At 54.7% G+C, this 57,671-nt stretch carries 47 protein-coding genes (1 of these 47 running past the window's edge); 31 read left to right on the top strand and 16 right to left on the bottom strand.

The window, feature by feature from the left end:
- From BUB27_RS00960 to BUB27_RS00945, 4 genes are all read left to right on the top strand, one after another.
- Positions 1-202: the 3' end of a hypothetical protein gene (locus tag BUB27_RS00960; protein WP_143157665.1), read on the top strand. Its footprint begins 245 nt before the window's first position; 202 of the gene's 447 nt are visible here — the last part of the coding sequence; the start codon falls outside the window, past its left edge; its stop codon occupies positions 200-202.
- Between the two features lie 66 nt (positions 203-268).
- Positions 269-817: a hypothetical protein gene (locus tag BUB27_RS00955; RefSeq protein ID WP_143157664.1), complete on the top strand. Its 549-nt coding sequence runs from the start codon at positions 269-271 to the stop codon at positions 815-817.
- Positions 818-886: 69 nt separating this feature from the next.
- A complete protein-coding gene (locus tag BUB27_RS00950; protein WP_143157663.1) occupies positions 887-2,305 on the top strand; it encodes a sulfatase-like hydrolase/transferase in 1,419 nt (472 codons plus the stop codon).
- 321 nt (positions 2,306-2,626) lie between these two features.
- Positions 2,627-5,383 (top strand): fibronectin type III domain-containing protein, encoded by a 2,757-nt coding sequence (locus tag BUB27_RS00945; protein WP_143157662.1) that lies wholly within the window; start codon positions 2,627-2,629, stop codon positions 5,381-5,383.
- A gap of 3 nt (positions 5,384-5,386) precedes the next feature.
- Here the strand turns inward: BUB27_RS00945 and BUB27_RS00940 are convergent, their stop codons facing one another.
- Together BUB27_RS00940 and BUB27_RS00935 are read right to left on the bottom strand one after the other, a co-directional pair.
- Entirely contained in the window at positions 5,387-6,892 is a 1,506-nt protein-coding gene (locus tag BUB27_RS00940; RefSeq protein WP_143157661.1) for a tetratricopeptide repeat-containing sulfotransferase family protein, read from the bottom strand.
- Positions 6,893-6,971: 79 nt separating this feature from the next.
- Complete coding sequence (locus BUB27_RS00935) at positions 6,972-7,607, bottom strand: PEP-CTERM sorting domain-containing protein (protein WP_143157660.1); 636 nt, start codon at positions 7,605-7,607, stop codon at positions 6,972-6,974.
- 143 nt (positions 7,608-7,750) lie between these two features.
- On the opposite strand from BUB27_RS00935, the gene BUB27_RS00930 reads away from it, so the two are divergent.
- Positions 7,751-8,989 carry a substrate-binding domain-containing protein gene (locus BUB27_RS00930; RefSeq protein WP_143157659.1) on the top strand — a complete coding sequence of 413 codons (1,239 nt, stop codon included), beginning with the start codon at positions 7,751-7,753 and terminating at the stop codon, positions 8,987-8,989.
- Positions 8,990-9,010: 21 nt separating this feature from the next.
- Positions 9,011-9,493, top strand: coding sequence for a DUF5063 domain-containing protein (locus tag BUB27_RS00925; protein WP_143157658.1), 483 nt, complete (start codon positions 9,011-9,013; stop codon positions 9,491-9,493).
- Here BUB27_RS00925 and BUB27_RS00920 read toward each other — a convergent pair.
- Positions 9,490-10,968 (bottom strand): DUF1501 domain-containing protein, encoded by a 1,479-nt coding sequence (locus BUB27_RS00920; RefSeq protein WP_143157657.1) that lies wholly within the window; start codon positions 10,966-10,968, stop codon positions 9,490-9,492. The genes BUB27_RS00925 and BUB27_RS00920 overlap by 4 nt on opposite strands.
- 12 nt (positions 10,969-10,980) lie before the next feature.
- The gene (locus BUB27_RS00915; RefSeq protein WP_143157656.1) at positions 10,981-13,884 is read right to left on the bottom strand and encodes a PSD1 and planctomycete cytochrome C domain-containing protein; all 2,904 of its coding nucleotides are present in this window, start codon (positions 13,882-13,884) and stop codon (positions 10,981-10,983) included.
- A 220-nt stretch (positions 13,885-14,104) separates the two neighbouring features.
- Here BUB27_RS00915 and BUB27_RS00910 point away from each other — a divergent pair, with 220 nt between their 5' ends.
- A complete protein-coding gene (locus tag BUB27_RS00910) occupies positions 14,105-15,628 on the top strand; it encodes a sulfatase family protein (RefSeq protein WP_143157655.1) in 1,524 nt (507 codons plus the stop codon).
- A 129-nt stretch (positions 15,629-15,757) separates the two neighbouring features.
- Positions 15,758-17,194, top strand: a complete 1,437-nt coding sequence (locus BUB27_RS00905; protein ID WP_143157654.1) for a sulfatase — start codon at positions 15,758-15,760, stop codon at positions 17,192-17,194.
- Positions 17,195-17,411: 217 nt separating this feature from the next.
- Here BUB27_RS00905 and BUB27_RS00900 read toward each other — a convergent pair whose 3' ends face one another.
- Positions 17,412-18,218, bottom strand: a complete 807-nt coding sequence (locus BUB27_RS00900) for a response regulator transcription factor (RefSeq protein WP_143157653.1) — start codon at positions 18,216-18,218, stop codon at positions 17,412-17,414.
- A 416-nt stretch (positions 18,219-18,634) separates the two neighbouring features.
- Between BUB27_RS00900 and BUB27_RS00895 the strand changes: the two genes are divergently transcribed.
- From BUB27_RS00895 to BUB27_RS00885, 3 genes are all read left to right on the top strand, one after another.
- Positions 18,635-20,023, top strand: a complete 1,389-nt coding sequence (locus tag BUB27_RS00895; protein ID WP_143157652.1) for a sulfatase family protein — start codon at positions 18,635-18,637, stop codon at positions 20,021-20,023.
- Positions 20,024-20,119: 96 nt separating this feature from the next.
- Positions 20,120-22,336: a glycoside hydrolase family 88 protein gene (locus BUB27_RS00890; protein WP_159434717.1), complete on the top strand. Its 2,217-nt coding sequence runs from the start codon at positions 20,120-20,122 to the stop codon at positions 22,334-22,336.
- 98 nt (positions 22,337-22,434) lie between these two features.
- Complete coding sequence (locus BUB27_RS00885; RefSeq protein WP_143157650.1) at positions 22,435-23,124, top strand: 3-keto-disaccharide hydrolase; 690 nt, start codon at positions 22,435-22,437, stop codon at positions 23,122-23,124.
- A gap of 53 nt (positions 23,125-23,177) precedes the next feature.
- On the opposite strand, the gene BUB27_RS00880 is transcribed toward BUB27_RS00885, so the two are convergent.
- A complete protein-coding gene (locus BUB27_RS00880) occupies positions 23,178-24,245 on the bottom strand; it encodes a GntR family transcriptional regulator (protein WP_143157649.1) in 1,068 nt (355 codons plus the stop codon).
- A gap of 381 nt (positions 24,246-24,626) precedes the next feature.
- Here BUB27_RS00880 and BUB27_RS00875 point away from each other — a divergent pair, with 381 nt between their 5' ends.
- A complete protein-coding gene (locus tag BUB27_RS00875) occupies positions 24,627-24,839 on the top strand; it encodes an RNA-binding protein (RefSeq protein WP_143157648.1) in 213 nt (70 codons plus the stop codon).
- A gap of 83 nt (positions 24,840-24,922) precedes the next feature.
- Here BUB27_RS00875 and BUB27_RS00870 read toward each other — a convergent pair whose 3' ends face one another.
- Positions 24,923-25,534, bottom strand: a complete 612-nt coding sequence (locus BUB27_RS00870) for a hypothetical protein (protein ID WP_159434716.1) — start codon at positions 25,532-25,534, stop codon at positions 24,923-24,925.
- A 101-nt stretch (positions 25,535-25,635) separates the two neighbouring features.
- Between BUB27_RS00870 and BUB27_RS00865 the strand changes: the two genes are divergently transcribed.
- Together BUB27_RS00865 and BUB27_RS00860 are read left to right on the top strand one after the other, a co-directional pair.
- Complete coding sequence (locus tag BUB27_RS00865) at positions 25,636-26,952, top strand: alpha/beta fold hydrolase (protein ID WP_200797037.1); 1,317 nt, start codon at positions 25,636-25,638, stop codon at positions 26,950-26,952.
- Positions 26,953-27,018: 66 nt separating this feature from the next.
- Positions 27,019-28,194 carry a S16 family serine protease gene (locus BUB27_RS00860; protein ID WP_143157646.1) on the top strand — a complete coding sequence of 392 codons (1,176 nt, stop codon included), beginning with the start codon at positions 27,019-27,021 and terminating at the stop codon, positions 28,192-28,194.
- A gap of 43 nt (positions 28,195-28,237) precedes the next feature.
- Here the strand turns inward: BUB27_RS00860 and BUB27_RS00855 are convergent, their stop codons facing one another.
- Positions 28,238-28,585 (bottom strand): SH3 domain-containing protein, encoded by a 348-nt coding sequence (locus tag BUB27_RS00855; protein ID WP_143157645.1) that lies wholly within the window; start codon positions 28,583-28,585, stop codon positions 28,238-28,240.
- A gap of 227 nt (positions 28,586-28,812) precedes the next feature.
- Between BUB27_RS00855 and BUB27_RS00850 the strand changes: the two genes are divergently transcribed.
- The 7 genes from BUB27_RS00850 to BUB27_RS00820 all read left to right on the top strand — a co-directional run bounded on the left by BUB27_RS00850 (position 28,813) and on the right by BUB27_RS00820 (position 38,105).
- On the top strand, positions 28,813-30,627 hold the full coding sequence (locus BUB27_RS00850) for an arylsulfatase (RefSeq protein WP_200797036.1): 1,815 nt from the start codon (positions 28,813-28,815) through the stop codon (positions 30,625-30,627).
- A gap of 16 nt (positions 30,628-30,643) precedes the next feature.
- A complete protein-coding gene (locus tag BUB27_RS00845) occupies positions 30,644-32,113 on the top strand; it encodes a sulfatase (RefSeq protein ID WP_143157644.1) in 1,470 nt (489 codons plus the stop codon).
- 26 nt (positions 32,114-32,139) lie between these two features.
- Positions 32,140-33,669: a sulfatase family protein gene (locus BUB27_RS00840; RefSeq protein WP_143157643.1), complete on the top strand. Its 1,530-nt coding sequence runs from the start codon at positions 32,140-32,142 to the stop codon at positions 33,667-33,669.
- Between the two features lie 72 nt (positions 33,670-33,741).
- The gene (locus BUB27_RS00835; RefSeq protein ID WP_143157642.1) at positions 33,742-35,223 is read left to right on the top strand and encodes a sulfatase; all 1,482 of its coding nucleotides are present in this window, start codon (positions 33,742-33,744) and stop codon (positions 35,221-35,223) included.
- An 80-nt stretch (positions 35,224-35,303) separates the two neighbouring features.
- Positions 35,304-36,107 carry a LamG-like jellyroll fold domain-containing protein gene (locus tag BUB27_RS00830; RefSeq protein WP_143158507.1) on the top strand — a complete coding sequence of 268 codons (804 nt, stop codon included), beginning with the start codon at positions 35,304-35,306 and terminating at the stop codon, positions 36,105-36,107.
- Positions 36,108-36,155: 48 nt separating this feature from the next.
- Positions 36,156-36,629, top strand: a complete 474-nt coding sequence (locus tag BUB27_RS00825) for a DUF5069 domain-containing protein (protein WP_234991649.1) — start codon at positions 36,156-36,158, stop codon at positions 36,627-36,629.
- Between the two features lie 291 nt (positions 36,630-36,920).
- Entirely contained in the window at positions 36,921-38,105 is a 1,185-nt protein-coding gene (locus BUB27_RS00820) for an amino acid permease (protein WP_200797035.1), read from the top strand.
- Between the two features lie 6 nt (positions 38,106-38,111).
- Here BUB27_RS00820 and BUB27_RS00815 read toward each other — a convergent pair whose 3' ends face one another.
- The 3 genes from BUB27_RS00815 to BUB27_RS00805 all read right to left on the bottom strand — a co-directional run bounded on the left by BUB27_RS00815 (position 38,112) and on the right by BUB27_RS00805 (position 41,525).
- On the bottom strand, positions 38,112-38,927 hold the full coding sequence (locus BUB27_RS00815) for a CvfB family protein (RefSeq protein WP_159434715.1): 816 nt from the start codon (positions 38,925-38,927) through the stop codon (positions 38,112-38,114).
- A 139-nt stretch (positions 38,928-39,066) separates the two neighbouring features.
- Positions 39,067-40,434: a sulfatase-like hydrolase/transferase gene (locus tag BUB27_RS00810; RefSeq protein ID WP_143157638.1), complete on the bottom strand. Its 1,368-nt coding sequence runs from the start codon at positions 40,432-40,434 to the stop codon at positions 39,067-39,069.
- A 194-nt stretch (positions 40,435-40,628) separates the two neighbouring features.
- Positions 40,629-41,525: a protein kinase domain-containing protein gene (locus BUB27_RS00805; RefSeq protein ID WP_143157637.1), complete on the bottom strand. Its 897-nt coding sequence runs from the start codon at positions 41,523-41,525 to the stop codon at positions 40,629-40,631.
- A 297-nt stretch (positions 41,526-41,822) separates the two neighbouring features.
- Between BUB27_RS00805 and accB the strand changes: the two genes are divergently transcribed.
- A complete protein-coding gene (gene accB, locus BUB27_RS00800) occupies positions 41,823-42,290 on the top strand; it encodes an acetyl-CoA carboxylase biotin carboxyl carrier protein (protein WP_143157636.1) in 468 nt (155 codons plus the stop codon).
- Positions 42,291-42,367: 77 nt separating this feature from the next.
- Positions 42,368-43,732 carry an acetyl-CoA carboxylase biotin carboxylase subunit gene (gene accC / locus BUB27_RS00795; RefSeq protein ID WP_143157635.1) on the top strand — a complete coding sequence of 455 codons (1,365 nt, stop codon included), beginning with the start codon at positions 42,368-42,370 and terminating at the stop codon, positions 43,730-43,732.
- A gap of 649 nt (positions 43,733-44,381) precedes the next feature.
- Here the strand turns inward: accC and tadA are convergent.
- Complete coding sequence (gene tadA, locus BUB27_RS00790; protein WP_200797034.1) at positions 44,382-44,915, bottom strand: tRNA adenosine(34) deaminase TadA; 534 nt, start codon at positions 44,913-44,915, stop codon at positions 44,382-44,384.
- Positions 44,916-45,018: 103 nt separating this feature from the next.
- Between tadA and rpe the strand changes: the two genes are divergently transcribed.
- Positions 45,019-45,687 (top strand): ribulose-phosphate 3-epimerase, encoded by a 669-nt coding sequence (rpe, locus tag BUB27_RS00785; RefSeq protein ID WP_143157634.1) that lies wholly within the window; start codon positions 45,019-45,021, stop codon positions 45,685-45,687.
- 211 nt (positions 45,688-45,898) lie between these two features.
- Positions 45,899-46,537: a hypothetical protein gene (locus tag BUB27_RS00780; RefSeq protein WP_143157633.1), complete on the top strand. Its 639-nt coding sequence runs from the start codon at positions 45,899-45,901 to the stop codon at positions 46,535-46,537.
- 54 nt (positions 46,538-46,591) lie between these two features.
- Here BUB27_RS00780 and BUB27_RS00775 read toward each other — a convergent pair whose 3' ends face one another.
- Positions 46,592-47,050 carry a CYTH domain-containing protein gene (locus tag BUB27_RS00775; protein ID WP_143158505.1) on the bottom strand — a complete coding sequence of 153 codons (459 nt, stop codon included), beginning with the start codon at positions 47,048-47,050 and terminating at the stop codon, positions 46,592-46,594.
- A gap of 112 nt (positions 47,051-47,162) precedes the next feature.
- On the opposite strand from BUB27_RS00775, the gene BUB27_RS00770 reads away from it, so the two are divergent.
- Complete coding sequence (locus tag BUB27_RS00770) at positions 47,163-47,972, top strand: hypothetical protein (protein WP_143157632.1); 810 nt, start codon at positions 47,163-47,165, stop codon at positions 47,970-47,972.
- A gap of 64 nt (positions 47,973-48,036) precedes the next feature.
- On the opposite strand, the gene BUB27_RS00765 is transcribed toward BUB27_RS00770, so the two are convergent.
- Complete coding sequence (locus BUB27_RS00765; RefSeq protein WP_143157631.1) at positions 48,037-49,188, bottom strand: TlpA disulfide reductase family protein; 1,152 nt, start codon at positions 49,186-49,188, stop codon at positions 48,037-48,039.
- 297 nt (positions 49,189-49,485) lie between these two features.
- Here BUB27_RS00765 and lpdA point away from each other — a divergent pair, with 297 nt between their 5' ends.
- The 5 genes from lpdA (at position 49,486) to BUB27_RS00740 (ending at position 54,949) form a co-directional block, all read left to right on the top strand.
- Positions 49,486-50,865 carry a dihydrolipoyl dehydrogenase gene (gene lpdA / locus BUB27_RS00760; RefSeq protein ID WP_143157630.1) on the top strand — a complete coding sequence of 460 codons (1,380 nt, stop codon included), beginning with the start codon at positions 49,486-49,488 and terminating at the stop codon, positions 50,863-50,865.
- A 75-nt stretch (positions 50,866-50,940) separates the two neighbouring features.
- Positions 50,941-51,783, top strand: coding sequence for a DUF4339 domain-containing protein (locus BUB27_RS00755; protein WP_159434714.1), 843 nt, complete (start codon positions 50,941-50,943; stop codon positions 51,781-51,783).
- A 67-nt stretch (positions 51,784-51,850) separates the two neighbouring features.
- Positions 51,851-52,336: a DUF4190 domain-containing protein gene (locus tag BUB27_RS00750; RefSeq protein ID WP_159434713.1), complete on the top strand. Its 486-nt coding sequence runs from the start codon at positions 51,851-51,853 to the stop codon at positions 52,334-52,336.
- Positions 52,337-52,412: 76 nt separating this feature from the next.
- Complete coding sequence (locus BUB27_RS00745; protein WP_143157627.1) at positions 52,413-53,867, top strand: sulfatase; 1,455 nt, start codon at positions 52,413-52,415, stop codon at positions 53,865-53,867.
- Between the two features lie 122 nt (positions 53,868-53,989).
- On the top strand, positions 53,990-54,949 hold the full coding sequence (locus BUB27_RS00740; protein WP_143157626.1) for a S1C family serine protease: 960 nt from the start codon (positions 53,990-53,992) through the stop codon (positions 54,947-54,949).
- Here BUB27_RS00740 and BUB27_RS00735 read toward each other — a convergent pair whose 3' ends face one another.
- Both BUB27_RS00735 and BUB27_RS00730 read right to left on the bottom strand, forming a co-directional pair.
- Positions 54,950-56,230 (bottom strand): sigma-54-dependent transcriptional regulator, encoded by a 1,281-nt coding sequence (locus BUB27_RS00735; RefSeq protein ID WP_143157625.1) that lies wholly within the window; start codon positions 56,228-56,230, stop codon positions 54,950-54,952. It abuts the gene before it with no gap.
- On the bottom strand, positions 56,227-57,573 hold the full coding sequence (locus BUB27_RS00730) for a sensor histidine kinase (protein WP_159434712.1): 1,347 nt from the start codon (positions 57,571-57,573) through the stop codon (positions 56,227-56,229). The genes BUB27_RS00735 and BUB27_RS00730 overlap by 4 nt, the downstream gene beginning before the upstream one ends.
- Positions 57,574-57,671: the final 98 nt, after the last annotated feature.

Genomic DNA, 57,671 nt, shown 5'->3' with positions numbered 1-57,671 from the left:
GTACAGCTCGTACTGCCCCTTCATCCCATTCCGGGTGAATCCCGGACCGTGGCAAGAACGCTGCGAGGACTACTGGAGCCAGATCGAGATGGGAATGGTGAAGAAAGGCTATCCACTCAAGAACTTGAGGCCGGTCATGGTCACATTATCGGATGGCAGAGAAGTCGATATCGTTGAGCTGCTGGCGAAGCCTAAGGAGTAAATTTACCTTCCTTTTACACAGTCAACTCGCGAATCTGCTAGAGATAAAGAAGCTCCGATGCCTGCCATGAAAAGCCTGCCCCTGATGATCCTCTGTCTCTTCACCAGCCTCACCCTGCATGCCCAGGAGCACCTGAATGCACAGAAGTCGCCCATCATGAAGCCAGCATGGGGAGCGTTATCCGCAGATCAGAAAAGCACCTGGCTCCCGTCTACCTTTGGCGGGGTCACGGGCGTGGTGCTGGATTTGGACAAAGTAGGCACGAATGAAATGCTGCGGGTTCAGTTTGTTGGGCGTGGAGAAATGACCCCTTTGATGGGAGAGCCTTTCGAACTCATCTTGGATAAGACGGAGGTGGACGAAAAACGTAAAGCAACTGTCCGGACGGTGGTTCTTGTCTCCGATAAATGGCTAAAACTACATGGCTACAAGGAAGTCTTTTGCTACAAAGTGACCTATCAGGAGAAGCTCGTTAGCGAAAAGGGAACCCCACTAGTGGGTGAATCTACGAGTTATGTCTTGGAGTACAGCCAGATCAAAGACCAGTACGATGTTCTGCATCACCAAACCTTCCGTGCTTATATGAGCGGCAAAGCTGATGTGCTGACTAAATAAGCTGTCATGCTGAAATGTCCGGGGGCATAGTGCAGTATCTATGAGTCCCGTATTTCCCATCATTGCCCTATGACTACTCTCCGTACCCTGACCGCCTGTTTCCTGACCTTCCTGCTTAGCCTGGCAGCTGCCGTGGCGGGGAAGCCGAATATCATTCTCGTGATGAGCGATGACCAGGGCTGGGGCGACGTAGCCTTTCGCGAGCATCCGGTGTTGAAGACTCCCCATCTGGACAAGATGGCGGCGGAGTCTCTGGTGCTGGAGCAGGCCTATGCCTCGGCTCCGGTGTGCTCCCCATCCCGTGCCAGCATCCTGACAGGTCGTACGCCGAACCGCTCCACCTGCTACCGTCACGGCCACAGCATGCACCCGAAGGAGGAGACCTTGCCGCAGATCCTGAAAAAGTACGGCTACGCCACCGGTCACTTCGGCAAGTGGCATCTCGGCACCCTCTACAAGAACAGCCCGGTCAACCCCACGGCCGCCGGCTATGACGAATGGATCTCCGCGCCGAACTTTTTTGATATCGATCCCACCCTCTCTAACAAAGGTGTGGCTACCCAATACAAGGGAGACAGCTCGGAGATCACCATGCGCCTGGCGCTCGACTTCATCAAACGCCAGTCTGCTGCCAAGCAGCCCTTCTTCACCACCGTCTGGTACGGCTCTCCGCACGATCCGCACAAGGCGCTGGACCGCGACAAGGTGGGTTACGAGAAGCTAGGTCAGCACAAGGCGAACTTCCTTGGCGAGATCACTGAGCTGGACCGCACCGTAGGTGAGCTCAGGGCAGCCCTGCGCGAGCTTGGGATCGAGAAGGAGACCATCGTCTGGTTCTGTAGTGACAACGGCGGTCTGAAGAACTTGGGCGTCACCGGTGGCCGTGCGCACAAAGGCACGGTTTATGAAGGTGGCCTGCGCGTGCCCTCCATCATCGAGTGGCCGGGCAAGGTCAAAGCCGGCATCAGCAAGCTGCCGACCAATGGCTCGGACATGCTCCCTACCGTGCTTGAGTTGGCAGGGATCGAGCATCAGCCAAAGCACCCACTGGATGGTGTCAGCATCGCCAAGACAGTGCTCGGTCAGGAAAAGGCGCAGCCCCACCCGCTGGGATTCTGGCATTATGACGTGGCGGGTATTGGCTGCTGGGGTGAGCGTGAGATGCAGGCACTACTCAAGCTCCAGCAAGCGGGCCAGGAAGTGACTGATCCCAAGCAGCTCCGCAGCTCCGGCAAGCCGGTCAAAGTCTCTACCAAAGCCAATTCCTACCCCGGCCATTCCGCCTGGCTCGACTATCCCTGGAAGCTTCACCGCATCGAAAGCAAGAAAGGTAAGGTCAGCTGGGAACTCTACAACCTCGCTCTCGATCCCATGGAGTCCAAAAATCTAACCAGTGAAAAGAAGGCCGAGTTTGAAGCCTTAAAACAAGCCCATCTAAACTGGCTCCAGTCCGTGCAGACCAGCATGAAGGGCGCAGACTATGAGTAACCCTTATGAGGCACCCGGGACACAGGAAGAGGCTGTATCAAAAGTAAAAGGAAAGGCTAGGAATGCACCATTGGTAGGATGCTTTTCCGGAGGTTGTTTAATACCCTTGGTCTTGTTTGTCATTTGCCTGATTGCAGGGGATGTCGGAGGACCTTTGGTATGGCCACTATTCTGTATAGTGTTTGGCGTATTCGGCCTGATACTGGGTTTTATCTATCGATTACTGAAGTAGTGAAGATCGATTACCAGAGCCCCCAAATTGCCAAGTGATTGGGCGATATTGAATAATGAGGGATTCTGAGCGGCTGGTAGTTTGCTAGTGTGCAACGATCTCAATTTCTCAAGTTATTAGCAGGTGCCACGGTGGGTGCATTCACCGTTCGTGGGCAGTGGGTATTTGCGGATCCTCTACCGTTTGTGGGGGCTCCGGGTGGCTTGAGACCTTACTTGCACTTGCCTAGGCCGGATTCGATCTGGGTGTCCTGGTGGACGGATACGGACACGGATACCTACGTGGACTACGGCACCTCGGAGGCGGCTCTGAACCAGACCGTGACGGGCAGCAGGCATGCCTTTGATGCTTCCAATGCTTACCACTCTACCAAACTCACCGGGCTACAGCCGGACACCTACTACTACTACCGGGTGCGCACGGAGAATGTGACCTCCGCCACCTTCCGCTTCAAGACCGCCAAGGCGCTCGGGCACAAGACCGGCAAGTTCCGCGCCCTGATTATTGGGGACAACCAGATCCTGGCAAAGGAATCTGCCGGTGATCCCTACCACCGCTATGAGAAGCTGATGGAGCGTGCCATCACCAAGCTTCGTGCGATGCATGGGGATGCCCCCATCGAGGAAATCATAGACGTGATTCTCATGCCGGGTGATCAGGTGGATGTGGGGACGCTGAATCACTGGCGAAATCTCCACTTCTACTGCAGCCGCCTGGTGAGCCCGAACGTGGCCATTATGACCACGGTGGGGAACCACGAGACTTATCAGGATCCTGGGCTTGGACGCTACCGCGAACTCTTCCGCTACGAGGAGGTCAACTACAGCGGCCTCAATGGTGCCGATGGTGATTCCTACTACGCGCACCAGATGTCCAACCTGGTCTTCATCCATACCAACAGTGAGATCGGCAGCAATGCCGCGCAGACCCAGTGGGTCACGGATCTGAAGGACGCCTACAAGGACGATACCAGCGTGGACTGGGTGGTCAGCATTTGCCACCGCCCGTATCAGGCGGAGCAATACTTGGGAGATATCTCTGGCTGGCTACGCAATACCGCGATGCCGATCCTCAATGAATCGGACAAGCATTTCCTGAACATCGGGGCCCATCACCATATCTATCACCGTGGGCAGGTGCGTGATGAACCACACTATCATATCATCAGTGGTGGATCTTCCTGGGACCAGTACTGGGGTCAGTCCGGCCGCGAGGCAGACTACGATGACGTGCAGAAGACCATCAACAACTGGGCCTGGCAGTTCCTCGAAGTGGATCATGCCACTGGCAAGGCGGAGGTGACCTGCTATGCGGAGGCACACTGCCAGCTCCCTGCGGCAAGCCGATGGATCTACAACAGCAAGGAGGTCGACCGCTTCCACCGCATCCGTGGCAAGGCGGCGCCGAATAAACCGCAGCTGACCAATGTCCCGACCGAGGCAGCGACCTTGCCGCTCACTCTCCAGTCATCGGCTTTCAGCACTAGCACGGATGAGTTGCTCAACAGCGTGCAGTACCAGGTTTCTAACAGCCCTACTTTTAATACGCTGGAGCTCGACAAGATCGTCGACTTTGAAAACTTCTATGGCGACACCGGCTCGCCAGACTACCTGCCGGTGGATATCAATTCCGGCAAGAATATCCTGCAATACGAACTGGCGGTCAACAGCCTACCGAATGGCACCTACTACGCCCGCATCCGCCACCGTGACCGCAACGTGAATTGGTCCAGCTGGTCGGACTCCGCCAGTTTTGAAATCACGGGTAGCAGCGCGACCAATCCTACCATTTCCTTGCCGCAGACGGTTTATCCCAGTGGCTCCAGTGTCACGGTGGACTACGCCTTTGGCCCCGGCAATGCGCAGGACTGGATCGGTATCTACAAGAAGGGAGACAATCCTGGCGGTGTGAGTTCCACCAAATGGGCCTACGTGAGTGGCACTGCAGGCCAGGTGACCCTCTCTGGTGGCCTCACGGTGGGCACGGAATACTTCGTCGGCTTCTTTGAGAACAATGGCTACACGGAGATCGCGACACGCGTACCCTTCTACTATGGCAGCTCCCCTACCCTGACGACGGCCAAGTATGGTCACGACTTGGGAGAAAATGTGGTGGTGAACTTCTCCGGCGCCGATGTGGTGGCCACGGCGAACAAACTGCATCTCTACCGTGCTGGATCTGACCCGGCATCAGCATCGCCCCTGCAGAGCTTTGACCTGACCACAGCCTCCGGTAGCTGGACGCTGGCAGGTCTGGAGAAGGGCTACTACTTCGTGGTGGCCCAGGCCAATACCGGAACGCTGGTGATCAGTGATCCGGTGGAGTTCTCCGTGGGTGACCGCATCGCTACCCTGAGTCTGGAGAAGACGACTTTCCATCACGGCGAGGATATCAATGCCTCCTTCATCAATGGCCCTGCCAACCCGAAGGACTGGCTCGGTATCTATCGCAGCGGCGAGGAGCCGGGCATCGGTGACCTGATCCATTACGTCTACGTGGATGGGCTGGCAAATAACAATGTGCCGATCGTCGAGGACCTTCCGGTGGGCAGCTACTACCTTTGCCTGTTCACCAATGATTCGTACACCGAAGTTTCTAACAGGGTATCCTTCACCGTGCATTCCGCGGTTTTCAAGATGGATTCCTTCAATGTGGAACCGGGAACCAACAATGCCCAGCTCTCCTGGAAGACTGACCAGGGGGTGAACTACACCCTCCAGCGCAGTACCAACCTGACGGACTGGGAAGACATCTCCAGCTTTGTCGGCGATGGCAGCACCATGCAGGCCACGACCTCCATCACCACGCAGGCGGTGAAGGCCTTTTACCGGATGATCATCAAGTAGTTTTCATTCAGTAGTTTGTGAGTGTAACTCCCCGTACCCGAAAGCTTCCAGGTAAGGTTCCAGAAGGTGAAGGTGCGGGGAAAGCTCACGCTCGTAATGGCGCCAGCGTTCGCGGGAACGCTGGTAGAGGGGCTTGGATACATCACTGTAGGTCGGTGTAGAGACTGCTTTGCCACTACTCTTCTGGCTGTCTAGCAGGTCTGCTGTCCACTCGATGCCGAGGAAACTTGTCAGCTCCTGTGTCTTTGCTTCCGGATCACTGAGGAGGTCCTCGTAGCGGATTTCCAACCAGCGTTCTTGCGGGAGTTGCTCGCGCAGGTAAAGCCAGTGCCTCATGACTTCCGCGTAGTAGCGGCAGCTGTCTTCCAGAGAGTGTGCTGCCACGCTATTGGCGGCCAGAGGTACGATGGTGAAGTAGAAGCTGATGACCACATCACGCGGGTCACGTAGCGGCATCAGGATTTTACAGTCGGGGAAGAGACGCAGTGGTACGTGCAGGTCAGCGGTGAGGAGGGGTTCCTTTTCGATCAGGATCCGTCCATTCACTGATTCGCCAATGTAGGCTTCGGTACAGCGCAGGTATTCCTGTCTCCCAATCTGTAAATCTTCAGGCTCAAAGCTATCGAGTTCCTCAATGGCAGCATGCGCACTAGGAGCCTGCATGATCAGCGGGTCCCTAAACTGGCTGGCCAGGATACCAGTCTCATCAGTGCCCACACAGCGCGGGTGACGGCTCAGGATGGTTTCTAACAAAGTGGTGCCCGAGCGAGGGAAGCCGGCCATCAGCACGCTTTGAAATTCGGAGTTTCCCCTGCCCCAGGCTTCTAGGCGGGACTTGCCCAGCAGCTGGGTACACTGCCATTGGCGCTGGCTGGTCAGCTGCCACGCTTGCTGATGCTTTTGTGCCTCAGTCGTCAATTGGTGCTTGGCGTTCTTCAGGCTGGAAATGGCCTGCCCGTATTCGCCGCAGCGGTCGAGCACATAGCCATGCTCGTAGTGGAGCCTCCAGTCGTCCGGTGAGGGGTATTCGCTAAGGCATTGCTCCAGCAGCTGGCGGGACCCCTCCAGATCACCCGCCGTGCGCTTCAGATGAGCGAGTAACCTGACATTGCGGGCGTGGCCGGGATGGGCCTCAAGTGCGCGCTCAAGCAGCTCTATCGTCACTTCATCGTTCCCACTACGTGAGAGACAGGATGCATGCATGGAGATCAGGTCGGCATCTGCTGGGCCAGCCTCCAGAGCCTTTCCGGTGTAGCGAGCCGCCACCGCATAGCGCCCCATCCCAAACCATAGCTTGGCGACCGCGAGTAATTGCTCTTTGCTGCTAGTCTCATTTTCTAACAAAGAGAGAAAAACATCCTGAGCCTCATCGAAGTAGTAGAGGTGAAACAAGGTGGATGCGAACTCGATGACTGCATCGGGCTTTGGGGTGGGAAGTTGCTTCCAGGCCTGGACAGCCCCAGAAACATCACCTGCTAACAAGGCGGCTTGGACACTCTCATGCATCATGATCCATACAAATAAAATGGCCTACTTCATCACAAGGACAAAGTAGGCCAGTGTACACGCATTGCACATATGAAAAAGATTATTTGCGGCGGCGGCGCATGGCGAGTGCACCAAGACCTGCTGCGGCAAGAAGTGCGCTGGATGGCTCTGGAACGGCGGCCACCTGGTCAAAGCTCAGGTTGTCCATGGCGAGGTAGGAGCCAATACCAGCTGTGGAACCGATGGTGAGTGTCATGGTGACTTGCTCGCTGCCAGTGCCGGTGAGATCCCCAAAGTTGATGCCAGTCACCTGACCGTCGAGAGCGTTGGCAGTTCCGCTACCAAGGCTTCCGGAGCTAGCTCCGACTACGGACCAATCGATGTCAAAATCGTTGCCACCTGCCCAGATGTTGATATCCAAGCTGCTGAGCACGACATTGAAGCCAGAGTCTGGTGTGAAAACGACGGAGTAAACATCGCCAGTTGCTGCGGTATCCATCTGAAAAACCTCTCCGCCAGTAGGCCAGCCATTGTAGGCCTGCCAGGCTCCACCGGTCGCAGACCAAGTGAGGCCGATGTTTGGAGTACCTGCTTCGAAAGAGGCAAAGTCAGAGGGTAGATCGACATTGTTTGCAAGGCCGCTGCCTGTAAGGACCGTGGCGGCCTGGGTGGAGGAAACTAGCGCGGTGCCCAGAAGGCCGGCCAGTATCATAGGGTGTTTTGTGTTATGCTTCATAGTTGAGAGGGGATTTTTATCCCATACCTCATTATGTATCAGACGGCTGGAAAGTGCTCTCTGGTGATTTCCGTTATTCCACTTAGCAAAATCGTTACAGACATGACCTAGGGGTTTAAGGTACTGTATGGATACATAGATCTATGTCGAGTACTCCGATATCACCCAAGCCTGAGAGGAAGCGCATTGCAGTCCGTGTACCGGAGTGGTGCAACTACGGTCCACAGATTACCAGAGGTATGCTCAAATTCATCCGCGCTCACGAGGATTGCGATTGGGCGATCGAGTATCCCAACCATTCCTTTGGCGAAATGGAGCAAATCCAGATCGATGAAACCTGGCAAGGTGACGCACTCGTACTCTTCCGGGCGACCGCGGAGGAACTGGAAGTCTACAAGCAGCGTGGCCAGGCGGTGGCTCTGGTGAGTTCGGAGGGGCCTAGCGGTGGCTTTCCGCGGATCATACCAGATAACTTCCGGGTCGGCGGTATGGCAGCCGAGCACCTGATGGAATCGATGGTGCCTAACCTCGCCTTTCTGGCCCGTGGCGAAACGCTCTATCAGGAGGCCAACTTTGCACCGGGCCAGAGGGTCTATCCGCGCGAGCGGCTGAAAGGATTTATCGATAAACTGCAGGAGAGCGACATCACGCCGAGTGTGCACTACATCTCAGGCCATCCGCTCTGGAAGAAGAACGCCTGGAAGCTGATTGAAAAAGAGGTCAGTGAGTTCATCGAGTCCCTGCCGAAGCCCTGTGGATTGTTTGTGGCGGATGATCCGTTGGCGGGTGTAGTGGTAAAGGTGGCGGCGAAGATGCAGATCGATATTCCCGGAGAGTTGTTAGTCATCGGCTTTGGCAATGACCCGGGCTATTGCCTCACGGCGAACACGCCGCTCAGCAGCATTGGCTATCCGGGTAGCAAGGTGGGCTACGCCGCCGCAGAAGCCATCCAGAAGCAGCTGCTGGGAGAAGCGCCGCAGGAAACGATCCAGAGGATCGAGGTCAGAAAGCTTCGGGTCCGTGAGTCCAGCGACAGCATTGCCATTCCGGATCCAGACTTTGCCAAGCTCGTGCGCTGGATGCGACTCAGAGCCATCAGGGAACCACTGCGCATGGATGACCTGGTGGAGAAGTCCGGCCTCTCGATCAGCTCGCTACGCAAACGTTTCCATCAATTCCTCGGCCACAGCCCCAAGGAGGAGCTTGCCCAGATCCGCCTGAAGCATTTCAAGCACCTCCTAGCCCGCACCGAGGAGCCCGTTGCCGTGATATCCGAGAAGATGGGCTTCCTCTCCATCCAGGAAGCCAGCCGCTTCTTCATGCGCGAGGCTGGCCAGCGACCCACCGAATACCGGGAGCAGAACCTGGTTGATAATTCCTAAGGCCCATATAATCAGTATCTCATGTCGCTTGCCATAGAATCATTCGTTGAGAATGCCCGCACGTATTGTGAATGGGTAGAGGCCGACAATCATGATCTACTGACTGTTCGTCAGCTCATCTTGTCCTTGATGACTAGCATCCCCTCTTTGATTGTGACTGATAAGTCAGTGGAGAGTGAAGATGAATACGACTATGACACAGCCAGTTGGGAAAGGATTCACAAGCATTTAGCGAACCTTCCCTTCCAGTATTATCAGATCACAACTGCTCCATTGAATGTGGATGATTCCCAATCAAGTTGTGGTGATCTTTGTGATGACCTTGCAGATATTTATGCTGAGCTGAAGCATGGCCTTTCGGCACTGGATGCAGGAGATGGCATCTACGCACTTCAACACTGGAGAGACTCTTACCATCAGCACTGGGGAGAGCACGCATCAGCTGCATTCTATGCGATTGATCACTACTATCGTAGCACATGTCGAGAGTACCACATCTATTAAGCCAGGATGCCCTTGATCACCTTGGCCTTGTTGACGCCGGTGAGCTTCTGGTTCAGACCCTGGATGGGGACGGAGAGTTTCTCGTGGTCGTAACCTAACAGATGCATCAGGGTGGCGTGGAAATCGTAGGTGTGTACCGGATCTTTCACGACCTTGTAACCGAACATGTCGGTCTCTCCGTAGGAGAATCCTTTTTTAACGCCGGCGCCAGCCATCCAGATGGAGAAGGCATTCGGGTTGTGATCGCGACCGGCGAAGTTGCCAGCCATGCCACCGCGGTTTTCCTGCATCGGGGTACGTCCGAATTCCCCGCCCCAGATGACGAGAGTATCCTCTAACAAACCACGTTGCTTGAGATCGGTGAGTAGAGCGGCGACAGGTTTGTCTGTCTGCTGGCACTTGTTTTTGAAGCCGTGGTTGAGAGCTTCAGTTTTGTTGGAGCCATGGGAGTCCCAGCCCCAGTCGAAGAGCTGGACGAAACGCACGCCGTTCTCGACCAGCTTTCTGGCGAGCAGGCAGTTGTTGGCGAAGGATTCCTTGCCTGGCTGGGTGCCGTAGAGTTCGTGAATGTACTCGGGCTCGTCCTTGATATCCATGACCTCAGGCACGGCAGTCTGCATGCGGTAGGACATCTCGTACTGGGCGATGCGGGCCAAGGTCTCCGGGTCCCCTACTTGATCGTAGGTGGCTTTGTTGACGCCATTGAGCGCATCCAGTGCGCGGCGGCGGATGTCTCTGGAGACACCCTGCGGGTTCTGCACGTTGAGGATGGGGTCACCACCGGAACGGCACTGCACACCCTGATAGACGGAGGGCAGGTAGCCGGAGCCCCAGAGGGAGGCACCCACACGTGGTAGACGGCCACCGGAGAGGAGCACCATGTAGCCGGGAAGGTTGTCATTGTCTGAGCCCAGACCGTAGGTCACCCAGGAACCGATGGATGGGTGGCCGAGCAGCTGATTGCCGGTATGGATCTTCAGCTGGGCCGGACCGTGGTTGAACTGGTCGGTCTGCATGGTGTGGATGAAGCAGAGGTCATCCGCGTGCTCGGCGAGGTGTGGCATGCGGTCGGAAATGTAGGTGCCGCTCTGACCGTGTTGCTTGAAATCATAGACCGGTCCAAGAATCTTTGGTACGCCCTTGATGAAGGCGAAGCGCTGGCCTTCCAGGAACTCGGACGGGCAGTCCTTGCCATTGTACTTGATCAGGTCCGGCTTGTGCACGAAGAGCTCGTACTGGCTGGGAGCACCGATCATGTGGATGTAGATCACGCGCTTGGCCTTGGGGGCAAAGCTCGGGGCAATGGGGGCCAGAGGTGACTCAGGATCGTGCTGGATGGACAAGGGGGATCCCATGGCCTTGTGCCCCTGCAGGGCCAGCCACATGGAGCCCAGACCTGTGGCGCAGTCACGCATGAAGTGACGGCGTGTGGTCAGATCGAGTTGGTCGTCGTAAAGTTTCTGGAAAAGGTTCATGTGTCTGAGAGCTTATTTGGTGAGGCTGGCATCCAGATTAAGGATGAGTGAGGCGAGCACGGTGTAGGCGCCACCATCCGCGGTGCCTGCCATTCCTTGCAGTTGATCGGGGTTGTCCTTGTAGCTTTGTTCGATGTCCTTGTAGGCATCTACCAGCATCTTGAGAATTTCCGGGTTCGGACGGCGGGAGGTGGCTACGCGGTAGCCGGTGGAGATCTTCTTCTCCACGCTTCCCTCGGTATCGTATTTCATCACGCGGGCCAGACCCTGGGCGAATTCCGCAAAGGCTGGATCGTTCAGCGTGGTGAGTGCAGCGATCGGCGTGTTACTGACCAGTCGGCGCTTGGTGCACAGCTCGCGGGATGGGGCGTCGAATGACATCAGGGCTGGATACGGGATACTACGCTTCCAGTAGGTGTAGAGGGAGCGGCGGTAGCGGTCAGGCTGGCCTACTTCTGGGGTTTTCCATTTATCGCCGCCATAGAAAGGCTTCCACACGCCCGGTGGCAGTGGTGGATAGACCGGCTTGCCAAACATTTTTTCTGCATACAGACCGGACACGCGCAGGCCTGCATCACGCACGGCCTCGGCGCGCAGTCGGCGGCGTGGTGCGTAGGAGAGGTAGGTGTTACGCGGATCCAAGGAGCGTTTGCTCTCCCCTACCTCAGCTGTCTGGCGGTAGGTGTTAGACATGACGATCTCCTTGATGACCTGCTTGCGGCTCCAGCCGTACTCACCCTGGAACTTCATGGCGAGGTAATCTAACAACTCAGGATTGCTCGGTGGTAAGCCGGAGGAACCGAGGTCTTCGAGTGTCTCCACGATGCCGGTACCGAAGAGCTGCTGCCAGAGGCGGTTGACTTCCACGCGTGAGGTGAGCGGGTTTTCCTCAGAAGCGAGCCAGCGTGCCATGTCCAGACGGTTGGCCTGCTTGCCAGCGACTTTCATTTTCGGGAAGCTGTTCGGTGTGGCAGGAGCCTCGATGATTTTACCTTTCTCCAGCCAGTTCCCTTTCTCGAAGAGGTGCGTCTTGCGGGCAAGAGCCGGGTCACGCTCTTCGATCACCGGGATCGCCGGGCCGTTGATGCGGTTGTAGGCACTGCGGGCGGCCTGCATGGCCTTGAAGCTAGCCTGGGTATTCGGGTCCTTGGCCCAGTCGCCCAGTTTCTGGTTCGCGCTGGCTTCCACCCGCAGGCGATTGGCCACGAGCGGTGTGTTGACGGTGTTGTGGTTAAAGGTCAGCTGGATCTGGAGCTTTTCTCCCTCAGCCAGCTTGATTTCTTCGCTAGGCAAGAGAATGGCCCAGCGTGGGTGGAAGTGCTTAGTCCAGGGACCCCAGCCATTGCGGCTCTTCTTGTTGAGTGTGTCTTCCGGCGTGAGGGTGGCCTCCATGGAATCCGGAATGATGTAGGCGATCTGGCTGGCTGTCTTTTTGCCTTCAGCATCCACGATGAAGAGCTCCGCGCTGCTGACAGGAGCCCCCCAGTTAGGAGTGGAGGCGGCTTTGGCCCCGTCCTTGGGAAGGAGGGTAACGCGCAGAGCCTGAAGTGCGGCTGCGGATTCAAGGTTGATTTCAAAGCGTGTACCTTGGGCTACGTTGCCCACGGTGCGGACCTCCTCCACACCATTGACCTTGGCAATCTCTGCCTTGCCCTTGTTGGTGTTCACGCCAGTCATCTGGCCATCCTTCCAAGATTCGCTTTGCGCGAGAGTGCGGGCGGCACCATAGAACTTCTCCTCGGCAGAGAGCTTCGCTTTCAGTAGCTCGGTAGCCTTGGCGTATTCTGCCGGGTCATTGGGGACCTTCAGAGTTGGGAAACGGTTGGAGGTATCGGCATCCTTGGTGTTGTTGAAGAAGGCGGCGAACTTGTAGTATTCTTCTTTCTCAAAGGTGTCGTAGGGGTGGCTGTGGCACTGCACGCAGCCAAAGGTCTGTCCTTGCCAGACTTCCCAGGTGGTGTTGACACGGTCCAGCACGGCGGAGACGCGGAATTCCTCGTCATCGGTTCCTCCCTCGTTGTTTGCCTGGGTAAGGCGGTGGAATACGGTAGCTACCCGGTCACTGTGGCTTGGGTTCTCCAGCAGGTCACCAGCGAGCTGCTTGATGGTGAAATCGTCATAAGGCATGTCCTCGTTGTAGGCGCGGATCAGCCAGTCGCGGTAAGGCCAGACGGTACGTGGCATGTCCACGCCCAGTCCCTCACTGTCGGCATAGCGGGCGAGGTCCATCCACACAGAGGCCCAGCGCTCACCATATTTCTCAGAAGCGAGCAGGCGGTCGACAGCGGCTTCCCAAGCCTGCTCCGGGTTGTCCGCGAAAGCTTTTTCAAAGGCATCAAGTTCCTCGATGGTAGGAGGCATGCCGATCAGGTCGAAACTGAGACGGCGCAATAGTTCAGCAGCTGATCCTGGCTTGGCCGGTGAGAGCCCCTTCTCTTGCATCTTGGCAAGGGTGAAGCGGTCGATATTTCCATTTGGCCACTTGGAGTCCACTTGTGGAATCGCGGGCATCTTTGGCTGTTCGAAGGCCCAGTGGACCTCCCAGTCCGCCCCTTGCTTGATCCAGTTGCGCAACAGGGTGATTTCTTTCTCGTCCAGCTTGTGGCCGTGGGCCGGTGGCGGCATCACATCATCTGGGTCGTTGGTCAGGATGCGGCGCATGAATTCTGAAGCATCTGGATCCCCGGGTACGATGATGCGTTTGCCGGACTCACCCTTGCCGAGAGCTTTGTCGCGATAAATAAAGGACACCCCTCCTGCCATTTGCACACCACCATGACAGCCAGTACAGTTCTTGTTCAGAATCGGCCTGACCTCTTCGTTGAAATTGATCTTTCCACTTTGCGCGTGGGAGACGCCAGATCCGAGGAGGATACTCCCCAGTGTGAAAGCTGTGATGTGTTGATAGTGAGGCATGTGTGTTACTAAGAGAGACTAGTCTGCAGAAATTGCAAGGTGCTGTATGATACGAGCATCATATTTTATAATACGCGACAAGATTGATTTAAATTAACGTCTGCTGTCCAAGTTATACACTTCTGTGGTGTAGTATGAGCAAACTTAGGTAAAATGAAGGACTCTTGTCATCACCAGCGTAAATGGTCAGGAGTCATCTACCTTGATCAACCATCCACTTATGAAGCTATTCCATACACTGACAGCTCTGGCCCTCTGTAATCTGGCCTCCTTGGCCGCTGAGCGCCCAAATATCATCTTTATCCTGGCGGATGACATGGGCATTGGCGATGTCTCCCATACCACTGGCAAAGCCGCCACTCCGGCGATCGACCGCCTCGCCGCCGAGGGCATGCGCTTTACGGATGCCCATACCTCCTCAGCCGTCTGTACGCCGACACGCTACAGCGTGCTGACTGGGCGCTACAACTGGCGCACCCGCCTCAAGAAGTCGGTATTCTTCAAGCCCCAGGACAAACCGCTCATTAAGGAGGGTGAAACCACCGTAGCTTCCATGCTCAAGGAAAAGGGCTACCACACGGCCTGTATCGGCAAGTGGCACTTGGGAATCGGCTGGCAGTTTCAGAAGGACTACAAGAAGGAAAAAGGCCACAAAGGCATGGGCTGGGATGTGGATTATTCCAAGCCTGCGGTCACGCCGACCTCACACGGTTTCGACTATTTCTACGGTATCCAGGCCTCACTGGACATGGCGCCTTACGTCTACATCAAGAATGAGAAGGCGGTGAAGCCGGGCACCGTGGTGAAGGCATTCCATCGTCCCGGAGCGGCCGCAGATGATTTCGAGGCCAATCAGTGCCTAAAAGTCTGGGCGGAGCAGTCCGTGCAGTACATTGACGAGCGTGCTCAGGAGAAGGACAAGCCCTTCTTTCTTTACCTTCCACTCACCTCCCCGCACACCCCGATTGTTCCCAGCAAGGACTGGCAGGGTAAATCAGATATCGGCAAATACGGCGATTTCCTGATGGAAACGGACTGGGTGGTCGGTCAGGTGCTACAGGCGCTGGACAAGCACCAGCTCACGGACAATACCCTCGTGGTCTTCTCTACCGACAACGGCTGTTCCCCGGCTGCGGGTATCCCGAACCTTGAGAAAAAAGGCCACAAGCCGAACGGTGACCTGCGTGGCCACAAGGCAGACATCTATGAGGGTGGCCACCGCGTGCCCTTCATCGTCCGCTGGCCGGGCAAGGTGAAGCCGGGCAGTGAGACCTCCCGCCTGACATGCCAGACGGATTTCCTGGCGACTTGCGCACAGATCAATGGAGTCGAACTGAAGGCGGATGCTGGTGTGGACAGCATTTCCTTCCTGGAGACTTTGAAGGATGGATCCAAGGCGGAGCGTAGCGCGATTGTCAGTCACTCCATCAATGGCTCCTTTGCCATCCGTCAGGGAGACTGGAAGCTCTGTCTTTGCCCGGGTTCCGGCGGGTGGTCTGCTCCCAAGCCAGCCCAGGCGTGGAAGGGTGACCTGCCGATCGTCCAGCTCTTCAATTTGAAGGAGGACCCTGCCGAGAAGAAAAACCTGCAATCCGCCCATCCGGAGAAAGTGAAGGAGCTCGTCGAGCTGCTCGCGCAGTATATCAAGGAAGGTCGCTCTACCGAGGGAGCCAAACAGGCCAATGATGGAGCCATTCCCTTCCGCAAGGAACTGCTGGAGGCCTATCCCGTCCTGAATCAGTAAGCTAAGCTTTCCAGAGCCCTGCCATGACTCTGGCAGGGCTTTTTTTGTGCACGTCTGGAGGAAAAATTCGCCCAGAGGACAGAAACTTGTCATGATCCGGGTACTATCTGGACTCTGCTGCCGAGTATTATGAGATTTTTCACGCAAATTATCACGATTGTCTTAGGTCTGTCCGCTCTGAGTGGGGCGGCCGAGAAGCCCTACAACGTCCTCTTCATCATCGCGGACGACCTGACCGCGACGGCTGTCTCCAGCTATGAGAACAAGGCCTGCAAGACGCCGAACATCGACAAACTGGCGGCTGAGGGCGCGCGCTTTACCCGCGCCTATTGCCAGTTTCCGGTTTGCGGGCCGTCCCGTGCCTCTTTCATGAGCGGCTACTACCCGCATGGATCCGGCACCATGGGCTACGTCAGCGGGCGCAAGCAGATCGGTGACCGCCTGACCTGGTCCCAGTATTTCCGCCAAAATGGCTACAAGGCTACCCGTGTCAGCAAGATCTACCACATGGGCGTGCCCGGCGACATTGTCCGGGGCAGCAACGGCAGCGATGATGCAGCCTCCTGGGATGAGCGATTCAACAGTCAGGGGCCGGAAGTCATGGCTCCGGGAGACGGCGAGAGACTGGAGCGCAATCTTAATGGCAAGGCGCCCTACGGTAAGGGAAACCACCTGGAGTACGTGATGGCGGATGGTGATGACCTGGTGCACTCCGATGGCAAGACCGCAGAAAAAGCTTCTGCCCTGCTGCGTGCACGGGACAAGGACAAGCCCTTCTTCCTGGCGGTCGGCTTTGTCCGCCCTCACGTTCCCTTTGTCGCTCCGCGTGACTACTACAAGCCTTACCCCTGGCAGAAAGCTGTGCTTCCACCGAAGGTGAAAGGCGACTGGGACGACATCCCGAAGGCTGGCATCAACTACAAGACCAGCAAGAATCTCCAGCTCAATGAAGAGAAGGAAAAGAAAGGCATCGCCGCCTATTACGCCAGCGTTTCCTACATGGATGCCCAGCTGGGCAAGGTCATGAAGACTCTTGAAGAAGAAGGTCTGGAGGACAACACCATCGTGATCTTCACCAGCGACCATGGCTTCCACCTCTGTGAGCATGACTTCTGGATGAAGGTGAGCCTGATGGAGGAATCCGTCCGTGTGCCGCTGATCATCAAGGTACCGGGCATGAAGCCAGTGGTGAGTGACTCCTTCGCCGAGCTGGTCGATCTCTACCCTACCGTGGCCGAGCTATGTGGACTGCAGATTCCGGAGAAGATCCAGGGCAAGAGCCTGACTAAAGTACTGGAAGACCCCAAGGCCAAGGTGCGTGATGCCGCCTTCAGCGTGAACGGGGGCTCCTTCCTCCTCCGTACGAACGAATGGGCGCTCATCATGCACGGCAGAAAAGGCCAGAAAGGCATCCAGCTCTACGACATGCAGAAAGACCCCGGCCAGTTTACCAACCTTGCCAAAGATCCCGCTCACCAAGAGGTCTTAAAGCAGATGCAGGCCGCCCTCGAAACCAAGATCAAAGAGGTGCAGAGCAGCGATATCATGCTGGAGAAAAAGAAGTAAGCATCTCAAGTACTGAGACAGGCTATCCGGCAAGTGGCTGATTCCGCCATCGCCACTCACTCGCCCATCTTGGTGCTCTCATCTATTAGATCGACTCCCAGGGTATCCGAGCGGTGGACTACCAAGACACGGAGCATTACCAGGTTACCAAGGCTTTCCTGGAATCTCCCGATCGGATGCTGGCGGAGATCTTTGCAGATTGAGTAGGCTTGGCTCTCTAGTTGCCGTTCGCTGGCCACTGCTTGCGGTGTACCATTGTGAGCAGGCTCATCCGGTTTTCGGCCTGATACTTGCTTAGGATATGCGTCACGTGCTTTTCTACTGTGCGAGAGCTGATCCCCAGAATGATGCCGATCTCCGTGTTGGTCTTGCCGGCAATCAACTGCATGAAGACCTCCTGCTCTCGGGCTGTGAGAATGTTGCATCCTAGTTCCGGATGGTTCATAGGTTCGATGACCGCTAACCTGCGGCAGACAATCTCCAGGTGATCACGCAGTACCGCTACCATCGTCCGCTGTTCTTCGCTAAAGGCGCTGCAGGAGTGCACAGTGAGGGTGACCCCGCGGCTGTCATTGGCATGCAGCTGGGTCAGCAGCTGGTGGTGGATGGCAATGTGCTGATAGACCTCATGCCAGATGGGTACTTTGCGTAGCTCCTGCTCAGTTTTGAAGTCGGTGAAGCTCCAGACATTCTTGTCCTTGCCGAGGTTTCCTATCATACCCAGACCTTCTACGATTGGATGGGTGTGGATGAGCTCATTGACCACGGGCACCAGCGGGTGGCAGATGCCTTCGTAGCCGCTGGTGACGGCCACTTTATCGAGTTGGATCTCTTCATCGTGCTCGTTCCAGACGACCCACTCTGCACCGATGATTTTAGGGATTAAATCTGCCACGATCCGTTCGAGCGTCGGGATGCTCTCGGCGGCGTGGATTTCGGTAACGACTTGGTTGATTTTCTTCCATTGATGATGACTGAGTCTCGTCAACGGAGGTCCACCTTGGGGAGGATTGGGGGGGGACATTCCAGTAGTGTAAGCTTTAGGGAAAATGCCTGTCAACTGTTCTCAAACACGACTATGAATATTTCTCATGATGCGTCCAGACGCTGTAAACACGGGGCTTTGAGCCCTGTTTCATATACGTAGCCTTACCCATTGTAACAAGCGTTTGTATGGTCTAGCTTGGGAGGTGCAAATTCAAGCATATGGAGGTCATTGTGTGGGTCTTCTATGGCTTTTGCAGATAGTATGAGTGGAACTAACGTACTATCGGACCGGATGGTATCGGCCCCCCCCGTCGCTATCATCCGGTCCACCTTTCATACTCCAGCTTATGGTCTCTTTGCTCTCAGGAGTGTGTGGAATTGATAAGTGACTAACTTTTCGTCAGTATGGATATTTCCTACTAAGAGTAGGCTGCACCCATCTCATCCAATTTTATGTTCAAACTACTGACGACATTCCTGTGCCTATCGCTCACGGCTTCCGCTCTTGAGAAGCCAAACATCATTCTGGTCATGACAGATGACCAGGGCTGGGGCGATGTAAGCTATCACGGTCACCCACACCTGAAGACGCCTAACATTGATGCTCTTGCAGCCGAGGGAATGAAGTTAGAGCGTTTCTATGCCCAGTCTGCGGTATGCTCTCCCACCCGTGGAAGTGCCCTAACCGGGCGGCATCCGGACCGCTACGGCATCTATTATGCCAATGTCGGCCACATGCTCGATAAAGAGCTCACCCTCGCCGAGTTGCTCAAAGAGCAGGGATACGCCACAGGCCATTTCGGCAAATGGCATCTGGGAACAATGACCAATGAGATCAAGGATGCGAACCGTGGCGGCGTGAAGAAGGATGAGTTCTCCCCACCATGGAAGCACGGCTTCGAGCGCTGCTTTTCCACCGAATCCAAGGTGCCCACTTGGGATCCGATGCTTGTGAGAAAACAGCAGAAGGACAAACGCTTCTGGAATGCTATCCGAGAGGGCGAGGAGACTGAATTCTATAATACCCGCTATTGGACGGAGGATGGCAAGCCGGTGGACCCTGCTAGCCTGCGCGGCTGTGATTCGAAACACATCATGGATCATGCGCTACAGTTTGTAGACGAACATGGCGGCAAGAAGCCTTTCTTCATGGTGATCTGGTTCCACGCACCTCACTGGCCTGTAGTGGCCGGGCCTGAGTACGCGGCCATGTATGAGGGCCACAGTGATTTTGAAAAAAACTACTGGGGCTGCATCACGGCCGTGGATGACCAGATGGGAAGACTGAAGAAAGCTCTCGCGGACAAAGGCCTGGCGAACACCATGCTCTTCTACGCTTCGGACAACGGGCCGGAGGGAAATGCCGCTCCCAAGGCTAAGAACCACGGTATTGGCACGGCTAAAGATCTTTCCGGTAGAAAACGCAGCCTCAAGGAAGGTGGCATCCGTGTCCCTGGATTCCTCTACTGGCCTGCCAAGATTAAACCGGGACAAGTCTCCCAGATGGCCACCTGCACTTCAGATTACTTCCCGACGGTGGTTGATGTGTTAGATTTGAATCCTTCGCCTCAGCAGCCGATCGATGGCGTCTCTCTCCTGCCGCTGATAGAGGGAAAAACCGAGCAGCGGACTTCCCCACTGGGCTTTGCCATCCAAAAGCAAATCGCCTGGATGGATGGCCAGTGGAAGGCTTATTCTCCGGATGGTGGTAAGAGCTGGAGTCTCTATGATCTCATCAAAGATCCCAGTGAAAGTACGGATCTCTCAAAACAACATCCTGAAAAACTACTCAGCATGAAAGAACAAGCGATGCGTTGGAAGTCCGGATTACGGAATCCGTAGACAAAATCATTAATACAGCTCTGTCGCTTTCCATGTGGCCAAATGTCGTTATATTCAAAGCAAGTCTGGCGTTTAAAAAGCAATAATACAGATATCATGACAAACACACGAACTCTCTATTCACTGACTTTGGCAGCTACCCTTGGTGGAAGCCTCTCACTACAAGCTGAAGAACCGGCGGAGCTCGATGCTTTCTCGCCGGATGTTACCGCGGAAAGCATCCTTAAAGTTTCCAATGCGGTAGCTGATTGGCAATTGGCTCATCCACACCGCTACAAGGACTGGGAGTGGACAGAAGCCGCCCTGTGGACAGGAATGATGGCGCACTCACAGACTACGGGAGACTCAAAGTATTTTGAGGCCATGCGTACGGTTTCCAAAAACTTGAACTACACTCTTGGGCCACGACCAGGCCATGCGGACGACCATTGCGTGGGTCAACTGCATCTCTGGCATTACTTGCGAGATGAAATCCCTGCCCAGTTAGAGACCACCCGGAGCGGCATGGATGACTACATCGCCCAGCCTCACGACGAGTCCCTGGAGTGGGTGAACCACATCCACATGCGTGAGTGGTCCTGGTGTGATGCTCTCTACATGTCTCCACCTACACTGGCCATGCTGCACGCCGCGACAGGAGATGAGAAGTACCTAGAGTCCATGGATAAACTCTACTGGAAGACCACGGACTACCTGTTCGACAAGAAGGACGACCTCTTCTGGCGTGACTCGAAGTACTTTGGAAAAAAGGAAAAGAATGGCAAGAATGTCTATTGGTCACGAGGCAACGGCTGGGTTTTTGCCGGACTCTGCCATATCCTGCAGCACATGCCTGAGGATCATGCATACAGACCAAAGTATTTGGAGCTGTATAAGAAAATGGCTGCCAAGCTCAAGTCGATCCAGTTAGAGGACGGATCCTGGCATGCATCTCTGCTGGATCCAGATAGCTTTCCTTCTCCTGAGACCTCAGGCACGGCATTCTTTGCCTATGGTTTCCTCTGGGGAATCAACAATGGCATCCTTCCTGAGTCCGAGTACAAGCAGGCCAGCTTCAAGGCTTGGGACCGCCTGGTGAAAAATGTTCACGCGGACGGCAAGCTGGGATTCATCCAGCCTGTGGGTGAAGATCCACGTCAGGTCACTATCGACCAGACAGAAGTCTATGGGGTTGGCGGATTCCTGCAGTGCGCGCATGAGCTGCACAAGTATCTGGTGCTCTCCGGTTCCAAGACAGCTGAACTGAAGGTGACGAATCCTAGTGATTTTGTTAGATTGAATGAAGTCATTTCCCTGGACTGGAAAGTGGCCAAGAAAAAGCTGCCCGAAATCACTGCGGAGAACGCAGCTGTTAGGGATGCCGTACGTGGCTACTTTGTCCCGACTCAGATCGTGGATGAAAACCAGGACGGCACACCAGAGGCACTCCTGTTTCAGGTAGACCTGACTCCTAATGAGAAGCGCAGTGTGCAGCTCTGTGCTGTTGGTGATGTGAAGCCATCCTTCCAGCCTAACCAGCTCACCGCCCGCTTTGTGCCTGAGCGCAAAGATGATTTTGCCTGGGAAAATGACCGCATTGCCTTCCGTGCCTATGGTCCCGCCCTTGCAAAGGAAGGTTCTCGTGGAGGCATCGATGTCTGGACCAAGTCTGTGCGCACCCCAGTGGTCAATGAGTGGTACAAGAAGGGTGAAGAGCACTATCACACGGACAATGGGACCGGCCTAGATGGTTACAAAGTAGGACCAGGTCTTGGCTGTGGAGGTCTCGGCTATCTGGATCCAGCGGGCAAGCTAGTGGTGAGCCCGGTGTACGCGAAATACAAAGTGCTCGAGACTGGCCCGCTGCGCCTCAAATTCCAGCTTAGTTATGATCCTGTGGAAGTAGGTCAGGCCAAGGTGCAGGAGACCCGTACATTTACCATGCTTGCCGGGCAACATGCCTTCAAGGTGGAGTCCACCTTCAAAGTAGAGGGGGATGCCAAGGGGATTAAGCCAGTGGCAGGACTCAGTACCCGTGGCAAGAAAACCAGACCTAGCGAATACTCTGGCCTCTACACCATCTACTGGGATCCAGTGATGGCCAAGGAGCACGGCCACATCAGCACTTTTGTCATCAACAACGATGATGCGCTGAATGGCTACAAGAGCCAGCAGTCTCATTTGCTCAAAGTTCTAGCAGCTGATCTCAGCAAGCCAGTGACGTATCATGCCGGTGCTGCCTGGGAAAAAGTGGATGTGCCAGGACCTCGTACCCTTGGCCGCAAGCTTGCTTACCTGCACCACGAGCTCAATCATCCGGTCACGGTGGAATAGACTTCGTCGTTGAATGAAAACGACTCTTGCGCAATATAGGCACGGTAGGATCGTAAAAATGATACTACCGTGTCATCAATTCATGCGGATTTAAGATTATGAAATTCACCACACTAGCACTCGCTCTCGTTTGTGCACCGCTCGTTGCTTGCGCTGCGGATGAGACAAAGACTACTCAGGAAGAAAGCAAAGCGGTTCCTATTTTTGACGGCAAGACCCTTAACGGGTGGAAGAAAGTCGGCGGATCTGGAGAATTCAAGGTCGAGGATGGCTGTATCGTCGGTTTCGGCAAGAACGTCCGCGGCAATACTTTCCTCCGCACCGTCAAGGAGTACGGTGATTTCGAATTCACCTATGAATTCAAGTTTGATGATCTTACTGGCAACTCCGGCCTGATGTTCCGCGCGGCGCAGAAGCCTGGCGAGAACGGCCGTGTCTTCGGCTACCAATGCGAGGGGGACAACACCAAGCGTGGCTGGTCCGCAGGCCTGTTTGATGAAGCCCGCCGCGGCTGGCTCTTCCCTGTAAAAAATGGCGATGAGCACAAGTTCCACCGCGAGTGGTTCTCTGCGGAAGGTAACCGTGTTTTCAAGTTTGATGGCTGGAATACTTTTAAGATCCGCTGCAAGGGTAACCACATCCAGACCTGGCTCAATGGCGTCAAGCGTGTCGACTTCGTAGACACAGACAAGGAGAACGACACCCGCAAAGGGTTCTTCGGCCTCCAGGTACACGGCGGCAAGTCATGCAACGTTCGCTGGCGTAAGCTCGTGATCCGCGAGCTCTAATTTTTATCAATAGCCCGGGCCGTGCGAGTTTCCTCTCAGGAAATTGGCGCGGCCTATTTTTTTTTCTCCCAGCTGAAGCGGCAGCCTACCTTGCGGTTGAAGGTGAGCGGCATTGGATGGTCTAACTGGGTGAGCCAGTCGCACAGGGCGCTGGCGTAGTCTTCATAAAGTGGCTGGCAGACGTAGGGTTTCGATTTGAAAAGCCTGAAGAGCGGTGTCTCAAACAGGCATAGAACCTCTACTTTGAGCCCCCGCTGCATGAAGTAGTGGGTAAGAAAGCACCACTGGTCATTCCCTAGGCAGATCACCGCCTCAGGCAGGCCATAGTCCAGGATCCTGGAGATGACGGATTCCAGGTTACTGTAATCGGTGTAAGGCAAGTGCAGTTCCTCGCGGTAGCGTAGTTGATGGGATGCGTAGATCTCTTCAGTCAGATGGCTCAGTTTCGCATGAAAGGCTTTGGTGGGATAGCTTGTTAGTATGGGGACGAAGCTTAATCCTAGCTGAAGGAGATGATGGATCAACTTGGCGAAGGTATCTGATATCGAGAGGGCCACGCTGGCGCAGCGAGAGTCCTCTATCAGCTTAGGACCCATCACGAGCATGGGAACATCAGGTCCAAAGGCTTCCCGGGCTTTATCATGCGCTACGTCGCAGGCTATCACTCCTTTGAGATTGGTAATTTGGCTGACATCTTCATGGCTTGGTAGGCTGAATTGGCTACCGTCTTTGACATCAATAGCGATCTCACGAAAGCTTGCCTCCATGGCGATGAGTTGTCTTAGACAGGTCTCATAGACTTCATTTGTTAGGGTGGACATCAGGTGCTTATACGGGCGCAGCAAGATGAGAGTATCGCTGGCTGAGTCTGGAGGGACTGCACCCAAGTGGATGTGCCGCGCTTTTCCCTTCTCTGCGGGATCAAGCAAGCCTTCTTGCTCGAGCTGCTCTAAAGCTTGTTTGACCACTAGCGTGCTCACGCCAAAGGTCTCACTGAGGGCACGAATACCGGGCAGCTCATGCGTCCACTTTTTTTCCAGGATGAGCTGCTTCAGTTTTCCAGCTAGTAACTCAGGCAAGCTGAGTTTCTCCAGCGGAATGCGGGGGAGTTTGTCTTTCATGGCAGATACACTATCCAATCTCCACTGTAGCACTTTTTAACACAGTCACGCAAGCTGCTTAGAGATTGTTGTTCATCATGAAAACATATAGAAAATGAGTAGGTTGTGTAGCCCCCGTACAGAACATTCCGAGTCTCAACGTTTCCCCCCGGTTGAGACTCGCTATGGTACGGAGGGCAGTTTTTTTTGGTGAGGTTCGAGAGCTAAACCACGATGTTATTCACCCCCAGAGGAGATTCGGCTCGCTGCTCGCTCCTTCGTTTTCCCTGATCTAAATTTTTGATTTACATTGACTAATGGTTCACTTCGGTGAAAGGCTCTCTCTGTACTCCCTGTATGGGAGAATTCGAATAACCAATAAAAACCAGGATAGGAGGCTAGATGCATAACAACGACCTGTTGCATACAGAAAAGATTCTCGCAGACCGTAAGATCTTTTTCTTGGATTTGAAGGAAAACGCCCGTGGCAAAGTGGTGAAGATCACTGAAGACGTGGGAGGAAACCGTGACACCATCATGGTGCCAGCGGATATCCTCGGCGACTTCATTGCTGCGTTGTCTGATATCAAAGCGACTGCTGACTCCTCAGAGTAGGCAGACCCGGCTCCACAGTAGGGGCGAAAACTCTCTCTAGAGCGGCGAGTAGGATCACCGCTCTATTTTTGTGGCGTCATGCCTCACTCGCTAGGTAGCACGACTGCGCCGCGTAGGCTCTCCAGCCGCTCGACCTCTTGAAGAAAGGCCAGCGAACAACCTTGGATGAAGAACCATCCATGCTGGCTCTCTTTCGCTCTCAGTCTGAGCCGGCTCTCCAGGATGAGTGAGAGGCCGCCGCTGAGTAGAAAGGCTCCTAGGACGAATTTCCATCCCCAGTCACCCCATTGGGTGTACATTAACAGGCTACCGTTGATTGTGCACAGCACTCCAACAATCGCGTAAAACCACTGTCGACCATGGTTGACCTGAGGCAGGTAGCTGAAGCTTACTTTACAGCGCCGCGTGGAACCTAACATCATGATGAGGTAGAGCGGGAAGAACAAGAAGCGGATCAGATTCAACCAGCGGGGACAGACGACCAAGGTCTCTGTTTTCCTCTCCATCCCCATGCTCTCGTTAGTGCCGATACAGCGGTATGGGAGTTCGGCAATCGGGGGCACGACCAGATGGGTGCCGTCCGTATAGACTAGATTCGGGTCGCGCTGAGGTGCTTGCTTGGCGCTCTCTGGCAGAGCGTAGGGAGAGGACGGATCCATGACTGAGGCAGCATGCTGGAGATATCCTGCGAGCACAATAGCCGAGTTGCCTCAAACCTTCACTCATCATTGTATTATCAGCACAGGCTCGTTTTTTCGGTGTGCAGAAAGGATTTAGCTCACTAAAGATAGAAGGTATGACGATTAAGACTGCTCCTTACATCACCTCCGCGATTCGTAAATTTGAAGGGATGGTCCTCAAAGACCACAAGTTTACGTTGCCTCTGGACTATGCCGATGAGGCGGCGGGATTTATCGAGGTATTTGCCCGCGAGGTGGTTTCCATTTCTAAGGAGCATGACGAGTCCTTGCCGTGGATGGTGTTTTTCCAGGGTGGCCCTGGGTTCCCTTCCCCTCGTCCTGAGTTGAACAGCGGCTGGGTTGGTGAGGCGCTTAAGACCCATCGTCTTATTTTGTTAGACCAGCGTGGCACGGGGCTCAGCTCACGTGTGCTTCCTCAGACGCTGGCCAAGTTCCAGTCTCCTCAGGAACAAGCTGAATACCTGACGCACTTCCGTGCGGACAACATCGTACGTGATGCGGAGGCGATCCGTAAGACTCTGGCCGGTGAGAGCACCAAGTGGGTGGGTGTAGGCCAGTCCTACGGTGGATTCTGTCTGCTGACTTACCTTTCCTTTTATCCGGAAGGTCTCTCTGGTGTGGCCATTACCGGTGGTGTGGCTTGTGTCTTGCGCAGGGCGGAAGACAACTACCGCCTGACATACGGGAAGGTGCTGGAGAAGAACCGTGAGTTCTACCGCCGCTATCCTGAGCATGTGGAGGGTGTGAAGAAAATCGTATCCTACCTGTCAGAGAATGAGGTCACCTTGCCGAGCGGAGGACGCCTCAGCCCACGCCGATTCCAGGCCCTGGGACTGGCCTTTGGCATGAGTAGCGGCTTTGAGCGCATCCACTACCTGATCGAGAAAGCCTTCGTGGAGGGGCCGGAGGGAGAGGAGCTGAGCTATGACTTCCTGGTCGGTGTGGAGCAGCAGCACGCTTTTGATACCAACCCGATTTTCTGCATCTTGCATGAGTCTATCTATGGCGAAGGCTATGCCACGAACTGGGCAGCCGAACGTCTGCGTGAAGAGTTTCCGGAGGTGGCCGTAGATACCGAGGGGCCATTCATCTTCACCGGGGAAATGATCTCTCCTACCATGCTGGATGACTTTGCCAACCTGCGTCCATTCAAGGAATGCGCCGAGCTACTGGCTCAGAAAGAGGACTGGGGCAGACTCTATGACATCGAGCAGTTAGGGCAGAATACGGTGCCAGTCGCGGCGATCTCCTACTACGCAGATATGTATGTACCGGTAGAACTTTCCCGTGAGACTGCCGACCACATTCCACGCTTCTACCAGTGGGTCACCAATGAGTGGGAGCATAATGGGATCGGTGTCGATGGTCCAAAGATTCTCAGGACCTTGTTAAACAAGCTGGAGGAGATCTAGCTTGTTGCCCACATGTTCAGAATACCATTGCCAAAAGCCCCTGCATGGCCGTAGCTTGGATTCAACATGTTTTGCCCAAGAAAACGTCTGAAAGCCCATGGAGCCTTGGCATTGGCCATGGCCAGCCTCGTGGCTCCCCTCTCGGCTCAAAAGTTGATGCAGACTTCAGTCAGGGGCCTTCTGGTCGTCCAGCTTCCGAATGGCAAACATGCAGGCTCCGCCTCTCAGCTGAATGCGACCGTTGTCCCCACGGATTCCCATTTCGAAGTCCGCTTCAACCAGGCCGTGGGAGAAATGATGTCTTCCTCGGTCAAAGAGGTGACCAAGTATCTTTCTGTCCAGTATCAGGACGAAATCCCTGAGGGCAAAGCTATCGAGCTGGGCTTTGCAGACAAGTACACGCCAAAAGACGGCCCTTCTGCCGCTGTGGCTTGTGCTCTGCTGGGGGATTCCATCCTCTCCGGGGACAAGCTCGACCCCAAGTTCGCGGTTACCGGAGACATGACGGCCACTGGTGCAGTCCAGCCCGTCGGTGGTGTGCCGGCCAAGGTCCGTGGAGCTGTCAGTAAGGGGGACGCAGAGATCATCGCCATTCCGGAGAATAATGCCGTGGCCATGGAGGATGAGTACATCATCTCAGGCCTGGAGTATCTCTACGCGGTGCAGATTTTCACCGTGAAAGAATTCAAGGACGCCAAGGCGCTGGCGGTTGCCGAGCGTGCAGAGGATGTCCAGAAGTCGATCGATGAATTCAAGATGGTGCAGAAGGCTCTCCAGAAGAATGAGAACTATGTAAAGCATCCCAAGGTCCTGGAGAAACTCCGGGAAATCTACAAGCTCACTCCCAACTGCCTCTCCGCCAAATTACTCTTGCTCCATGCGGCAGGCAACGGACCCAGACGTCTCTCTGCTGCTGGATCACTGCATGCTGTCGACAGCTGCTCAGATGCCATTTACGGGGCGCTTCAGAATGGCAGTTTCCAGAATGTTGCCGGTAATAGCGATGTGATTTTCAAGACCCTGAGTCAGCTCCAAAGGGTGCGCCGCAAACTCGACAAACGTACCGTGGAGTACTGCGATGCGGTGCTCGATATCGGACAGTGGATCAAGCTGCGTCGCAATGACAAGGTGCTCTCCAATGGAGATATCCAGGAAATCAACAGCCGTATCAACAAGCTGAAAATCGAAGCTGACAAACTGCGCAGCAACTCCAAGTTCATGGAAGAGATCCTGGGCGAGTAAGCCCGAGCATGAGCGCAGTTAGAAGAGGTGTAGCCCAAGCGACCTAAAGGGCACGCATCAGATAAGCAGGAAGCCAGCCCTCGACTCCTGAGCCATTGCGGCACCAGAGCCAGCCTTTGACTTCCTTGAGGCAATCCACGACTTCCCCTTTGATGATACTGAGATCCTTGGCAGTAAATTCTCCTGTGACCGCCACATCTGAACCCATCTCGGCATGCTTCTCCGCGAGCAGTTCTTCTGGAACATAGCTTCCTCTGCCGTCCTCTGTGCTCACCCAGACCCAGCCATCCCATCCCTCGTCACGTCTGCCGACTTTGACAGTATCGCCTGCTTTGATGGCAAGAGGATTGCGGTCAATGACTTCGTAGTCGCTGGTGGCTTCGTATTGCATGCAGGAGCATTAACGGATGTGGCCTGTTACGGCAAACTACTTTCAGCCCAATTTACCTTCGGATGGTGAAGATGGTGTTTCTCTGGGCTGGTCTGTTCATCCTAGTCGCATGACTAAGTGTCTGGTGTGGGGAGTTGACCGGGCAAAGGTTTTTATCTGTAAGAAGCCAAGTGGGTTGGCGTATGCTATGGACTACGCAAATGTGTAATTCACGTGAACCCTCTGCTATGATGAAAAAACTTTCTGCTTTCCTAACCATCCTCCTATCGGGGCTGGTATCCGCCGCTCCCGTGAAGCCGAATGTCGTCGTGATCATGACTGATGACCAGGGCTACGGTGACCTTTCTTGTCTGGGAAATGCCCATTTCCAGACCCCGAATCTGGATGCCCTGCATGCCAATTCTGTAAGATTTACAGATTTCCATGTAGACCCCACCTGCTCCCCGACCCGATCGGCTCTGATGACCGGGCGCTACTCACGCAGAGTGGGTGTCTGGCACACCATTGTCTCCGGTAATTTCCTGCGTGAGGGCGAAGTGACGATGGCCGATGTGTTCACGCAGAATGGATACCGGACGGGCATGTTCGGCAAATGGCATCTGGGTAATGGCGTGCCTTACCGCCCGATCGATCGGGGTTTTCAGGAGGTGCTGACTCTGGGAGACGGAGGCCCAGGAACCACGGCGGACTACATGTTCAATGACCGCGTCAACGATCTCTACAACTACAATGGAGAGTGGGAAGAGAAGCCACGCGAAGGCTGGGCGCCTGATGTCTTCTTTGATGCCGCCGAGAACTTCGTCAAAACCACCCCAGGTGATCAGCCCTTCTTCCTCTATCTGCCTACTTACCTGCCTCACGGCCCCCATACCATTCCGGATCTCAAACTGGCCGAGCCCTTCTCCGATACGGTGAAGAAGCACAAGGCCCAGTACTTCTACGCTGGCATCAGAAGAATCGATGAACGGATCGGAAAACTTAGGAAGTTGTTAGAAGAGAGAAATCTTTCAGAGAATACCATTTTCATTTTTCTAACAGACAATGGAGGGACAGCTGGTGTGAAGGTATTCAATGCCGGGATGCGTGGCAAGAAAGGCAGTGAATACGATGGAGGTCACCGTGTCCCACTCTTCGTGCATTGGCCTGCCGGTAAGCTGGCAGCGGGGAAAGAAGTGGGAGGGATGACCATGCACATTGATATCCTACCGACCTTGGTGGACATGTTAGATCTAAAGACTCCAGAGAGAGTAAAGCTGGATGGCAGGAGCTTTGCCACACAGCTGAGAAATCCGGAAGCGAAACTTCCGGAACGCTCCACAGTGATCGAGCGCCAGCGAAACTTTAACGGCAAGGACTTTGAGGCATCCGTGGTGCTGCGCGGCAAGTGGCGTCTGGTCAATGGCAAGCAGCTCTATGATATTTCCAAGGATTCAGGGCAGAAACAGGATCTAGCAGCAGGGAATTCTGATCTGGTGAAGCAACTGCGTGATGACTATCTGGCCTATGCAAAGGATGTCGGCAGGCCCCAGGAGAAAGTGGAGACAAAGATCGTGGGCAGCGAGCAGCAGCCGGAGGTGATGCTGCACAGCCATGATTGCTACGGGCGCTCGATGGAGCCGTGGAACCACGCCCTGGTGGCACGCGGAGTCCGCAGCAGCGGCAACTGGGTGGTGCGGGTGCAGCAGCCGGGCAAGTACCGTCTGGAAGTACGCCGCTGGCCTCGTGAAGCCAAGACTGCTTTGAATGCCGCCCCAGATCTGAAGAAGCGCCTGGTCGATTCCTATGTCACCGGGGGCAAGCCTGTGCATGGTCTACTGCAGGGAGCGAAAGGTAAGGCTGTAGCTCTGCCCGTGGAATCCGTAAGCCTGAGTATCGATGGTGCGGAGCCTGATTTGAACAAGCCGTCCGAAGGTGCTGAATCAGCTGTCTTTGAGCGCGAGCTGACTGCGGGCAGGCATGAGATCAAAGCCATGTTGCTGGGAGAGAATGGCAAACCGCTGACAGGCGCCTATTTCATCTATATTCGTAAGATTCAGAAATAAGAAATCATAAAGAAGCATGAAGACTCTACACGCGCTTTCCCTAGCACTTGCTTGTTCACTCACCGCCGCTCCACAGAAACCTAACGTTGTTGTTTTTCTCGTCGATGACATGGGGGTGATGGATACTTCGGTCCCTTTTCTAACTGATGAATCGGGAAATCCGAAATCCTATCCCTTGAATGAGTGGTACCGCACTCCAAATATGGAGCGCCTGGCCAAGCAAGGCATTCGCTTTACCCATTTCTACGCACAGAGTGTGTGCTCTCCGACTAGGGCATCTATCATGACCGGGCAGAATGCCACGCGTCATCACACCACGCAGTTCATCAATCCGGGATCCAATAACCGGGGCAAGTTTGGCCCTCCTGAGTGGAACTGGAAAGGCCTGACCAAAAATGCGCTGACCCTTCCACGCATCTTGCAGAAGAATGGCTACCGCACCATCCATGTAGGCAAGGGGCACTTTGGCCCACTAGAGAGCGAGGGGGCTGAGCCCCTTAATCTGGGATTTGAGGTGAATATCGCTGGTTCAGCCATCGGTAGGCCTGGGACCTATGTGGGCGACTATGGCCAGAAATCCAGTCGTCCGGTACCGGGGCTGGAGAAATACCACAACACAGGCACCTTTCTGACTGAGGCTCTGACCTTTGAGGCTAATAAGGCCATCGATGACTCAGTGAAAGACAAGAAGCCTTTCTACCTCTATATGTCACATTATGCGGTGCATGGGCCCTTTACTCCGGATCCGCGATACATCGGCAACTACAAAGGGAAATCGAAGGGAGCCTGCGCGTTTGCCGCCCTGGTGGAAGGCATGGACAAGTCGCTCGGAGATATCATGGATCATCTGGATCAAATTGGGCAGGCTGAGAATACCCTGATTCTTTTCCTAGGAGACAATGGCAGTGCCTGTCCGGTGGGGAAAGCCAAAGCTTACGGCTCCTCTGCTCCACTGCGCGGTATGAAGGGGACCTGCTATGAAGGAGGAACCCGCGTGCCCTTCATTGCGGCCTGGGCAAAATCTGACCCTGATTCGGAACTCCAGAAAGCCTGGCCGATCGCTCAAGGAAAGTTGCAGGCAGAGGCCATCGGCACCGTGATGGACATCTTCCCTACCGTTCTGGATCTGACTGGTACGGAGAGCCCCAAAGGCCACCCCGTGGATGGCTTCAACCTGAAAGCATTGTTCAGTGGAAAAGATGATCCCCTGCATGAGCAGGCCTTCTTGATGCATTTTCCGCATGATCATAAGAGTTCTTATTTTACCTCCCTTCGCCTGGGAGACTGGAAGCTCATCTACCACTATTTTGGTAAAAAGCGTTACGAACTCTATAACCTCAAAGAGGACCCATTTGAGAAAAATGACCTGGCGGAGCAAGAGGGTGTCCAAGTGCAGCGCCTCTGCGCCGAACTAAAGAGTAGGTTGGTCAGAGAAGATGCTCAGTATCCCATTGATGCCGCAGGCAAAGTCCTGACACCTGAATAAGTTCCAATGAAATACATACAATAATCATGTACAAAACACTCTTCTCTCTTCTCGGCGCCTTGTCGCTGGCGGCTCAGGCTGCGGACAAGCCGAACATTGTTTTTATCCTGGCGGATGACATGAGTTACGACTCCGTCTCTGGCCTGAACTCCGCCATGGGGCCTTTGAAGACTCCAAACATCGACAAACTGATCCCTCAGAGCATGACCTTTACTGATGGTCACTCGGGTTCAGCTGTCTGTACGCCTACCCGCTATGGGATTTTGACTGGCCGCTACAGCTGGCGCTCTCGCCTGAAGAGTGCCGTTCTCTGGGATTACGGTAGACCCTTGATTGAAGACGAGCTGATGACCTACCCGGAGTTCCTGCAGCAGGAAGGATACACCACAGGGATGATCGGCAAATGGCACTTGGGTCTCGACTGGAAAGACGCGGAAGGCAAGGATGCGAATGCCAACGTCAACGACCAGGACGCCTTCTTCAAGAATGCGAAGATGAAGGAGAAGCTGGCCGCCGTTGAGAAGAGCATTGATTTTACCAAGCCGGTGACCGGTGGCCCGCTGGACCATGGTTTTGATTACTGGTCTGGAGTCGATCTCCCTAACATGCCTCCCTATACTTGGATCAAGAATCGCAATGCCGATCCCCTGCCTTCTGAAAGGAAGCCGAAAGATATGTTTGGCCATCCAGGGGTCATGGCTCCCGGCTGGAAGCTGGAAGACATCCTTCCTCGCCTAGGCACCGAGTCCGCCCAGTGGATTAAGGAGCAGTCCAAGCAGGAGAAGCCCTTTTTCCTCTATCTTCCCCTTACCTCACCCCACACCCCGATCTCTCCGAGCAAGCCCTGGCAGGGGCAGAGCGTGACTCCCTATGCGGACTTTATCATGGAGACAGATGCTGTCGTAGGTCAGGTGGTCAAGGCTCTGGAAGAAGCAGGAGTCGCGGACAATACGATCCTGATTTTTACTGCTGACAATGGCTCAGCCTCCCATAAGGGGCAGCTGGATAAGCTGAAGAAGAACGGCATCGACGTAAGGCATCACTTCAAGGGCCAGAAAGCCCAGATTCACGAAGGTGGCCACCGTGTCCCGCTGATCGTCCGCTGGCCGGGCAAGGTCAAAGCGGGCAGCAAGTGTGAAGAAGTGGTCTGCCTGAATGACTTCTACGCCACCACCGCTGCACTACTGGGCAAGAAGCTGCCTGAGACGGCGGCTGTGGATAGCACCAATCTACTGCCACTTCTTACTGGTGAGAAAGAGCTTCTCAAGGACAGGCCTCTGGTGGTGAACCATGACATCGGCGGTCGCTTCGCCATCCGTAAAGGTCCCTACAAGCTGGTGCTGCTGAATAAAGTGCAGCTCTTCCACCTCGGCAATGACCCCAAGGAGAGCAAGGATATTTCCCAGGAGCATCCGGAGCTGGTCAAGGAACTCGCGGGTGAGCTGGCCAAGATGATTCACAATGGCCGCTCGACCACAGGACCCAAGCAGAAGAACGATGGCGTTATTCCCTTCCCCAAGAGCGTCCTTACCCGCTTCCCGGAGCTGAAGCAGTAGATGGCTGTTGTCATAAACGATAGAATGTACATTTTTTTGCAGTAAGGTAGATATCAATCGACACCTACCACGATGAAAAGAATCTTCCAGACAGCGGCCTTGCTCGCGCTCGGCCTCACATCCTTAGCATCCGCCAGTGAAAAACCTAACATCCTGTTCTTCCTGGTGGATGACATGGGCTGGCAAGAGACCTCTGTGGCCTTTGGTCCGGAGCGCACTGCCCTGAATGATGTCTATGAGACGCCGAACATGAAGCGTCTCGCTAGCGAAGGCATGCTCTTTACCAATGCCTATGCCTGCGCGATTTGTTCGCCAACCCGCGTCTCACTGATGACCGGCCAGAATGCTGCGCGCCATAAAGTGACTAGCTGGACACTCAGAAAAAATGTGGCTCCCAGGGAGAATACCAAGGTGCTCTTGCCTCCGAAGTGGAACCTCAATGGCCTCCAGCCTCCCGGGACCAATGTAGAAGCTACCTTCGAAGCCAAGACTCTACCGGCCTACCTTCAGGATCTGGGCTACAAGACCATCCACGTGGGCAAGGCTCACTTTGGTGCCAAGGATACGCCGGGTGCCAACCCGAGCAACCTGGGTTTCAATGTGAACATCGCCGGTGCCCACATGGGCGGACCTGGCTCCTATCATGGTGACAAGGACTTCAGCGCGGTATGGCGAGGTGGCGGCGCCATCTGGAGTGTCCCCGGTTTAGAAAAATACCACGGCCAGAAGATCAACCTCACCGAGGCTCTGACGCTCGAAACTATCGCCGAGCTGAAGAAGACCGTCAAAGAGGACAAGAAGCCTTTCTACCTCTACATGTCCCATTACGCCGTTCACGCGCCTTGGGAAGCAGACCGTCGTTTCATCGATCATTTCAAAAAGAAAGGCCTCAAAGGTCAGCAGGCGGTTCTGGCCTCGATGCTTAAGTCCATGGACAAGTCACTGGGTGACTTGATGGATACTTTCGAGGAGCTTGGGGTCGCGGAAGACACCATCATTGTCTTCATGTCAGACAACGGTTCTCCGAAAAACTGCAAGCGCAACCTGCCGCTTCGTGGTCACAAGATTTCTGGTTACGAGGGTGGCTCCCGCGTACCAATGATCGTGCATTACCCGGGAATCACCAAGAAGACCACCCGCACTGATGCCCCGATCATCATTGAAGATATCTTCCCGACTTTCCTCGAGTGGGCGGGCATGAAAGAGATCCCGCAGAACGATGGACTCTCTTTTGATGAGATCCTCAATGACCCGGCGACCGATCGCTCCCAGCGCCCGCTCTTCTGGCATTACCCGAATTCCTATGACCAGCCGGCTTTCTCGTCTGTCAGACTCGGTGATCTCAAGCTGCTCTACTGGCACGCCACCCAGAAGCTCGAGCTCTTTAATCTCAAGGATGATTTGAGTGAGGAAAATGATCTGGCTGCCAAGCAAGCTGAGGACGTTAAGCGTCTGGCCAAGCTGCTCTCTGATCACCTGCGCTCTACCAAGGCACTCATGGCGACCGTCAAGAAGACTGGCAAGCCAGTGCCGCTTCCGGATGAGGTTTTGTGAATCTGTATCATGGATTCTTCTTGCAGCTTAATGGATGGTAGTCTTAGTATGCTAGGTGCAATAATTCGTGCACTCTACTCATGAAAATACTCCCGACCTCCCTCTTCAGCTTGCTTGTACTCACTGGCTCGTCTCATGCAGCCTTGCTACTTCACTACGCCTTTGACGAGGGTAGTGGTACCACGGTGACCGATAGTTCAGGCAATGGACGAGACCTAACCTTGAATGGAGGCTCTACCTGGAATGCGACGGGCGGAGCCTTTGGAGGATCAGTGAATCTGGGCGGAGCCTTGGCTCGTGCTGGCGGTGTTTCTGCCTCCACGATTTCCAGCTTGAATACCGTTACGGGTAATCAGGTCACGATTGCATTCTGGGCGAACGTGAACAGTGAGAGCGTGGGGTCCAATCCATTTACGATCAGTAATAGTAATAACTCAGTCGGTACCCGCATCTTGCAAGCGCACTTGGAGTGGTCGGACGGGACCACCTACTTTGATGCGGCCTGGGATGTCAGCTCTGCAAACCGGGTCAGCGGAGATCTGGGAGATGTCTCATCTGATCTGAATCACTACATCTTTACCTATGATGGTGATGCCGGCCAGATGGCCATCTATAAAAACAACGTCTTACAATTTTCCAATAACTCAGCTCCAGGTGGAGCGATCAACTGGGCGGGCATCCAGAACTTTGAGCTTGGTGCTTTCTCATTCAATAATGGCTTGTGGGCAGGTGAAATGGATGACTTCGCGATGTGGAATGAAGTGCTTGATGAGCAAGATCGCACACAGATTTTTAACAGTGGTGTGGCCTCCATTCCTGAGCCATCAGGGGCAGCCCTACTTGGGCTGGCCGGACTCGGATTCATCCTCCGTCGTCGCCGCTAGTAGCTATTTGTCTACGCTAACATGCTGGCTCATTGACATCTCACCAAGATGGGCGACCTGTGTGGTGATATGGCTAATGAACAATTAAAACAACTCGCCAAGGACCTCTCCAAGGAGCCCCCTCGTAGCCCGCGTGACACCATTGCCGGATACGTCATCGCGGCGCGGATGTTAGACAAATGCCGTGCGGTGATTGCGGAGACGAATGATGAGTATCACTTTGACTGCCCGCTGGACCGCCTGTTCTTTGACTTTACGGAGATCGACTCGCATACCTTCAGGGAATTCGTGGCCACGGGTGCTACGGACAAGGAGGTGGAAAACTTCATCGAGAGACACGCCAAGAAGCGGGAGAAAATAGAAATCATCAAGTGGAACAACGATCTTCGTTACAAGTCGATCGCGGACATGCCGGATGAACTGCAGGAATTCCTGGAAGGTTACATCAAGGAATACGTTCCCAAGCATCGTCCAGTCTATGTCTGGTTTGATGTCTACGACCTGGAGGAAGGTCGTCTCTAGAGGGTTGCCTTTGTGGGGCTGCTAGTCGTTGGGCTTTGAGTCCTCTTTGCTGGCAGCCTCGTCCTCTTTCTTTTTCTTGTCCTTACTCCCAGACCGGGAGCATTTTCCGGACATTCAGGTAGGGAGGCCCAGCGCGGGAAGAATCCACAGCTGGAGTGCAAAGTAGAGCGCGATCACGCCGAACAAAACTAAGAATGGTTCCATGCGCTAGAATAGCACGGGATCCGGATGATCGCAATGAGACCGGATTACAGATTGCACTGTGTCTGGGTTCTCCCTAATGTGGTAGTAGTGAACATACTCATCGTGCTCATTGCCCTCTCGGTGGCTGCCTTTCTTGCCTTTTCTAAGAAACTCAGCGGATCAAAAACTTGGAAGGCTACTTTGACCCCGCTGGCCTCCATCATGGGGAGTGGCTTTCTGGTGTGTGCGCCACTGATCGGCGGCATAGCTGGTCCCTGGTCGGTCCTGTTCATGCTGATTCTGCTGGTGATGGCCTACTGTGTGGGCGAGGTCGTGCGCTACAACATCCGCTACTTTGAACCCATTGAGCACAAGAATGGCACGCCGCAGAAGATCGCCTTCCTTTCGCGGATAGTTCTTTCACTGGCCTACTTCATCTCGGTGGCCTACTACTTGCAGCTTCTCTCCACCTTTGCGCTGACGAGCTTCGGCATCGATGAGCACCTCAAGGTAGAGTTCCTAACGACTACGATTCTAGCCGTCATTGCCTTCGTAGGAGTGACCAAAGGGCTGCGGTCTCTGGAGGGGCTAGAGAAGTATGCGATCAGCTTGAACCTGGGCATGATCACCGCATTGTTGGTCGCCTTGGCCACCTACAACATCGGTCTGTTCACTGAGGGAAACTGGAAGCTTCCGCCAAGTTCGCCGGACATGGGCGCTTATGAATTCAGGGTTCTGTTAGGTCTGCTGATCGTGGTGCAAGGATTTGAAACTTCACGCTATCTTGGAGATGAGCATCCTGCCGAGCAACGCATCAAGACCATGCGCTACGCCCAGTGGATCTCTACGGTGATCTACATCCTATTCATCGGCCTGATGACAGTGCTCTTTGAAGCCAATATGGATGCCAAGGTTACAGAGGTGATCAAGCTGACAGCGCCCATCGCGGCGGTCCTGCCGGTCCTCTTGACTGTGGCGGCGATAGGATCCCAGTTCAGTGCCTCGGTAGCAGATGATGCGGCAGCAGGGGGGCTGCTAGAGGATCTCTTTTCCATCAAGCCCAAGATTGCCTATGCGATTGTGATGGCTGCCTCCATTTCCGTGGTCTGGTTGACCTCGGTGAATGAGGTGATCGCGGTGGCTTCCAGAGCCTTTGCCTTGTTTTACTGTTTGCAGGCCTTGGTAGCCGCGCTCTTGGCGAGAAAAGAGACTCATCACGGACGCTGTATCTTTTTCATCATCACCGCGGTGCTGTGCCTCATGGTTACGATCTTCGGCGTGCCAGCAGGATAGAAAAGTCTAGCCCACTAGGCGCACGCCTTCGCCTTCGAAGGTGATCTTCTTTTCCTTGTAGAGCTGGCCAAGGGCCTTCTTGTAGGTCTTCTTGCTTACGCCAAACATCGCCCGGATGGCGGTGGAGTCACTCTTGTCCCCGAGTGCCAGGTAGCCGCCCTCGCTCTTGAGTTTGTCGAGGATCTTGGTGGTGAGTTGCTGGACTTTTTCTGGTCCACCTTTCTGTAGGACGATGTCCAGCTTGCCATCGGGACGCATCAGCTGAACGTAAGCCTTCATGGTTTGACCGGGTGTCAGCGGCTGGAAAATCTGGTTGTGGTAGATCAGGCCCCAGTGGCTGCCATCGACAATCACGCGGTAGCCCAGCTCGGACCAGTCCACGATCATGATATCGACTTGTTCGTCTTCCAGAAAGCGGCGGTTCTCCTTGCCGAGGAAACGGCCGAGGCGGGTAGTGGCGGCGATGCGGTCGGTGTCCTCATCCACGTAGACGCGGACGACGACGGTCTTGCCGTGGCTGACCTTTTTCTTCTGCTCGCCGAAGGGCAGCATGAGGTCCTTGACCAGACCCCAGTCCAGGAAGGCGCCGTGCGGGTTCACTTGGGTGACCTTGAGGGCGGCAAACTCCCCTACCATGACCTTGGGCTTGCTGGTGGTGGCGATCAGGCGGTCCTTGGAATCACGGTAGACAAAGACCTCAAGCCAGCTGCCGAGGCCGGCACTGGCAGGCACCTCTTTGGCAGGAAGCAGGATTTCTCCTTCGTCCTGATCCATGAGGTAAACTCCACGTTCTTCCACCCGGCTTACTTCCAGAGTGTTCATCCTGCCCAGCTCGATCATGGCGGGACTCTAGCTCAGTTCATGGGCGGCGGATACACAATTGTTCAGCAGAAAGAAAAACGGCCTCGCAGCAAATCTGCGGGGCCGTTGGAGAATGCTTTCAAGATGGCTGAAAAGCGGACTACTTCTTGCGCTTCTTCTTCTCTGGCTTGCTTTCCTTGCCCACGGAGTTTGGTCCCCAGAGTGGTTCGGTCATCTGGCTTTCCCAGGCTTTCATCTTTGCGGTGAGCTGAGCCATGATCTCGGGGTTGGCGGAGGAAACATCGGTGGACTCACTGATGTCTTTGCTCAGGTCATAGAGCTCTGGCTTGGCACCGGCTTCACCACGGTTGTGGATCAGCTTCCACTTACCCTCACGGATACTGATCGGGCCCTTGGAGCCGTCCTTGCGCCAGTGTAGGGTGCGGGTAGGCAGAGATGCTTCTTTCCCGGTAGCAAGCGGCAGGAAGCTGCGGCCGTCGAGCTTCCAGTCGGCTGGGATCTGATCGCCAGCGGCTTCCACCACACTTGGAAGGATGTCGAGGGAGATGACGGGTTGATCGACTACGCTGCCGGGCTTGATCTTATGAGGCCAGCGCACGGCGAATGGGACGCGGGTGCCGCCTTCCCAGATGGTGCCTTTCTTGCCTTTGAGCGGAGTGTTGTCAGCGCCGAGTGCCGTCTGGCCGCCGTTGTCATTGGTATAGATGACGATCGTGTTATCCTTGATCCCTGCCTGATCGATCTCCTTGAGAATCTTGCCTACATTGTCATCCAGGCTGAGGACGAGGCCGGCATAGTTCTTACGTTTTTTCTCAGTGATGTGCTCGAGACGCTTGAGGTCTTCTGGTTTGGGCTGCAGTGGTCCATGGGGGGAGGTGAAAGAGACGAAAAGGTAGAAGGGCTCGTCCTTGTGCTCCTTGATGAACTGGCAGGCGGCATCCCCGAAGCGGTCGGTCACGTAGCCGATTTCCTTGGTAGCCTCACCATTCTCCTGGATCACGCGGTGTGCGGATGGCTTGTCATAGGGGAAATAGCCGCGGGAACCTTGCAGCAGGCCGTAGAACCAATCGAAGCCTCGCTTGTTCGGGTGGAACTGCGGTTGGTAGCCCAGGTGCCACTTGCCGACCAGGCCGGTCTTGTAGCCCAGGCCTTTGAGGTGCTTCACGCCGAAGGTCTCATTGAGATCCAGGCCGCCTTTGGAGCCGGGAGGCAGATTGTTGTCATAGCCGAAGCGCTGCTGGTAGCGGCCGGTCATCAGGCCTGCCCGGGAGGGTGAGCACACACAGCCAGACATGTAGGCATTGGAGAAGCGGGCACCCTCTTTGGCGATCGAGTCGATATGAGGCGTGAGCTTTTTCATGTCCTCTACGCAGTTGGGCTGGAAGCCAAAGTCAGCATAGCCGGCATCGTCAGAGTAAAGGATGACAACATTAGGTTTCTTGTCCGCAAAGGCAGAGGTGCTTGCCAGGAGGCCTAGTAGCACTCCGCATAGATTGTGTTTCAGCATAGGATTGATTGATTCCGTTTAAGCGGGTTTTCCTGAAGATGAATCCTAACCGGGAAGTATTACATTCAGGTAGTCCTTTCAGCCAAATGACTGCTGTCAGTCATGGTCTTCTGCTTGAAACCTCGGGACAGCAAAACAGTTGCGCTATAAATTGTACAATAGCGTCATTGGGGGTCAGAGCACAAGCAAAGGTGCTAGCTGTAATCAGGCTCGGCATCACGCCGGTCCATTTTCCTCGGCTGTGGGCGGAATATCTCTGCATTCACCTCGTCACTCGCTGGCATCAGCATGCGAGCTTCGATGATGGACTCTGGCCTGCGGTCCGGGTTCGGCTCGATCAGGCGGTAGATCCATTTGCGGAAGTTGTCTGGCATGTCGGCACGATAGCCTTTCAAGTAGGGCATCTCCCCGGCCTTGTGCTTGGCATGTGCCGTGCGCAGCGACAGGCCAGCCAGTGGGTGGCCGCCGGCACTGACCCAGTACAGCAACTGGCCGAGCATGTAGAGGCTGCTCTGGATGCCCTGTGGATTGCCCTCATAGACCTCAGGAGCCAGCAGGGCGGGATCAAGTGTTTTGGCGAGCGCGTCGTTGCTGTTGTTTGCTATCAGCGGGATAAGCTTGCTGTGGCCGAGATCCATCAAGGTGAAATGGTACTCATTGTCTTGATGCTCGTAACCGAGGATGGAACTCGGGCTCAGGGCGTAATGGTAGAAGCCGAAGGACATGGCCACCTGATAGGCATCGAGCATCTGGCTGGCCAGATGGTAGATCGCCTTGAGCGGAATCCCCGTGCCTTGGCCGGGCATCATCTTGCTCAGCCTGATTCCCGGAGCCTGGTCCGTGACAATAAAAGGACCCTCCTCATCAAAATCAGAATCCAGCACCTCGAGAATGTTCGGGTGCTTGATACGTTTCAGGTCGTTCGTGATGGTGAGGTATTCGGAACGCCAACGATTGTTTTGATATTCCTCTTCAGGAACATCGAATCGTCTTAAGATAACGGACTTGTTTTGCTGGGTATCATAAGCCTCGTAGACAGAGCCGGCTCGTCCACGCCCCAAACAGTCCCCTGTTTGATATCGTTCGCTCATTGGGTTTTACTGCGAAAAAAAATTAAAACTCTAGAGTTATAGCGGACAAGACTTTTGATGAGTACGTACTAATTTTTTGCCGCCTTTGACCAAGATTTGACTTATTTTTGACTAATTAGCGCAATGCCAAGCTGAGCCTGAAGCGAGCAGAGATCTCTCGCGAACGAGGCTTGACCAAGATTTAGCGTGAAACTAACGACCATACGCACTTGACGCTTCTTCCTAATAACCGCTAGCGTCTAGCTGTTGCGCTGGTCTGGCCAATGCAGCAGATCGTAACCAATCCAACATAATACCGTGGAACTAAAAGACATCCGCAAAATCGTCGAGCTCATGAATGAGCACGAGCTTTCCTACTTCCATCTCGAAAAAGAGGGCTTCAACCTGAAACTCAAGAAGGGTCTGGACGCTGATGCAGTCTCTGCTGCCATGGCGCGAATCCCTGCTGCTGCCCCAGTAGCCGCTGCTCCGGTCGCTGCTGCTCCAGCTGCAGCCCCTGCTGATGGAGGAGCCGCTGCCCCAGTAGCCGATGGTGAGCCAATCACTTCACCGATGGTGGGTACTTTCTACCGCAAGCCTTCTCCGGATTCACCAAACTTCGTGGAAGTGGGTGACAAGATCTCCGAAGGTCAGACTCTTTGCATCATTGAGGCCATGAAGGTCATGAATGAGATCAAGGCAGAGCGTTCCGGTACAATCACTGCCATTGAGGTGGATGATGCCACTCCGGTACAGTTTGGCGATACTCTCTTCACCATCAAGTAATCTCGGGGCGCCCCTTCGGGTGCCACCACCATTTTTTGTTCAACTTTTCACGCTGCCTCAGAGCAGCAGTATGAATCATGCTTAAAAAAGTCCTTGTTGCAAACCGTGGGGAGATTGCCCTGCGTATTATCCGTGCCTGCCGTGAGCTCGGCGTAGCGTCCGTGGCTGTCTATTCAGAGGCAGACGTTGACTCCATGCACGTGCAATTGGCAGACGAAGCCGTCTGCATCGGCCCTGGTCCCAGCAAAGACAGCTACCTGAAGCCTGACCGCATCATTGCTGCCGCTGAGATCACCGAGGCAGATGCGATCCACCCGGGCTACGGTTTCCTTTCTGAGAATGCTCGCTTCGTGGAGATCTGCGAGTCTTGCGACATTAAATTCATCGGACCATCTGCGGATACCATCCGCATCATGGGTGACAAGAACACCGCCCGTGCCACAGCACTCGCCAATGGCGTGCCAGTGACTCCTGGTTCAGAAGGCATTCTTGAGTCTGCCCAGCATGGTCTCGAAGTCGCTAAAGAGATCGGCTTCCCGGTCATGATCAAGGCGACCGCTGGCGGCGGTGGTCGTGGCATGCGCCCGGTCATGGAGGAAAGCCAGTTCATCGACATGTACAATCAGGCCAGCCAGGAAGCGATTGCCTGCTTCGGCAATGGTGACTGCTACATCGAGAAGCTGGTACTGAATCCTCACCACGTGGAATTCCAGGTGATTGCTGATACCAAGGGGAACTTCATTCACCTTGGTGAGCGTGACTGCTCCATGCAGCGCCGCAACCAGAAGATCATCGAGGAGTGCCCATCGCCACTCGTTTCCCCTGAGCTGCGTGAGCGCATGGGTGAAGCATCCGTCAACCTCATCAAAGCCATCGGCTACGAGAATGCTGGTACGATCGAGTATCTCGTGGATGAGAACGGCAAGGACTTCTACTTCATGGAAATGAACACCCGTATCCAGGTCGAGCACCCGGTTACAGAGGAAGTCATGGGCTGTGAGCTCATCAAGGAGCAGATCCGTGTGGCGGCTGGTGAGCCTCTCTCAGATCACGTTCTCAAGGCTGAGCCTCGTGGCTGGTCCATTGAGTGCCGTATCAACGCTGAGGACCCATACAACAACTTTGCGCCGAGCCCAGGCAAGATCGACCTCTGGTACGCTCCTGGCGGCAAGGGCGTGCGTGTAGACACTCACGTCTACTCAGGCTACTCCGTGCCTCCTCACTACGATTCCATGATCGCCAAGCTGATCTGTACCGGAGCCACCCGTGAGATCGCTATCGCCCGCATGAACCGCGCTCTTACCGAGTTCATGATCCGCGGTATCAAGACCACCATCCCCTTCCAGATTGAAATCATCAATCACGAGGACTTCAAGACTGGCCACTACAACATTGGTTGGGTCGGTGAGTACCTCAAGCAAAAGCAGGAAGAGGCAAAATAAAATCTCTCAAGGGATTTTAAACCAATAGATCTATAAGAAAAGCGAGGTTCCTCCAGCGGGGGCCTCGCTTTTTTCATGAACAATTGTTCTAAGAATTCTAAGACAATGCCTTGCTGGGGCGTTCTTTAGGTATTCCCCTCCAGCCACCCCAATGGCGCCCCCCATAAACAATTCAAGCGGGGAACCGGAGTTCCCCGCTAGAAGTGTGTGTGTGTCGTTTTGCTTTTAGTTGCCTCAAGGTGGCGTGGTTATACTTCACTCGTTTTTGAGATTTGTCGAGAAAAAATATGTCAAAAAAGTCACGACGTTGCATTTTTTTTACTCACTCACTGTGAATAACTTATGAATAATTTTGGGAGCCCTTTGCAAAATTTATCGAAAATTGTCACCAATTCAGCATAAAAAATTGTAACCCGAATTCATTACATTCATCTATCTACTCAAATAGGGCTCAGATATGATAGACGTCTTGATATTTTAGGGGTACATTGGTGGTTTTTGGCATCGCTTGGTCGCCTTTGATGGGCTTCAAAGCATTGCCCCGTAATGGATGCATAGGCGCGAGGATGCAAGATGAATGAATTGTCATCTCCTGTGTTTGCCCATGGTGTAACTGGGCTAAAATTGTCACGAAGATCAGGGCAAAAGCTTAATTCAAATCACCCTGGTCCAGGTTTTTGCGTGCTTCACGTTCGAGCTTCTTTTTCTCACGGGCTTCCCTGAAAAAGCCCTGCAGGATGCCGAGGCAGTCGTCATGCATGACGCCGGAGGTAATATCGCAGCGGTGGTTGAGTGGAGGATTGGAGTCGAGAAGGTTGATCCAGCCGCCAGCAGCCCCACCTTTCGGGTCTGGACAGCCGTAAACCACCCTGTCTGGGCGACAATGTACGATGGCGCCGGCACACATCGGGCAGGGTTCCTTGGTCACGTAGAGGGTGCAGCCTTCCAGCCGCCAGTCGCCGAGGACGTTCTGGGCGGCGGTGAGAGCCAGCATTTCGGCGTGAGCCGTGGCGTCTTTAAGGGTTTCTACCTGGTTCCAGGCACGGGCGATGATCTTTTCGTCTTTGACGATGACCGCACCAATAGGAACCTCGGTGGCTTGATAGGCCCTCCGGGCTTCACGCAAGGCCTGCTGCATGAAGAAGTCATCACTGGTCATGTCGAACACGAAGTCGTCGCTCATGGCTCAGGTGTAACCACGGGAGCTTTTCATGACACGCATATTTTCGTGTCAGTATACGTTTCGGCTCGTGCGGGATGGGAATTCAGGGATTATGGGAACACATATGAAGAATTGGCATTGTTCAGATAGAATCGTTGCTCCCTCCCTCTTGGCTGCTGACTGGGGAAAGGTGACTGAGGAGGTTTCCCGTGCTATCAACTCAGGGGCTGACTGGCTGCACATGGATGTGATGGACGGTCACTTCGTGGACAATATTTCCTTCGGTCCGGATATGATCAATGCCGTGCATGAGTCCAATGACATCTACCTGGATGTGCACCTGATGATCACCCGCCCGGATCACTATCTCTCCCGCTTCATCGAGGCAGGTGCGGACGGGATCACCGTACACCTGGAAGCTCATCACAAAGTAGGCGAGACGCTGGACCGCATCCGTGCGGCAGGATGCTCGGCCGGCCTGGCGATCAACCCGAATACCCCGGTGGAGGACATCGTTCCCTTCCTCGACCAGATCGACCTTCTGCTCTGCATGACGGTGCATCCAGGCTTCGGCGGCCAGGCTTTCATGACGGAGGTTCTGCCGAAGATTGAAAAAGCGGTCAAACTACGTGAAGAGCGCGGCCTTCATTTCCACATTGAGGTAGATGGCGGTATCGATGCCACGACGACCTCTCTCGCAGGAAAGGCGGGCGCCAATGTCATGGTGGCAGGTTCGTCCACCTTCAAGGCTCCAGACATGGGAGCAGCCATCAAGGCTATCCGCGAAGCCTAGGCTCTCACGCGACAGCCATTCTTAAATTTCCAGAAACTCCCGGCCTCCCTGCTGAGTCCGGGAGTTTTTTTTATGCCTCGTCCAGCTTCTAAGCCCATCAGGGCACCCTCATTGTGATCTTGATTTTACCGGGAAAATTGGTGAGAATGCGGGGGTTAAGGGTCTCGTGTTTTGCTGGGCTCGCAACGTTCCCCCCAAAACCAACAATACTATGAAAACAATTACCGCCTTAATGGCTGTCGCCTGGACTGTCTTGCTCAGTTCCTGCATCGACTTCGAATTGAAGAGCAAGTTGAAGAACAATGGCTCCGGTGAAATGACGATGACCGTCACCTCGCCTGCCAAACCACCCTTTGATCAAGCGGCCGAACTCCCGACCCAGGAAGAGCTGGACCAGGAAGCCAAAGACCGGGCCGAGGAAAACAAAGCCAAGGCTGAAAAGGCTGGCGTGGAGATGAGCGACTTTTCCATCAAGCTGGTCGGCGATAAGAAGGTGGAGACCAGTACCGTCAAGTTTGACAGTTTGGAGAAGCTGAACGCTTTCTTCAACGAAGGTGAGGAAGGCAAGACCGAGACCAAGGTCACTCTGGAAGACAAGGACGGCAAAAAAGCCTTCAAGATGGTCATGAAGGTGGCCAAGGAAGAAGAGCAGCCAGACGAGCAACAGATGGCCATGATGAAAGCCATGCTGAAGGATGCCAAGATGACGCTCAACTGGAACTTCGAGGGCGAGGTCACGGAAGCCAGCGAGGGCGGAAAGATCGGTGAAGACAAGAAGTCAGTCACCTGGGTCGTGCCTCTCGTGGATCTCTTTGAGAAGGGCCTCGATCTCAGCGCTACCTACAAGTAAGCGGCTCTTACAGAATCTCAGTCTCCTGGACTCACGCAGAGTTCAGGAGATTTTTTATGCCCAGTCCTTGAAGGGGCTTCTGGAGAGAGCTGCATTGGAATAGCGGCGGTCCTCACTGACTTCCTGGCCGATCCATTCGGGAAGCTCGAAGGATTCATCCTCAGCGCTGAGTTCGATCTCTGCGGAAACCAGACCTTCGTTGTCTCCCTGAAACACATCCACCTCCCAGGTGTGGTCGCCGTGAGGAATGTAGTGGCGGGTCTTGCGTACGAGCGATCCCAGGCAGAGCTTGAGCAGCTCCTCGGCCTCAGCCAGTGGTACATCGTACTCGTATTCAGCGCGGGAAATGCCTTGTGAGCGCCCTTTAATCGCCAGAACCCCTTTGTCCTCCTCGATCCGGATGCGGACGGTGCGCTCCGGATCTAGCGAGAGGTATCCCTGCACCATTTGGCAGGTCTCACCTGCCGGGAAGGTTCCTTTTACCAGAAACTTGCGCTCTATCTCTACTGCCATGCTCGATGCCTTATCGGAATCCGTGGACTTGCGCGAGTGGAAAACCATGGCGAGGACCTGAGAAATTTCTTTTGCGCTCGTCATCCGCGGTGTGGCTTGCTTCATCTAGGGCATGATACTGAGAACGCTGTCGCTTCTACTACTCTGCTTCACCTTGAGCAGTTGCCTGGATTTAAAGTTTGAGGGAGTCATCCAGGATACGGGTGCCGGTGAAATGTCCGTGGTCACTGAGGTGCCGGCGGTGAATCCGCTGAATCAGAATGAGGCCCTGCCTACACAGCAGGAGCTGGATGCCGAGAGAGATGCTTATCTGGCCGAGGAAAACGTCAAGGCTGAGAAGGCAGGAGTGGAGATCACCGAGTCCACGATCGAGCTGGTGGGTGACAAGAAGGTGCAGCGCACTACGCTGAAATTTGCCCGCCTCCAGGATCTGAATGCTTATTTCAACCAGGATGAGCAGTCCAAGACTGAGATCTCTCTGGAACCGAGAGAGGACAGCATGGGCTTCAGGCATAAGATTACCATGCAGATGCCGGAGCAGCAGGATGCTCAGCAACAGGCTGTCTTTAACGCCCTCGCTGAGAAGACACGCATCACTCTCTCTTGGAAGTTTCCTGCCAAGGTTGGTGTGATCAGTGAAGGTGGAGTCGTCAGTGATGATGGCCAGACGGTAAAGTGGGAGTACTCGCTCAAGCAGCTGGCGGAGAACGGCATCGAAGCCTTTGCCATTATCGAGGGTAAGCTGAAGCAGGAGAGCTCCACCACGCCAGATGCGGTTGGTGAGCCAGAGCAGAGCGAGTCCGAGGAAACTGGCAACCCCCTGCTCTTCCAGATCATGCTGGTGATGTCCATCATGGGGGCCTTGTTGATTGCCTATCTGGTCTACTTGAAAGTACGACTGTCTCGCCAGATGCAGAGCTGAAAAGAAAAATCCCTCACGACCAGGTGGCCATGAGGGATCAACTATGAATCACGCGGTGAGCTGATTATCTGCCCATCTTGGACATCAGCTCTTTGGTGCTTGGGTAGTTCCCCTCAGCCAGAGCCTTGTCTGCTGCATCCAGGATCTTGGTGTAGTAATTGGTAGCACGAGGATCCTTGGTATTCTCCAGCGCCTCCTTGGCAGAGCCAAGAGTGGTTTTAGCTCCCTCGGCATCGCCAGCAAGGAACTGGAGGCGTGCTTTGTTCATGTAGTCACTCACGGCTCGTGGATCTTTTGGATCGATCTCTTTCATGTCAGAGAGCGCAGCTGCCGCGTATTCCTTGGAGCCCTCTCCTGCATCCATCATCATGACAGCCTGGCTGTCGATGTGCATGGGCTTGAATCGGTCAAACTTCTCGTTGGCTTCGCCGCGGAGTTTCAGCAGAGCTGCCCAGTCACCCTTTTGGACATTTGCCTGAGTCAGGTAGATGCCTTTGGAGACACTATCGTCTTCCATGTCATTGGCGTAGGCGATCATGCCGTCCCAGTCCTGTTGCTTCTTGAAATTGTTGATCTTTGCGCGCTCGGCCTTGGCCTTGGCTTCCTCCTCGGCTTTTTGCTTGGCGTGTGCCACTGGGTCAAAGGAACCGTCCATGATGGAGTCGATGAGCTCCTCATTGATCTGTGCCGGGTGGGACATCAGGATCAGCTTGCCGTCCTTGACGATGAAGGCGTGCGGGATGCCGCGTACGCCGGCTGGCTTGAGCCAAGTCTTTTCGAAGTTGGACCCCTTGCCGCCAGAGTAGGCTACGGTGTAGGTCATCACGTCCTTCTTCTTGTCCACGAAGCCTTCCACTTTATCCAGTCCGTCTTCCCAGACATTCATGCCTAAGACCACAAGGCCTTTGTCCTGATACTTCTTATGAAGGTCGTTCACGTGAGGAATGGCGGCGACACAGGGTCCGCACCAGGTAGCCCAGCACTCGACGATGTACACCTTGCCTTTTTCATCAAAGCTTTTGATTTCCTCGCCCTGTACCCAGGTGACTCCTTCCAGAGCAGGAACTTGGTCACCAATGCTCAGCTTGCTGGAATCCTTCTTCTCGCTTTTCGCGGCGGTGTCTTTGTCCGTGTCTGCTGCGATCAGGTTTTGAGCAGCGAAGCCGAATGCCAGTGACAGGCAGAAGGCGGCTGTTGTTTTGTAGCTTTTTCTCATGGTTTTCTTTTGAGTTTGATTTTGCGTGATTGAGGGATGGGTTTGAATGCGGAACACAAGGCATAGCGGCCTCGCTATATCCTTATGTCTAAACTAAGGTATAAAAGTAAGTTCATCGGTATAGTCAGCATTCGTGTAGAGGGTCGGAGCGGTAGAGTAAGTCCTTCAAGGTAAAGCTGACTGGTTAGGTTGCACCTTTTTTTATTTGATCTTTCATCGCTCCGCCTACACCCTCCGCGCGTAAAGAGCGTGCGCACGCATTCCTTTTTCATTTTCAATCACCAACACAACGTAACCATGTCCTACGACCTTATTGTCATCGGCGGCGGCCCTGCCGGATACGTCGGCGCGATTCGCGCAGCACAACTCGGTAAAAAAGTAGCCTGCGTCGAAGTAGAGCGCGCTGGCGGCACCTGCCTCAACTGGGGCTGTATCCCAACCAAAGCTCTGCTCAAGAATGCTGAGCTGTACCAGACCCTGACCAAGAAGGCTAAGGAGTTCGGTCTTTCATTCGACAATCTTTCCTACGACTGGTCCCAGGTTGTTGGTCGTTCCCGTAAGGTCTCCGGCCGTCTTGCCGGTGGTATCGAGTTCCTCTTCAAGAAGAACAAGGTCGACTACATCAAAGGTTTCGGTTCCGTGACTGGCGAAAACACCGTTGAGGTGAAAGCTGCAGACGGCACCACCCAGACTATCGAGGGTAAGAACATCCTCATCACTACCGGTTGTAAGTCCCGTGAACTCCCACCACTTCCATTCAACGGCAAGTCTGTGATCTCCTCCAAGGAGGCCATGGTGCTCGAAGAGCAACCTAAGTCCCTCGCCATCATCGGTGCAGGTGCGATCGGTGTGGAATTCGCCTACATCTACAATGCCTTCGGTACCAAGGTGACTCTCATCGAGATGATGGACAACATCCTTCCTGTGGAAGACGATGAAGTCGGTGCTGAGATCGGCAAGTCCTTCAAGCGTCAGGGTATCAAGGTTCTCACCAGCACCAAGGTGACTGGTACTCAGGACAACGGCGACTCCGTGACTCTCACTGTCGAGAACGACAAGGGTACTCAGGAAATCACAGCGGATGTCTGCCTGGTAGCGATCGGTGTGGCTCCAGTTCTTCCTGGCGGCCTTGAGCCTGAGCTCGACCGCGGTTTCATCAAGGTAGGTGACCGCTATGAGACTTCCATCCCGAACGTTTACGCTTGTGGTGACATTTCCGGCCCACCATGGCTGGCGCACACCGCTTCCTTCGAGGCGATCCAGTGTGTAGAAGGTCTCTTCGTGGAAGGTCACACCCCACGTAAGGTGGGTAACTTCCCAGGTTGTACTTACGCTCACCCACAGGTGGCTTCCGTCGGTAAGACTGAGCGCGCGCTCAAGGAAGAAGGAATCGAGTACAAGGTCGGCAAGTTCCCATACGCAGCTATCGGTAAAGCCCAGGCTTCCGGTGACACAGAAGGCTTCGTGAAGCTTCTCTTCGGTAAGGAGCACGGCGAACTCCTCGGCGCTCACATCATCGGTGACAATGCTACCGAGCTCATCGCTGAAATGGGTCTCGCTCTTGAGATGGAGTGCACCACGGATGAAATCCACAGCACCATCCACGCTCACCCGACCCTCGCAGAGGCAATCCACGAGGCAACTCTGGATGCGGACGGCCACGCCATCCACTTCTAAGAGATTCCTTTGAGGACAAAATATTTCAAAAGGCGGCTTCCCATGGGAGTCGCCTTTTTTGTAGAAACTCCCATCATGAGCAATTGGTACTATTCCAAGGACAACCAGCAGCACGGGCCGATTGGCGCGGAAGAGCTGAAAGCCAAACTCGGATCAGAGCTTCCGGCTGACACGCTGGTCTGGAGGGAAGGCATGGCGAATTGGTCTCCAGCACGTTCAGTGACGGAGCTTAATTTTACTCCTCAGCAGCCCATGCCGCAGGCGGCTTCTCCGATGGCTGGAGCAGCTACGGCGGAGGGAGTCTTGAACCCTTATGCGGCACCGACGTCGAATGCGCTGGATATGCAGATGGTCGACTATCCATTGCCGTTCGTGAAACGCGCGAATTACGGACTGCTTTTGGGCTCCTGGATTGGTGGAGTCGTTCTATTTTTGATAGGTATTGTCATGATGGGAGTCATGAGTGCGGAGAGTTATGGGACTCCAGCTGATGATGTGAGTATTCCCGCGGTGCTGTTGATACTTTTGGGCCTGGGCATTATCTGCTTTGGGGCGATACTGAGTCTCATTTACGTGCACCGCGCTTGGACGGTGCTTCAGCCGGCAGGAGCGAGCACCACACCGGGGAAAGCAGTCGGTTTTCTGTTTATCCCCTTATTCAATATCTACTGGACCTTTGTGGCCTACTGGAAGTGGGCCAAAGAGTGGAACGAGGCGAAGCCTAGGTACCAGTCACTCCAGCATGCACCACAGGGCTCAGAAGGCGTTTTCCTAGGAGCATCGATTTGCCAGTGCGTGGGAATCGTTGTCAGTGGGGTTGGATTTATTCAACTCATCCTCCAGCTGATTGGCATGAAATCCATGTGCGAGGTGATCAATTTTGCACATGAGCATAGCGCGGAGAAAGGTCGATTTTAATCTTTAAAACAAGATGTTGAAAAGGCGGCTTCCCATGGGAGTCGCCTTTTTTGTAAAACTCATCATCATGACCACTCAGAGTAACTGGTACTATTCCCTGAACAACCAACAGCATGGCCCGGTAAGCCGTGCTGAGCTGGACCAGATCCTGACTAGTCACCATCCTGCCGAGGTGCTGGTCTGGAGCGAGGGAATGCCTGAGTGGGTGGCGGCTTCCAAGATGGAGACAGCTTCATCTACCCCGGTGACGCCCTACGCCAGTCCACATAGCTTTCCCGTCGGGCCTGTCCCGGGGCTGGCAAGACGCCGTACCAGCGGGATGGCCATTACCGCGATGGTGCTGGGTATCATCAGCGTACTGAGCTTTGGCATGCTAATCCTGCCGCAGATCCTGGCTGTAGTCTTTGGCCACATCGGGATGAGCCAGTGCAAGAATGACCCTAACATGGATGGCAATGGACTTGCGATCGCCGGGCTGGTGATGGGCTATATCTTCATCGGTTTGTTCCTGCTCTTTTTCCTGATCCTGATGATTCCGGTTCTAGCACTTTGAAAAATTGCTGTCACTTTTTGCGTAGTTCTGTTCTCCATAAGGAAGCTGGCTCCCAGTTCCAACCAATGTTCCCATCATGAAATTCAAACAGATCCTAACCGTTTTCCTAGTTATGGCGGCGCCGCTCGTGGCGGCTCCGAAGAATGCTTTGTTCATCTTTGCCGATGACCTGGGCTATACTGACCTGGGGTGCTTTGGTTCCAGCTTCTACGAGACACCAAACCTGGACGCTCTCTGTGCGGATGCCATGAAACTGACCAATGCCTATGCGGCTTGCCCGGTCTGCTCCCCTACCCGCTCCTCCGTGCTCACCGGTCAATACCCGGCCAGAACACGCAACACGGACTACTTTGGTGCCTACAATCCCAAACCAGGCTCTGCGATTCCCAAGCACCTGAAGAACCGTCCGGTCTCCGCCGCTCCCTATGTAGAGCGCCTGCCTGCCGAGCTGACCACCCTACCGGAAGCTCTCAAGGAGCATGGCTACGCTACTTTCTTCGCCGGTAAATGGCACTTGGGGCCCAAGGGCTCCTGGCCGACTGACCATGGATTTGATATCAACAAGGGAGGCTGGACACGCGGCGGCCCTTATGGAGGTAAAAAATATTTCTCACCTTACGGCAACCCGGTACTCGAAGACGGCCCAGATGGTGAGCACCTGCCGGACCGTCTGGCTCAGGAGACAAACAAATTCATCAATGCCACAGGAGACAAGCCCTTCTTTGCCATGCTCTCCTTCTACTCCGTCCACACCCCGCTGATCGGGCGTAAGGATCTCGTGGAGAAATACAAGAAGAAGGCTGAGAAGCTCGCTTATAGCAAGGAGGAGACTTGGGGCTTCGATACGCCGCGTAAGGTGCGCCTCAAGCAGGATCATGCCGTCTACGGTGCCATGGTGGAAGCCATGGATGAAGCCGTCGGCAAGGTCATCGACAATCTCAAGAAGTCCGGCAAGTACGAGGATACCGTGATCATCTTCTACTCGGACAATGGCGGACTCTCCACTTCCGAAGGCTGGCCGACCTCCAATCTTCCTCTGCGTGCTGGTAAGGGCTGGCTCTATGAAGGCGGCATCCGTGAGCCTGCCATGATCCGTATCCCGGGTGTGACCAAGGCAGGATCCAGTCTGGAGACACCGATCACCTCCACAGATATTTTCCCGACTATTCTCGAGAGCTGTGGCCTGCCCCTCCAGCCCAAGGTACATGTGGACGGAGTCAGTCTCCTGAAGACCCTCAAGGCGGAGAAAGAGCGTGCCCTCTACTGGCACTACCCACACTGGGGTAACCAAGGTGGCTCTCCCGGCGGCGCGGTGCGTCTCGGAGACTACAAGTACATCCGCTACTACACCGGAAAGCCTGCGGAACTCTTCAATCTCAAGGAAGACCCATCCGAAAAGAACAACCTGATAGACAAGCAGCCTGAGATGGCCAAGAAGCTTTCCGGCATGTTCGACGCCTGGCTCAAGGAGACAGATGCTGTCATGCCGATCAAGAATCCCGACTACGACGGCAAGCTCAAGAAGTGGTAATTTCCCAAACTCTAAGTGAAAAGCCTCCGCTGCGCCGGGGGCTTTTTTGTGATCAATCGGCAAATAGCGTCAGCAAGCAATGAGGGCTCGAAATGGCTGGCCTATAGGTATTAGCTGGAAGCATGTACCGATCTGTTCTCTTCTTACTCCTCGCCCTTGCCTTGATGGGTTCCATGCTCAGCCGGACGAATGCTGCCGACCAAGCAAAGCTCTATCAGAAGGTGGCTGCGGCGTCCTTTGAAGTGCATGCCAATGGCAGGCTCGCGGGCTCAGGCTGGTTCGCTCCTGAGAAAGGTTGGGCCTTTACCGCGTTCCACGTGGTGGGGAGCCGGAATAAAGCTCTGGAACTGCACAATGGGAAGAAATCATGGAAAGCCGTGGTACACGCGATCTATCCGCTCTATGATGTCGCCTTGTTGAAAGTGGAGGGAGAGACTCCCGAGGGGCTGGCCTTTGAAGAGCAGTTTTCCCCTGTCGGTGAAGAACTCTATCTTTACGGAGCGCCGTTGTATCGCCATGGCGTCTGGCTGCCGGGTAGAGTGGCTAGGCCGGATTTGACCTACGAATGGATGGCAGAGTTAAAGGGAGCGATTGGCTGCTTTCACGTAGCGGGACATGCTCCCAAAGGGGTTTCTGGCGGTCCTTGGGTGAATAGTCAGGGAGAGTTGGTAGGTCTGCAGTCTGGGACCATGTCCTTGGGCAATGCGCAGCAGGGCATTTCCTTTGTCACGCCAGCAAGTGCGATGATCGCCTTGCTAGAAACGAAGAAAGATTTTCCAGTCCTGAGTCTGGGATGTGCTTTTGAGGAGTTGGCAGAGCAGCCGCCAAGCTTTCTAAACAAACTTTCCAAGGAGCAGACTGGTGTCGTTCTTAAGGTCGTCATGCAGGACGGGCCACTCGGCAAAGCGGGCCTGCAGGATGGAGACATTCTCGTCTCCTTGGATGGAGTGGAACTCAAAACACGCAATGACGCCTATGCCGCAGTGCAGAAGCTGGACAGCAAGAAGCCCGCAAAACTGGTGGTCTTGAGGGCCGGGGATCAGGCTAAGATTCTGGAGCTGGCTCCAGTGAAGTTATTCTAACTAGCCTTGTTGCTTCAGCTTCTTACGAAGTGTGGCGCGGTTCATGTCCAGTGTGCGCGCCATGAGGGCCTGGTTGCCCTCGTAGCGTTCCAGCAAGAGTTCCAGCAGATCCTTTTCGAGTGCGTCGTGCATGTCTTTGTAGTGAGGATTGCCATTCTCGAACCAGCCTTGCAGCCAGTTTTCGAGAGCTTCTTGAATCGGGGTGCGGGATTTCTTGCTGCTCTCCGAAACGTGGGCGGTATAGTTTTCAGGAAGATCTTCCGGGAGAAGTTTGTCGCGTCCATTGGAGGAAATGACCGCGTAGCGCATCACGTTCTTCAGTTCGCGCAGGTTGGTCTTCCACGTCTGGCTCTGTAGAATGGAGAGGAATTCCTTATCGAGTTCGATGGTTTTGGTGGGCGCGATGTCTGCCAAGAACAAGGAGCACAAGGCTGGCAGGTCCTCGAGTCTCTCCTTCAGAGTGGGCAGATTGATCTCGACTCCCTGAAGGCGGTAGTAGAGGTCTGGATGAAAACTGTGCGCCTGCACGGCATCACGGAGTCCAGTCTCCGGAGCAATGCTGATCCACTTGACTCCTGAGCCAACGCTCACGCAGTCGGTGAGAGCTACTTGGCTTTCCAGAGCGAGCTGATCGATGTTGTCTAACACCACGCATCCACCCTTGGCTCTGCTGATGATTTCTTGCCAGTCGGTATCCCCCTGGATGTCTGCGCAGGAGACTACTTCGCAGGATCCTTCACCATCCAGATGCTGGTGGATGAGTCTGGCTACGTGGCTTCTGCCTGTGCCGCTGGCTCCGCAGATCATCACCGGTTGTTGGCTGGCACAGGCCTGTGCAATTTGTTGAAAGACCGGGCGCATGCAGGGCGCATTGCCGACAAAGCTGACACTGAAGCCGTGGCTTTCCTCGGCTTCCTCCGCCACATCGAGCGCACGGTGCAGGAATTTTTCCAACTCTCCGAAGTCCACGGGTTTGACGAAGAATTCGGCGATGCCTGATTTCTTGGCGATGATCGCGTTATCGATTTCACCGTGTGCGGTGAGCATGGCTGTGGGAGGTGGTGTCTTGTCGCCATAGGCATCTAGCAGATCAAAGCCCTTGCCGTCTGGTAGACCCAGGTCGAGCAGGATGGCCTGCGGTTCACCGCGCTCGATCTCTTTCTTGGCTTGAGCAAGATTAGGAACAGCGATGGCACTGAAGCCCAGTCGCTCGCCTGCGGCAGAGAGTGCAAGTGCGAGTGCGCGATGGTCTTCTACGATTAACAGTTTCGGCAGTTTCATGGTGTTTCCTCCCCGGATTCTTTTCTGGATATCCAAAATCTAACGACGGCTCCCCCGTCCTTTTGGTTAAATACTTCGGCGCCTCCGCCATGAGCTTCGGCCACGCCTTTGACAAGCGCCAGCCCGAGCCCCATTCCCCCCTCTTTCTCAGAGAAGAAGGGCTCAGCAAAATTCTCTAGGGCACGTGCTGAAAAGCCTTTGCCCCGGTCATGGACGGCAAAGCTGGCCTGCTCTCCTTCCTGCTTCACGCTGACGAGCAGCTTGCCTCCCTCCGGCATGGCGGCTACACCGTTATCCACCAGGTTGCGGATGGCCTGGAGGACTCGCTTCTCATCGCACTCGGCGACCAGAGCTTCCGGTGCCTCCAGCACGACCTCAATGCCATGATAGGCGTACACCTCTGAGCGGCGTTCGATAAATTTTCTAACACTGGCTGCCAGGTCATGCGCGACTTTGCGCGGTGGTGATGGCTTGGCAATGAAGAGCCACTGGTTCACTAGCGTGATGATATCCTCTGCCTCCTCGCGCACCATCTTTGCCACGGTCTTGTTGTCCATGGCGTCTGCCTGCATCAGGATTGCGGCTGCCGGATTCTTGATTTCGTGGGCCAGTCCGGTGGCGATCTGCCCCAGCATGGCGAGACGCTCGGATTGCTTGCGCATGGATTGCTCGGTGAGGATCCGCTCACGTGCGGAGTCCAGCGCCCGAGCCAGCTGGCCGAGCTCGTCTGAGCGCCGGGTCAGGTGCTCGGGGAGGGCTGCTTCACCGAAGTCAGGTGCTTTTTCAGCCAGTTCCTCCAGTGGGCGGACCAGTCGCCTGGCGAGTAAGTAGGCGGCCACGGCTCCTAGAGTGAGAATAATCATGAGCAAGGCCCACAGCCGGGCTTCGCGGAAATCGAGCAGCTGCCTCTTCTCTCTGAGCACGACCAGGTGGCCCCGCTTGTTCGTGAGCTCTACGGCAATAGCTTCCTTGCCGCCCTCTTTGGCGTAGGCATTTTCGGAATTGGCGGCTTGCGAGGCCAACTGCATGTCAGCCGTGTCCCAGCCATCGCCGCCTTCGACCTCATTGTCTGGAAAGACGATGGCGACGGGATGCCCCATGGCCGTGGATAAGTTCTCCGCCATCCGGCCGGACATCGGCAGGTTCATCCGCTCCAGCAGCCTGGAGTTACCTTCTAGGGTTTCCCTCAGCCGGATGCGCTCCTCGGTGACCTGTACCCAGCCTGCCCAAAAGGTGCCCAAGGCTCCCACCACTAGCACCAGAGCCAGTAAAGGAAGCAGCAGACTGCGGAAGAGTCCGCCACTGCTGTTTTCAGGAGTCCTTGATGGTGAGTTGCTTTCCATGCTGCTTGGGTAATATGAGCATATTTTATCCACATGTAAACAGCGTGGTGTGAAAATTATCCATCTGACTTGAATCCGTGTATAATTAAGGATTCCAT

Origin of the sequence: Rubritalea squalenifaciens DSM 18772 (assembly GCF_900141815.1) — a bacterium.
In the GTDB taxonomy this organism is placed as follows: domain Bacteria; phylum Verrucomicrobiota; class Verrucomicrobiia; order Verrucomicrobiales; family Akkermansiaceae; genus Rubritalea; species Rubritalea squalenifaciens.
Note: the sequence above shows the minus strand (reverse complement) of the source record. Positions and strands in the feature narration are given on the sequence as shown.

What these genes read in the sequence shown, in the direction of transcription:
- BUB27_RS00955 (WP_143157664.1), top strand. Translation starts at nt 269, where the DNA reads ATGAAAAGCCTGCCCCTGATGATCCTCTGTCTCTTCACCAGCCTCACC.
- BUB27_RS00950 (WP_143157663.1), top strand. Translation starts at nt 887, where the DNA reads ATGACTACTCTCCGTACCCTGACCGCCTGTTTCCTGACCTTCCTGCTT.
- BUB27_RS00940 (WP_143157661.1), bottom strand. Translation starts at nt 6,892, where the DNA reads ATGATGCATGAGAGTGTCCAAGCCGCCTTGTTAGCAGGTGATGTTTCT.
- BUB27_RS00935 (WP_143157660.1), bottom strand. Translation starts at nt 7,607, where the DNA reads ATGAAGCATAACACAAAACACCCTATGATACTGGCCGGCCTTCTGGGC.
- BUB27_RS00930 (WP_143157659.1), top strand. Translation starts at nt 7,751, where the DNA reads ATGTCGAGTACTCCGATATCACCCAAGCCTGAGAGGAAGCGCATTGCA.
- BUB27_RS00925 (WP_143157658.1), top strand. Translation starts at nt 9,011, where the DNA reads ATGTCGCTTGCCATAGAATCATTCGTTGAGAATGCCCGCACGTATTGT.
- BUB27_RS00920 (WP_143157657.1), bottom strand. Translation starts at nt 10,968, where the DNA reads ATGAACCTTTTCCAGAAACTTTACGACGACCAACTCGATCTGACCACA.
- BUB27_RS00915 (WP_143157656.1), bottom strand. Translation starts at nt 13,884, where the DNA reads ATGCCTCACTATCAACACATCACAGCTTTCACACTGGGGAGTATCCTC.
- BUB27_RS00910 (WP_143157655.1), top strand. Translation starts at nt 14,105, where the DNA reads ATGAAGCTATTCCATACACTGACAGCTCTGGCCCTCTGTAATCTGGCC.
- BUB27_RS00905 (WP_143157654.1), top strand. Translation starts at nt 15,758, where the DNA reads ATGAGATTTTTCACGCAAATTATCACGATTGTCTTAGGTCTGTCCGCT.
- BUB27_RS00900 (WP_143157653.1), bottom strand. Translation starts at nt 18,218, where the DNA reads ATGTCCCCCCCCAATCCTCCCCAAGGTGGACCTCCGTTGACGAGACTC.
- BUB27_RS00895 (WP_143157652.1), top strand. Translation starts at nt 18,635, where the DNA reads ATGTTCAAACTACTGACGACATTCCTGTGCCTATCGCTCACGGCTTCC.
- BUB27_RS00890 (WP_159434717.1), top strand. Translation starts at nt 20,120, where the DNA reads ATGACAAACACACGAACTCTCTATTCACTGACTTTGGCAGCTACCCTT.
- BUB27_RS00885 (WP_143157650.1), top strand. Translation starts at nt 22,435, where the DNA reads ATGAAATTCACCACACTAGCACTCGCTCTCGTTTGTGCACCGCTCGTT.
- BUB27_RS00880 (WP_143157649.1), bottom strand. Translation starts at nt 24,245, where the DNA reads ATGAAAGACAAACTCCCCCGCATTCCGCTGGAGAAACTCAGCTTGCCT.
- BUB27_RS00875 (WP_143157648.1), top strand. Translation starts at nt 24,627, where the DNA reads ATGCATAACAACGACCTGTTGCATACAGAAAAGATTCTCGCAGACCGT.
- BUB27_RS00865 (WP_200797037.1), top strand. Translation starts at nt 25,636, where the DNA reads ATGACGATTAAGACTGCTCCTTACATCACCTCCGCGATTCGTAAATTT.
- BUB27_RS00860 (WP_143157646.1), top strand. Translation starts at nt 27,019, where the DNA reads ATGTTTTGCCCAAGAAAACGTCTGAAAGCCCATGGAGCCTTGGCATTG.
- BUB27_RS00855 (WP_143157645.1), bottom strand. Translation starts at nt 28,585, where the DNA reads ATGCAATACGAAGCCACCAGCGACTACGAAGTCATTGACCGCAATCCT.
- BUB27_RS00850 (WP_200797036.1), top strand. Translation starts at nt 28,813, where the DNA reads ATGATGAAAAAACTTTCTGCTTTCCTAACCATCCTCCTATCGGGGCTG.
- BUB27_RS00845 (WP_143157644.1), top strand. Translation starts at nt 30,644, where the DNA reads ATGAAGACTCTACACGCGCTTTCCCTAGCACTTGCTTGTTCACTCACC.
- BUB27_RS00840 (WP_143157643.1), top strand. Translation starts at nt 32,140, where the DNA reads ATGTACAAAACACTCTTCTCTCTTCTCGGCGCCTTGTCGCTGGCGGCT.
- BUB27_RS00835 (WP_143157642.1), top strand. Translation starts at nt 33,742, where the DNA reads ATGAAAAGAATCTTCCAGACAGCGGCCTTGCTCGCGCTCGGCCTCACA.
- BUB27_RS00830 (WP_143158507.1), top strand. Translation starts at nt 35,304, where the DNA reads ATGAAAATACTCCCGACCTCCCTCTTCAGCTTGCTTGTACTCACTGGC.
- BUB27_RS00825 (WP_234991649.1), top strand. Translation starts at nt 36,156, where the DNA reads ATGGGCGACCTGTGTGGTGATATGGCTAATGAACAATTAAAACAACTC.
- BUB27_RS00815 (WP_159434715.1), bottom strand. Translation starts at nt 38,927, where the DNA reads ATGAACACTCTGGAAGTAAGCCGGGTGGAAGAACGTGGAGTTTACCTC.
- BUB27_RS00810 (WP_143157638.1), bottom strand. Translation starts at nt 40,434, where the DNA reads ATGCTGAAACACAATCTATGCGGAGTGCTACTAGGCCTCCTGGCAAGC.
- BUB27_RS00805 (WP_143157637.1), bottom strand. Translation starts at nt 41,525, where the DNA reads ATGAGCGAACGATATCAAACAGGGGACTGTTTGGGGCGTGGACGAGCC.
- accC (WP_143157635.1), top strand. Translation starts at nt 42,368, where the DNA reads ATGCTTAAAAAAGTCCTTGTTGCAAACCGTGGGGAGATTGCCCTGCGT.
- tadA (WP_200797034.1), bottom strand. Translation starts at nt 44,915, where the DNA reads ATGAGCGACGACTTCGTGTTCGACATGACCAGTGATGACTTCTTCATG.
- rpe (WP_143157634.1), top strand. Translation starts at nt 45,019, where the DNA reads ATGAAGAATTGGCATTGTTCAGATAGAATCGTTGCTCCCTCCCTCTTG.
- BUB27_RS00780 (WP_143157633.1), top strand. Translation starts at nt 45,899, where the DNA reads ATGAAAACAATTACCGCCTTAATGGCTGTCGCCTGGACTGTCTTGCTC.
- BUB27_RS00775 (WP_143158505.1), bottom strand. Translation starts at nt 47,050, where the DNA reads ATGGCAGTAGAGATAGAGCGCAAGTTTCTGGTAAAAGGAACCTTCCCG.
- BUB27_RS00770 (WP_143157632.1), top strand. Translation starts at nt 47,163, where the DNA reads ATGATACTGAGAACGCTGTCGCTTCTACTACTCTGCTTCACCTTGAGC.
- BUB27_RS00765 (WP_143157631.1), bottom strand. Translation starts at nt 49,188, where the DNA reads ATGAGAAAAAGCTACAAAACAACAGCCGCCTTCTGCCTGTCACTGGCA.
- lpdA (WP_143157630.1), top strand. Translation starts at nt 49,486, where the DNA reads ATGTCCTACGACCTTATTGTCATCGGCGGCGGCCCTGCCGGATACGTC.
- BUB27_RS00755 (WP_159434714.1), top strand. Translation starts at nt 50,941, where the DNA reads ATGAGCAATTGGTACTATTCCAAGGACAACCAGCAGCACGGGCCGATT.
- BUB27_RS00750 (WP_159434713.1), top strand. Translation starts at nt 51,851, where the DNA reads ATGACCACTCAGAGTAACTGGTACTATTCCCTGAACAACCAACAGCAT.
- BUB27_RS00745 (WP_143157627.1), top strand. Translation starts at nt 52,413, where the DNA reads ATGAAATTCAAACAGATCCTAACCGTTTTCCTAGTTATGGCGGCGCCG.
- BUB27_RS00740 (WP_143157626.1), top strand. Translation starts at nt 53,990, where the DNA reads ATGTACCGATCTGTTCTCTTCTTACTCCTCGCCCTTGCCTTGATGGGT.
- BUB27_RS00735 (WP_143157625.1), bottom strand. Translation starts at nt 56,230, where the DNA reads ATGAAACTGCCGAAACTGTTAATCGTAGAAGACCATCGCGCACTCGCA.
- BUB27_RS00730 (WP_159434712.1), bottom strand. Translation starts at nt 57,573, where the DNA reads ATGGAAAGCAACTCACCATCAAGGACTCCTGAAAACAGCAGTGGCGGA.